Below are 56,248 nucleotides of genomic sequence, written 5' to 3' on the forward strand. Positions count from 1 at the left end.
AGGTTGCGCTACAATTAAACCACGTTGACCTTTTCCTATTGGTGTAAACAAATCCATAATTCTGGTAGAGTAATCTCCAGGTTTGGTGAATAAGTTTAATCTTTCTGAAGGGAATAGTGGTGTTAGATAATCAAAAGGAACACGGTCTCTTACTTCTGCAGGTACTCTACCATTGATAGATTCTACCCTTACCAAAGGGAAATATTTTTCACCTTCTTTTGGTGGTCTTATACTGCCTCTAACGGTATCGCCAGTTTTTAAACCAAAAAGTTTAATTTGTGATTGCGAAACATAAATATCATCAGGAGAGGTTAGGTAGTTATAGTCAGAAGATCTTAAAAAACCATAACCATCAGGCATAATTTCTAAGACACCTTCATTGGTAATCACATTATCAAAATCAAAGGCAGATTCCTGAGCTCTTTGTCTTCCGTTGGTATTGGGTAATCTATCTTTCTGATTTTTTTGATCAGCTTTAGCTTCCTGAGAAATAGTTTCTGTGTTTTCTGCTACAGCTACTTCTGCTTCGATTTCCTTTTTAGGAGCTTTTTCTACAACTACTTTTTCTGCTTTAATGGGCTGCTCTGGATGATCAAATAAAGATACTTCTTGTGCCGGACTTAAATCTTTTTTAGATTTTACCTCAACCGGAGCGGCTTTAACTGTACGAGCTCTTTTTTTAGGCTTTTCTTCTGTTACAACTGCATCTTCCACCAAACCTGCCGATTTTGCAGCATTTATAAGTTCGTGTTGTTCTTTGATTTTTGTAATCAATTCTGCTTTACGCAATTCTTCGGTATTATCTACTCCAAAGCTTTTTGCGATTTCACGTAGCTCTGAAACAAGCTTATCGTTCAATTCGTTTATATCAAACATTCAAAATGAATTATGTTCAAGGATTTTATTATTAGAATTTATCCCTTAAGCTTTTGTTAAGATTTCTAAGATTTGATATTAGAAAAACTAAAAAAAATCCGTAGACAAGGATAAATTGAGATTTCTTTGCAATTGTAGATATTTATTTTTTAAGTTCAAATTTTTTTGCAATTATTTTTTCAAATACTTAGCTATTTTTTAACAAATTTGCAGCCAAAACCAAAAGAGGTCATGAACAAAACAGAAATTATAAGAGAAATAAAATCAAAAAAATCTTTTTTAAGTATTGGCCTCGATACAGATATCACCAAAATTCCTAAACATTTACATCAATACGATAATCCGGTTTTAGAATTTAATAAACAAATTATTGATGCTACAGCAGATCTTTGTATCTCTTATAAGATTAACACTGCTTTTTATGAGTGTAATGGTTTAAAAGGGTGGGAATCTTTGATTAAAACTTACCAGTACCTGCCTAAAAATACTTTTTCTATAGCTGATGCCAAAAGAGGAGACATAGGCAATACATCTTCTATGTATGCAAAAGCTTTTTTTGATGAAAGCGCATCTGAAATGAGTTTTGATGCGGTAACAGTTGCACCTTATATGGGTAAAGACTCTGTAAGTCCATTTCTTGATTTTAAAGGTAAATGGGCAATCTTATTAGCTTTAACTTCTAATGAGGGAAGTCATGATTTTCAGCGCTTAAAAGATCATGATGTGATGCTTTTTGAACATGTTATCAAAAAATCACAGGAATGGGCAACAGATGAAAATATGATGTATGTAGTTGGTGCTACCAGAGGAGAAGCTTTTTTAGAAATCAGAAAACATGCTCCCCATCACTTTTTGTTGGTGCCAGGTGTTGGTGCACAAGGAGGTTCTTTAGCAGATGTTTGTAAATACGGGATAACAGCTGATTGCGGTTTGATTGTTAATTCTTCCAGAGCTATTATTTATGCATCAAACGGAGAAGATTTTGCAGAAGCAGCAAGAGCACAAGCCTTATTGGTACAAAGAGAAATGGCTGCCGAGCTGCAAAAAATAGGTATCAGTTAAACAATAAAAATTTTTAGCGTTAGAAATTAAGAGACTTATTTCAATTAAAAATAAAAATCTTAATTTTAACTATGCTTCACTATGAGAAAATTCTTCATTATATATGGAGGTTCAGACTGTTTAATTTTCATGATTTAAGGACTGTTAAAGGAGAACAGGTAGAAATAATTAATCCAGGCAATATCAATGTTGATGCTGGTCCGGATTTTTATGATGCCAAAATAAAAATAGGCAATACGCTTTGGGCAGGTACAGTAGAGATTCATTTATCTTCATCAGACTGGTTAAAACATCAACACCAGCATGATAAAGCTTATGATAATGTTATCTTACATGTGGTTTGGGATGATGATACAGCCATACAACGCAGCGATGGAACTTATATCCCAACTTTAGTTTTAAAACATAGGGTTGAAGAAGCAACCATCCAAAAAATAGAAGGATTAGCTTGCAGTAATGAGTCAATTCCTTGTGCTGAGCAGCTTAAATTGGTTGATGAATTTTATATCAAGCAATGGTTAGATAGGATGGTGGTAGAAAGGTTAGAAGAGAAATCGGCTTACTTTGAAGCCCTGCATAAGCAATTAAAAGGAAGCTGGGAAGATACTTTTTATATAGGCTTAGCAAGAAGTTTTGGTTTTAAAGTAAATAGTTTGCCTTTTGAGTTATTGGCAAAAAATCTCCCTCAGCAAATTTTGGCTAAGCATAAACAAAACAGTTTACAAATAGAAGCTTTAATTTTTGGGATGTCTGGTTTGTTACATGAGCGTTATCAGGATGAATATCCGAAAAAGTTAAAAGGAGAGTTTGATTTTCTTCGCCAGAAATATCAATTAAACCCTTTAGAACCATCAGTTTGGAAATTTTCTAAAACAAGACCAGATAATTTTCCAACCATTAGACTGGCACAGTTTGCAGCTTTAATTAATCAATCTCAGCATTTATTTTCTAAAGTAACAACAACATCAGATATAAAAGCTTTAAAAGCATTGTTTAGTGACTTAAAGGTTCATCCTTATTGGGCAAATCATTACCTTTTTGATGAAGAAGCGGTAAAAACATCAAGAAACATTGGCGATGCGTCGGTTAATCATATTTTAATCAATACCATAGCACCTTTATTATTTAATTATGGAAAGCAAATATCAAATCCTAAATTTGTTGATCATGCAACTACATTACTTGAAAACATTAAGGCCGAAAAAAATGTTATCACTGAGAATTTTACCAATATTGGACTTAAAGTTGATAGTGCTTCTGAATCACAAGCAGTTATACAATTAAAAAAATACTATTGTGATGAAAAAAAATGCTTAAATTGTGGAATTGGAATTAAAATTTTAAAAGCGTAAAACATGTTTCAACGTATGATTACTTTTTTTGAGAGGCATTCTTTTGGGGTTTGTACCTATCTGGGTGAGCGGTTCCATATTTCAATTGCCAAAATCAGACTGTTTTTTATTTACAGTTCTTTTTTAGCCGTAGGTTTTCCTATCATCTTTTATTTTTTAGCTGCATTTACTTTAGATATACGCAGTTACGTAAGAAAAATCAGGCTGAAATATTGGGATATTTAAACACCTAGTATCTCTGCTATTTCTAAGAAACCTTTATCCCGGGCAAGGTCGGCAGGTAATTTGCCACCTTCCATTCTAACATCTACATGTGCACCTTTTTCTAATAGCATAATAATAAGTTCTATATTGCCATTTTGTGCAGCAGAGTGTAAAGGAGTAATGCCAGATTGTTGTACCACGTTTACCGCAGCACCATTTTCTAGCAGCATACGACAGATGTTGGTGTAGTTGCCTGCCGCAGCAGCATGTAAAGGGAAAACTTTAAATGTATTATTGGCAGGTAAATTTACATCAGCACCTTTTAAAACCAGATAGCGGGCGATTTCCTCATTACCAAAATAACAAGCCAAACCTAAAGCTGTAAAACCATCCTCAGAAAAATCATTTATAATATCCGGATTTTGGAATACTTTATGGGCTACGGTATCAAATTTATCGGCAGAGCAAGCTTCAAAAAAACTGATATCATTAGAAAAATCAAGAAATAATTTAATAAGACGATGTTTTTTATAGTAACACGCTAACATAAGTGGAGATACGCCAAGACTAGTTTCCTCTTTTAAAGCAAGCGGGTTTTGCGCTAAATAAGCTTTAATATCCTCTTCGTTGTCTTTTATTATTAAATCTTCTAAGCCGTAATGCTGCATGTTTCTATCTAATAAAGAATAATATTAGTGCATAATTTTTTAACTTCCAACAAATAGTTGGATAATTAAATTTAGATGATGATAAATTCTAAATAAAAAGCGGATAATTTTATAAAAGCTTTTGCTTTAAATTATATTTGTTCCTGAAGTAAAACTTATAAGAATGCCCATAAGAGGAAATCAGTTTAAAACCAATACGTTTAGAGAGGAGAGAAAGCCAGCTGCCGATGCAGAGGGAGGTTTGCCCTATAAAAAGGAAAAGAAAGAGTATTTTCCGGCCATAAGTTTTAATAATGACCGTTTTGTAAAGATTGTAGGCTTGTTTTTACTTCTATTAGCTATATATTTTGCTGTAGCTTTTAGCTCTTATTTATTTACTTGGGAAGAAGACCAAAGTTATGTAAGTGATGCCAATGGTGGCTGGACAAATTTGTTTAAAACAGCAGAAGAATTAGCTTCAAATGGGGTTTTAAACCCTGATATACAAAACTGGGCTGGTAAATTGGGTGCGCTATTGGCCCATCAATTTATCTATAAATGGTTTGGTATCGCTTCTTTCTTATTCATCTTCATTTTTGTTGTTTTAGGTTATAGGTTGCTGTTTAAAGTAGTACTTTTTCCTGTATCAAGAGTTTTCGGTTATAGTTTCTTCTTGCTAGTTTATACTTCTTTGTTTATTGCCTATTTTCATCATTTTATTGCAGAATATCCTCACTTTTTAGAAGGAGAATTTGGGTTTTATCTGAACCAAATATTGGTAGCGCAAATAGGATCTGCTGGTGTAGGTGGCTTATTAGCATTTGCAGGTTTAAGCACCTTGGTTATAGCTTATAATATTGATTTTAACCTTCCGGAGAAAAAGATTAAGCCTCATCAAGAAATTGAAGAAGAGGAAGAAGAAGGTGATATAGCAAATATCCGACTTGGAAAACCAGAGCTTGAAGAAGAATACCCATCAGAGCCGGTTGAGTTTCCATTAAATACCAAAAGACAAGCGCAAGAGGTTATTATCCCACCAAAAGCTATTGTAGAAATAGAAGAACCAAAAGAAGAAAATATTGTTCAGGAGTTCGAAACACCTGTAAATCAGTTGTTAAAAGAACAGCCTGTAAGAAATACCCCAAATCTGGACTTAGAAACTATCATCCCAACGGCAGCAGATACAGAGCCAGAGGAAGAAGTAGAACTGATGGTAGAAAAAACACCAGAGGAAGCTAAAGCAGAAGAATTGGTAGAACAATTTGGTGCTTTTGACCCAACATTAGAGCTTTCTTCGTATAAAAACCCTGTTCTAGATTTGCTGGAGCAATATGGTAGCAATAAGATTTCTGTTGATGCAGAAGAGCTAGAGTCAAACAAAAATAAAATTGTTGAGACCCTTAATAACTATAACATCGAGATAGAAAAAATTAAGGCTACAATTGGTCCAACGGTTACTTTATATGAAATAATCCCTGCACCAGGGGTACGTATCTCTAAAATTAAAAACTTAGAAGATGATATTGCATTAAGTTTAGCGGCTTTAGGTATCAGGATTATTGCACCAATGCCAGGAAAAGGAACTATTGGTATAGAGGTGCCTAATCAGCATCCAGAAATGGTTTCTATGCGGTCTATCATCGCTACAGAAAAATTCCAGAATACAACGATGGATTTACCTATTGCCTTAGGTAAAACCATCTCTAACGAAGTTTTTATTGCCGATTTAGCCAAAATGCCACACATGTTAGTAGCAGGGGCAACCGGGCAAGGTAAATCTGTAGGTATTAATACTATACTGGTTTCTTTATTGTATAAAAAGCATCCATCGCAGCTAAAATTGGTATTGGTAGATCCTAAAAAGGTTGAGTTAAGTTTGTTTAGAAAGATAGAAAGACATTTCTTGGCTAAGCTTCCTGGTGAAGAAGATTCTATCATCACCGATACTAAAAAAGTTATCCATACTTTAAATTCTTTATGTGTAGAGATGGATCAGCGCTATGATTTATTAAAAGATGCAGGGGTAAGGAATTTAAAAGAGTATAACGAGAAATTTATCAAGCGTAAGCTAAACCCAAATAATGGACACCGTTTTTTACCGTTTATTGTTTTGGTGATAGATGAGTTTGCAGATTTAATGATGACTGCCGGAAAAGAGGTAGAAACGCCTATTGCTAGGTTAGCACAATTAGCCAGAGCTATTGGTATTCACCTGGTATTAGCTACACAAAGGCCATCGGTAAATATTATTACAGGTACTATTAAAGCTAATTTTCCAGCTAGGCTAGCTTTTAGGGTTACTTCTAAAATAGACTCGAGAACCATTTTAGATTCTGGAGGTGCAGACCAGCTGATAGGAAAAGGAGATATGTTGTTATCTACCGGTAGCGATTTAATTCGTTTACAATGTGCTTTTGTAGATACGCCAGAGGTGGATAGGGTAACCGAGTTTATAGGTAACCAGAGAGGATATTCATCAGCTTATTTACTTCCGGAGTATGTAGGAGATGATAGCGACCCTGGCAGTGTGAAAGATTTTGATCCATCAGACCGCGACCCGATGTTTGAAGATGCTGCTCGTTTAATTGTGATGCATCAGCAAGGCTCTACGTCTTTAATCCAGCGTAAGCTTAAATTAGGATATAATAGAGCTGGTAGAATTATAGACCAGTTAGAGGCAGCAGGGGTTGTAGGGCCATTTGAAGGAAGTAAAGCAAGAGAGGTTTTAATTCCTGATGACTATGCTTTGGAACAGTTCTTGGATAATATGAACAAATAAATTTTTATGTTGAAGTTAAGGATAAGCTTATTAAGTGCCGTTTTACTATTTGTTTTTCAATATACTTTTGCTCAGCCAGATGCAAAAGCTAAGGCTATTTTAGCTGATGTAAGTAAGAAATTTAGAAGTTATAATGTGGTGAAAGCAGAATTCACTTATTCTTATTTAAACAGGCAAAATAATACTCGCGATAACCAAAAAGGAACGCTTTACATACAGTCTAAGACCAATAAGTTTAAAGCTATTTTGCCATCGCAAGAACTAATCTCTGATGGTAAAGTGCAATGGACTTATCTGAAAGAGGATAAAGAAGTGCAGGTTAGCGAGATTGATAATAGTCCGGATGCGCTAAACCCAGCCCAAATTTTCACCATTTACGAAAAAGGCTTTAAATATGTGTACACCGGTGATGTAAAAGCCGGAGCTAAAATTTTGCATAATATAGAGCTGGCACCATTAAGCAATAGATCTTTTTCTAAGATAAAGTTGCAGATAGATAAGCAGAGCAAACAGTTATATTCTTTCTCTGTTTTTGATAAGAATGGTAATATTTACGCTTACACTATCCAATCTTTTACACCAAATATAAAAGTTCCGGCTAGCTTATTTACATTTGAAGCAGCAAAATATCCAGGCGTTGAAGTAGTGGATTTAAGATAGTTTTTTTATGTCTTTAAGCATCACCCAACATACATTAGAAAAATTAGAACATCTTTTAAAAGATTTTGGTTATAAAGTAAGGTACGAGAAGGGTAATTTTAAAACCGGCTTTTGTATTATAGAAACCAGTAAAATGGTGGTTGTAAATAAGTTCTCTAATTTAGAAAGCAAGATAAATGCTTTGGCAGAATTAATTAAAGGCTTGGAATTGGAAGATAGCCATTTAAGCGATAAGCAGAAACAATTTTATTACTCGTTAAAACAAACTAAACTACAGTTTTGAAAGTCACGTTTTTAGGCACAGGTACATCACAAGGAGTTCCAGTAATTGCTTGCAACTGCGAAGTTTGTACTTCTCTCAATGCCTATGATAAACGTTTGCGTAGTAGCATCTTGATTACTTCTGATGAAACTACTTTGGTGATAGATTCTGGTCCGGATTTTAGGTACCAAATGCTGCGTAACCAAATCCAGCACCTAGATGCCGTAGTTTTTACACACGAGCATAAAGACCATATTGCAGGTATGGATGATATTAGAGCTTTTAATTACAAGCAACAATCTGCGATGGAAATTTATGCTACAGAACAAGTCCAGAATGCGCTTAAACGTGAGTTTTATTATGTTTTCTCTGATTTTAAATATCCTGGAGTTCCGCTAGTAAATTTAAATACCATCCATGATGAAACTTTTATGGTGGGCGATATAGCGCTTTTACCCATAGAAGTGATGCATTATAAACTCCCTGTAAAAGGTTTTAGAATTAAGGATTTTACTTACATTACGGATGCCAAAACAGTTGCAGAAGAAGAAATAACAAAGATAAAAGGGAGCAAAATATTGGTGATAAATGCCTTACAGAAGGAAAGACATATATCGCATTTTACATTGGATGAGGCTATCGCTTTTGCAGAGTTGATTGGAGCTGAGGAAACTTACTTTACGCATATCAGTCATAGATTAGGTTTGCATGATGAAGTAAGCTCATCATTACCAAAAGGTATTAAATTGGCTTATGATGGTTTAAGCATAAATATTTAAAGCTTAGCTGATTTTTAAATAAAAAATTATATTTGCAGCAGATACCCAGGTGGCGAAATTGGTAGACGCACCATCTTGAGGGGGTGGCGCCTTACGGGCGTGGCAGTTCGAATCTGCTCCTGGGTACTTTTTTGATGCAAAACCGCTTATACGTTCTGTATAGGCGGTTTTTTGTTTTCAAATCGTTTTATTATTCACTTTATTGAGGGTTTGTTTTCAAATCTTGAAGGTATTTTTTATGCAAAAATTACTTATGCTGTTAGATTATTTGAGCATATCTAGCGAAGTGATTTTAAAGAATATAAAATCAATAAATTTATGATAGAAAAGAAAACGCTACTTTTTACAATAGTTAAAATGCTAATATTTAGTAAAAAATATTTTTTTTGGACTTTAGTTTTATTTATAGTAGAACTTAGTATTGCACTTTATATTCGAGATGCTTTCGTAAGACCTTATGTAGGCGATTACTTGGTAACTATATTTATCTACTGCTTTGTCAGAACCTTTTTTAAAATTAAAATATGGAAAGTATGTTTAGCAGTTTTACTGTTCTCTTATATGGTAGAGGTTCTTCAGTATTTTCATATCGTAAATGTGTTAGGTTTACAAAATAATATTATCATGAAAACTGCTATAGGCTATGGTTTTGAATGGTGGGACTTATTAGCATATACTTTAGGAATTGTTACAGTACTAATATTAGAACCACAATCTAATAACTTCTTTAGAAAATCTAACTGAGGATAAATAGAATAATAGTTATGGAGACAATAATTAAGATAATTTAACTTTGAAATACAAAGTACTTTTATTTATTTTGTTGTGTAAATTATTAAATATGAAATCTTTTTTAAAATTCTTTCTGGTAGTTATATACATATTCGGCTTTATAAGCTTTAATCTGGATTTAGTAACAACTCACAATTTATCATATCATAATACATTTATATATGGTGGTAATGATGGTATAAACTGTTATTCTCCATTTGCAGATGAACATTTATTAACATTAAATTTTTTTTCATTTACCTTCTATCTCTGCTTAATTATCGTTTTAATTTGCAGAAAGTTACTTCCTCCCATATTATTAACTTTTGCTTCTGTTTTTATAATGATTGGAGTAATCATTAATATGATTGTTTTATTGCATTTATCCCAACATAATATTGGTATTTTAGGTTTTTACAACAAAGATATTAATAGTACTACAGAACATATAGGGGCATTTTCATTAAACGCACCTTTAAATATTATTGTTGGAACAATATTAATTTTCAAAATTATAACTCAGGAAATAGATAAAGGAAAAGGTAGGCGTTACGATAATGAATTTTTAAACTCTTTAAATAATTTCATGATAAAAGCAAGTAGAAATCCTTTATGGTTATTCATTTTATGCTTGCCATTTTTATTAATTGCAATCTTAATTTTAACTTTTTTTGGGCAAGAAAGTACCTCTTTAATCAAGGTATTTACAGAAACTGCAACTTGGCGGTTTTCTCAGCATTCTTTTCCGCATCCAATTCCTGACACTAGTAAAGGTGGGCATTATTTATGTACGGTAGCAGCAGTCGGAAATCCTAAGCTAGTTAAGCCAATAAGGTTAGGAAAAAGACATGGTAAGATGATTGTTGTAAACAGACAGCTTTTAATTGCTAATGCTTTCGAAGAACTTGTACAGGATTTCTCACCAAGACTTCACAAAATTATCCGTAACAATTATGATAAATATGGCTTAAACATTTCTAAGCAGATTAATACTATTTTTTGGTCAAATACTGTGTATATATTAATGAAGCCATTAGAATGGTTTTTTCTAATTGTATTATATATTTTTTGTGCTAAGCCCGAGGATAAAATTAATAGACAATATGCGCTATGATGAAATACTTGATTTTTTTACCCATTGTAGGTGTGTTTATCTATTACTTTGGAAGGTTTGATAAACCAAACCCAGAAGTAGGTAAAGTTGTTTTTGATATACCTCTATTAATTGGCAAAAATATGGATCAAATTATGGCTACATTCCAAAAGGAATCTAAACTGTATAAAGATTCTACTGTAGTAAATAATAACGTTTTTAAAAAAGATGAAAATTCTGAATTTATTAGATGGAATACAACAGATAAAGATGGCTCTATTACATTTTTATACCGTAAAGATGGATGGGAATTAAGTGTTTATTCTGATTTACATAAAAATATTACTGATATCATGCTATCTGTTGATAGGAAATTTAATAGAATCGGCTTCTATCAGGCAGATGACCTTTTAATCATTGGAAATTTAAGTCAATATTCAGATAATTATAGCTTAGAATTTACAGACCTCTTCAACAGGAGTTTTGATTTAAGTACTAAAAGAAAATCTCAAAATTTTTATGAATTAAGGGTCTATCATAAGTATACGATTGCAGATGATCCTATATCAGGCCAGATTGTTTTTAATGTACCTCATTTTATCAATAAAAATATTGATGAAATCATGAGCTTCTTTGGTAAATCTCCTTATGATTATACAGATTCCATATCAGATGCAAACTATATTCATAAAAAAGATATAAATTCTATTTACAATCAAAACAAGATATTTAATCAAGGAAATTTTAAGTATACAATTAACGGTTGGCAACTAGTTATTACTTTTAATGTTAAAAATCGAGAAATTAAATACTTAGAAATCAACGCTGAAAGTGAAGTTTTTAATGGTTTCTTTAACAAGGAGGAGATTTTAAAAATTGCTAATCTGGATAGTTCCTTTTCTGATTATAAAGTGATTTTTCGTGATCGCTTTCATAAAGAGACAGATTATCCTTCTAATGATTATCATAATTTTAATGGTTTAAAAATTATACCTAATAAACCTTCCAGAAAAGAAAATTTAGATATCATTATAATTCCTGATTAAAATCGCTCCTGTTATTAATTTAAAAAAAGGTAATAATGATTAGCAAGGATGATTAAGATTTAGATAGAATGCTAAATCAGTTAAGGGAATAATTTGTAGATTTCTTTCCTGTGAGCTATGGTAATTAAAACAATAGTGTTTTTATCTATTGCTTTACACCTATACGATAATCCCCAGATTTTATTCGATAATAATTCTTGTAACCCTGTAATTTCTTTATTTTACTAGTGTAGTGATTTAGCATTTTCAAGTTCAGTACAGATTTTTGCTAATTTTAGTTTAATATCTGAAACTTTAAGCTTATCAAGACTTTTTATGAAAGATTTATCAATTTTTAAATCCATTTAATCTTCAGAAATTTTCTTAAACAAAACTTCTTTTGAAACATATTTACCAGTTTCGGCTTTTTGCATCATTTCTCCAAATAATAAATCTTCCAAATCATCTGTAGAAATAGATTTTACATTATCTCCCAATTTTTTGCAAGAGAAGCTAATATTTTTAAATTTTAGGGTTTTTTACTTTCAATAATTAATGCAGCCATTTGGGTGGTTATTTACACAAAAATAGGCAATAATTTATTTATATTTAACTAGTTTACATGAATGATAATCAATAAGTTAGTATAGGATTTCGATAATAATCTATTTAGCTTTGAGCTATAATTAATTCTATATATTTTTGATTAAGACCTATATAAGTTTTATGACCCAAACAAGCCCACATCACCCAGATGAATACATTGCTCAATTACCTTTAGAAAGACAGGAGGTGATGCAGAAATTAAGAACAACTATTCTTGATAATCTACCAGAAGGTTTTACCGAGGAAATGAGCTATGGGATGATAGGTTTTGTTGTGCCACATTCTTTATATCCAAATGGCTACCATTGCGACCCTAAATTACCTTTGCCTTTTATCAGTTTGGCATCTCAAAAGAATTTTATAGCGCTTTATCACATGGGTTTATATGTGGATGAAAATCTGTTAAAATGGTTTCAAGAAACCTATCCTCAACATAGTAAAGCTAAATTGGATATGGGGAAAAGTTGCATCAGATTTAAGAAAATAAATGACATTCCTTTTGCATTAATAGCTGAGCTTGTACAGAAAATGAGTGTGCAGGACTGGGTTAAGATTTATGAAAGCAACTATCTGAAAAAGTAAATTTAGTTTACAGCGTCCAGACTAGCCATCTTATTATATTTATTCCTATAAGCAATAGGTGTTAATCCGGTTATTTTTTTAAATAGGCTTCTAAAAGCTTTAGTATCGGTATATCCAACAGCATACATCACTTCATGAATATTCTTACGGCTCGATTCAAAATTTCTTTTGGCATATTCCATTTTCACCCGGTTGATATAAGCTAATACCGAGTTATTGGTAGCCAGTTTAAAACGTCTTTCAAAACTCCTTCTGCCTAGTTTTACCAAATCTGCCAACTCATCAATGGTTATTTTTTCTTGGATATGGAGGTCTATATAATCTTGTGCCTGTTTAATAGCGTCATCTTGATGGTTTTTCTGCCCTTGAAACATAGCAAAAGCAGCCTGACTTTCTCTATCAATATCAACAGCAAAATATTTAGATGCTAAAATAGCGGTTGGTCTATCGGTATATTTCTCTACTAAGTGTAACAGTAAATTCCAATAAGAATTAGCCCCTCCGCTAGAATATATGCCATTTTCTTCGGTAATGATACTGCCGTCAACAACTTCTATATTAGGAAACATAGCCCTAAACTCGTTTTGAAAACCCCAATGCGTAGAACATTTTTTTCCTTCCAATAAGCCTGTAGCAGCCAATAAAAAAGCACCTACACAAAGTGAGGCTAACTCTGCACCTTCCTCATATTGTTGTTTTATCCAAGGTAAAAACGCCTTGTTTTTAGCAATAGCACTTTGCATATCTCCAAACAAAGCAGGAATCACTACTAAATCTGTTTGTTTGATGTCTTCTACTAATTTAGAAGTATTTACAGAGAATAAGCCATCATTAAGTTTAACTTCCTTTTTTAAGCCAACCAGTTGAACTTCAAATAAAGGATTTTTACCCGCAGCCATCATGAACTGGTTTACAGCCGAAAAAAGATATTGAGGGTCTGCAATGGCTTGCATAACCGAACTTTCTGGTACTAAAATACTTACGCGTTTCATATAAGACGTTTAAATGGTTTTTCTAAGATAAAATTAATTGTCGTAAATCACCCCTTTATTGACATTTATACAGGTTTCCTTTTTTAAAAGAAGTATCCATATTTGTATAGTAACAACATCAAAATATAACCTATTAAACTCAAGACATGGAAAAATCAAAAATCACAGTTCAGGCTAATATAAGTGCTCCACTAGAAAAAGTATGGCAATATTATACGCAGCCAGAACATATTGTTCAGTGGAATTTTGCAGATCCTAGCTGGTATTGCCCATCTGCCGAGAATGATATGCAAATTGGCGGTATTTATAAAGCCCGTATGGAAGCTAAAGATGGCAGCTTCGGTTTTGATTTTGAGGCGGTTTATACCAAAATTAAAGAGTTTGAAAATTTCAGTTATGAATTTGGTGGTAGAACAGCCACTGTTACTTTTCAAAATCTAAATCAGCAAACGCTTGTAACAGTAACTTTTGACCCTGAAGATGAAAATCCTATCGATATGCAGCAAGCGGGTTGGCAAATGATTTTAAATAATTTTAAATCCTATACAGAAGCATCTTAAATCTGAAAACATGAATAACCTAATTTACCCTTGCTTATGGTTTAACCACGAGGCTAAAGCCGCAGCAACGTATTACAGCACCATATTTCCAAACTTTAAAATTTTAGATGAAAATGAATTAGTAGTAGTTTGGGAGCTTAATGGTACAAGATTTATGGGCTTAAATGGTGGTCCACAATTTAAGTTTAACGAAGCAGTTTCCTTTATTATAGAGTGTGCTAACCAAGAAGAAATAGACCATTACTGGGATAAGCTTACTGCCAATGGTGGCTCAGAAAGTATGTGCGGATGGTGTAAAGATAAATATGGTGTTTCTTGGCAGGTAGTTCCACAAATATTAGGGACATTAATGTCTGATCCTAATCAAAGAGATAGAGTTGTAGCTGCATTTATGCAAATGAAAAAATTCGATATACAAACCTTAATTCAGTCAGCAAATGGTTAACAATAAGTTTGAAATAGAAATCAATGCCTCAGCAGCAAGAGTTTGGCAGGCATTAACTCATACCACTATGTTAGAAAAGTGGATGAAAAATGTAAAAGTAGAAACAGATTGGAAACAAGGTAGCACCATCATCTATACCTGTTATGACGAAAAGGGCGATATATTTGTCTGGAACGGGCAAAAAATGGTTTGGGAAGGCATTATCAGGATCTTTGAAGAAAATAAAGAATTTACCTGTTCTTATCCAGATAAAAGTACTGGACTGGTAGAGGAAAGCTATATCTTAGAAACCTTATCAGCTAACAAAACTAAATTGTTTCAAACACAAGTTTTTGAGCAGCAAGAAGTAGCTGATGCTTACCAAGAGGGCACTTTAGAAATGCTTAACTTATTAAAAGCTTATGTAGAAGCTCATCATAGCCATGTTTAAAATTTGCGCTTACTTAAGCTTTAGAGGTAATTGTAGGGAAGCGATGATGTTTTATCAGCATTGTTTGGGTGGTCAACTCAGTTTTCAAACGGTAGGAGAATCACCTATGGCTACGCAATTACCCTATATCATTCAAGATTTTATATTACATGCCATGCTCATTACCGATGATTTTGCGCTTATGGCAAGTGATATCACACCAGAAAGCGGACTTTTAAACGGGAATGCGCTTTCGCTGATGCTACATTGTCATGAGGAAGAAGCCTTATATGGCGCTTTTTATCAATTATCAAAAGGTGGTATCGTTAAACAAGCTCTTGAAGAAACTCATTGGGGAGCTTTATTGGGCGAGATTATAGATAAATACGGTCATCATTGGATTTTAAATTTTAATGGAAATAAACTATTACAAACAACATGAAAAAAGAAAAAATTATTTTTTGGGTTTCTACTAGCATTATAGCCTTATTTGAAGGTGTTATGCCTGCACTAACATCGCAAACAGAATTGGCTAAAGAAGGTATCAGACATTTGGGTTATCCCGAGTATTTCGGAAATGCTTTGGTAGTTTTTAAAATAATAGGCGTTTTAATCCTCATTATCCCACAAATTCCTAAAAGAATAAAAGAATGGGCTTATACCGGTTTTACTTTCAATTTTATTTTTGCAGCTATTAGTCATAGTTTTGTTGATGGTATCAACTTTCAAACCTTTTTCCCATTTATTATTCTGGTTATATTAATGCTTTCTTACGTGTATTATCATAAGCTGCAACAAAGGCAAGAAGTTTAGGAGGATTTAGTTTTTAGCTTTACCTTTGAAATGAAGACACTTAAAAACATCAACCCAAAATGGAACAAACACCTCCGCAATCCTTATTAAATGGTGCAGCAAGACCTTTTGTACAAACTTATTTTCACGGTACCAAGGCAAATCTTCAACTTGGAGAACATATAGCCGTTGGCTTTAACTCTAATTACGGTCAGCAAAAAAATGCTCAGTATATATTTCTATCGGCAACTTTAGATGCTGCAATTTGGGGTGCAGAATTAGCTTTGGGCGAAGGTAGAGAAAGAATCTATTTGGTAGAACCTACTGGCGAGTTAGAAAATGATCCAGATTTAACAGATAAAAAGTTTCCCGGAAATCCTACGAAGTCTTATCGCTCTAAACAACCCTTTAGAGTGGTAGGAGAGGTAGCACTATGGCAAAGGCATCCAAAAGAACAAATTGAAACTATGAAAGCGGCTTTAGCCAAACTTAAAGCCGAGGGAGTTAATTCTTTAAATGATGGAACAGTGTAAACAATGTTTGGATAACTTATTTATGCTGAGTAAGTATATTAGCTCTAAACCATCAAGTGGGGTTTACAATAAATGAATGTGAGAATTTAGTACTCTCATTTAATAATTTATTATAAAACAGATATTAAAAAAGCCTATAGAAATAATCCTATAGGCTTTAGTGTGGAGTCGGAGGGATTCGAACCCTCGTCCAAACATGGGATGAGTTGCGCTTTCTACATGCTTATTTTGTAATTGATTTTCGAGCTAAAGTTGGCCACAAACAGCCTGCTTTAACCTTAGTTTCTTTGGTTGTCGGGATGAGCTCGAAACTAACTTATCCTTATTCCGGCTTTTCGGTGCTTCCATATCGGGTGTCGCCAGACATAACTCCCGGGAAACATCCTGCTTCCGCTACTTTAGCGAGACGAGGCTAATTTTAACTCGGTTAAAATTAAGCAGCAAGAGCGTAATTATTTTCGCCTTTTATAGTTTGAGAATCCTGATTATAGCGATGTTTTCTCAATTCGCTGCATGCTTACACACTGATCTTCCATCCTGTCAATTCCGGTCGACCCCATTTGTTTCTAATAAAATGCAAAACTAAACAATAGTTTTAGCAAACTTAACTATAAACAATTTCTTTTTCTTTATCAAACACCCTGCCAGGGTAAACTTTTAAAGCTTCTTCTAAACATCTCATAGCCTTTATCAAGTCAGGCTTATTTAAAACATAAGCTAGTCTAAGCTCATTCTCACCAACACCTGGTGTAGCATAAAATCCTGAAGCAGGAGCCAACATTACGGTCTGATTTTCATAAGCAAATTCCTCTAACATCCATTGGCAAAACTTATCAGCATTATCAATAGGAAAACGGGCAACTACATAAAAAGCTCCTCCTGGGTTAGGGCAAAATACACCCTCCATTTTATTCAAAGCCTGAACCAAAATATCTCTACGCTCAGCATACTCATGGTTTACTTCTGTAAAATAACTATCTGGTGTAAAAGTAGTAGCAGCGGTACCGGCGATTTGTTCTACCATACCGGGGCTTAACCTTGCTTGTGCAAATTTAAGCGCTGTTGCTATAACTTCTTTATTCTTGGTGATCATGCAGCCTAATCTTGCCCCACAAGCGCTATAACGTTTAGATACCGTATCTATAATGATGACATTATTTTCAATCCCCTTAAAGTGCATAGGAGAGAAAAACTGTTTATCATCATAACAAAACTCGCGATAAGCTTCGTCTGCTATAATAAATAAATCATGCTTTAAAGCTAAAGTCTTTAAATCTTCAAATTCTTGCTTGGAGTATAAATAACCAGTAGGATTGTTAGGATTACAAATCATAATCGCCCTGGTTTTAGAAGTAATTGCTTTTTCAAACTCAGCAATAGGAGGCAAAGCAAAACTATTATCGATAACAGACAAAATAGGCTTTATAACACTGTCACTCTGGCAGGCATAAGCGTTATAATTTGCATAAAAAGGTTCTGGAATAATAACTTCTTCTCCTTGGTTTAGGCAAGTCATTAAACTTATAATAATAGCTTCGGAACCTCCAGTAGTTACCAAAATATCTTCAGGCGTAATGTTATAACCTAATTTATTATAATAATCAGTTAAAGCATCTCTGTAAGAAACAGTTCCTTCAGAGGCTGTATAAGCCCAAACTTTAAAGTCTATGTTTTTAATCGCATCCAACATTACAGCTGGAGTCTCAATATCGGGTTGACCAATATTGAGATGATATACTTTTTTACCATCAGATTTTGCTCTCTCAGCAAAAGGGGTTAGCTTCCTGATAGGCGAAGCTGGCATTTGTTGTCCTTTATTGGAAATTTTAGGCATAATCCACAAAATTAGTGGTTGTTTGTTTAGGGTTTATGGTTTAATCTTTTTTAACAAAGAAAAGCCTTTCCTGAAATTACAGAGAAGGCTTTTCCTGAATTTAATATGTTTAAAAATTACTTGGCGGCAATAACTTCACCTTTTACATATAACATCTTTTTAGGTGTTTTTGAGTTAGAGCTGATGGTTACCGATTTATTAAACGGTGCAACAGCTGCTGCATTATAAGTAATGGTAATAGAACCAGATTCTCCTTTTTTAATAGGTGTACCTGCTTTAGGTGAAACTTCCGGTACGGTACAACCGCAAGGAGAGGAAATATCAGAAATAATTAAAGGCTCATTACCAGTATTGGTGTATTTAAAAGTAAATGAAACTGGTTTGCCTTGAGGGATTTTGCCAAAATCATGTGTCTCTTCTAGAAATTTAAATTCAGCTTTATTGTCTTGCATGGCAGTGAAACCTATGAAGCCCACAAGTACTGCCATAATGATTAAAATTTTTTTCATTTTTTCTAAAATTTATTCAAATGTACTAAACTCAAAATTTGTTCCAAACAATTTACTGAAATAAGCTTTAAAATTCGTCATCCAATTGATATTTTCATATTTTTGAAATCTTACAAACCGGCTGATATGAGAGAGGCACCACATAAAATGACTAATGCTTTTGATACTTCTGAACTTAGTTTTGATGATTTTAAATCATTGGTAATCAATGATTATAAGATTGCATACGAAAGTAGGCAGGCTAGTATTTTGGGCCGTAGAGAGGTGTTAACGGGGAAGGCTAAGTTTGGAATTTTTGGTGATGGAAAAGAGGTAGCTCAACTGGCAATGGCAAAAGCTTTTAAGCCGGGAGATTGGCGTTCTGGTTATTATAGAGACCAAACTTTTATGTTTGCCGCCGGCATGAGTAATATTTTAGAGCTTTTTGCTCAGCTTTATGCTCATACAGATATAGAAAAAGATCCATCTTCTGTTGGAAGGCAAATGAATTCTCATTTTGCTACCAGGTTTGTGAACGAAGATGGTACTTGGAAGAGCCAAACAGCCATGAAAAATAGTTCTTCGGATATATCTCCAACTGCGGCACAAATGGCCAGATTAGTGGGTTTAGCCCATGCTTCTAAGTTATATCGTCAAAATTCAGAGCTACGAGAATTTGAAAATTTTTCTATTCATGGTAATGAAGTGGCGTTTGGTACTATAGGAAATGCCTCAACATCAGAGGGTGTTTTTTTTGAAGCTATCAACGCAGCTGGTGTTTTACAAATTCCTATGGCTATATCTATTTGGGATGATGCTTATGGTATATCTGTTCCAGCAAAATATCAAACAACTAAAGAAGATATTTCAGAAATATTAAAAGGTTTTCAAAGAGATGATGAAAAACCTGGATTCGAAATTTTTAAAGTAAAAGGCTGGGACTATGTTGCACTTTGTGAAACCTATGAAAAAGCTATACAAATTTGCAGAGAAGAACATGTGCCTGTTCTTATTCATGTAACAGAATTAACGCAGCCTTTGGGGCATTCTACATCAGGTTCTCATGAACGTTATAAATCAAAAGAACGTTTGGTATGGGAAAAAGAATATGATTGTATAACGCAAATGCGTAAATGGATGATTTCTTCTGCTATTTCTACGGAAGAAGAGCTTGATGAACTTGAAAGTTCTATCAAAATTGAGGTAAAAAAGATGCTTAAACAAGCTTGGGATGATGTGATGAAGGATATCAACCAAGAAAAAGATGAAGCGCTAAAACTTATTGATAAATTAGCTTTAGAAGAACCTTTAGTTAGTGAAATTGCACAAAAATTGCGTTCTGAAATCGATCCATTAAGAAAAGAAATCCTTTCTGCTTGTAAGAAAGCCCTGCGTTTAACCAGGAATTTTAATTCGTCCTCGAAAGAAGAATTAATGCAATGGCTTTTATCACAAATTGCACATAACCAAGAAAGATATAACTCTAAATTATTTTCACAAACTCCTTTATCGCCACTAAAAGTTCAATCAAGTGCTCCAATTTATTCAGAACAAACAAAAGTTGTTGATGGGAAAGACGTTCTAAACGCTTGTTTTGATTATAATTTTAGTAAAAATCCTTTATTGGTTGCATTTGGTGAAGATTTGGGAAGAATTGGCGATGTGAATCAAGGTTTTGCGGGTTTACAAGCTAAATACGGGGAGCTAAGAATTGCAGACACGGGTATTAGAGAAATGACTATTATTGGTCAAGGTATAGGTTTGGCTTTAAGAGGATTTAGACCTATAGCAGAAATCCAGTATTTAGATTACTTAATTTTTGCTCTAAATATTTTAAGTGATGATTTAGCTAGTCTTAGTTACAGAACAAAGGCCGGTCAAATCGCTCCTTTAATTATCAGAACTAGAGGACACCGTTTAGAAGGTATTTGGCATGCAGGTTCGCCTATAGGTATGATTTTGAATTCTTTAAAAGGAATTCATTTTTGTGTTCCTAGAAACATGACACAAGCTGCCGGAATGTATAACACTTTATTTAAAGGTGATGAGCCTGCTTTGGTGATAGAGTGCTTAAACGGTTATCGTTTAAAAGAGAAATTACCAGATAATGTTGGCGAGTTTACTGTAGCACTAGGAGAAATTGAGGTATTAAAAGCCGGAAAAGATATAACAGTGGTTTCTTACGGTGCTACCTTGAAACTGGTAATGGAGGCTGCAGAAGAATTATTAGATTATGATATTGATGTAGAAGTGATTGATGCGCAAACACTTATGCCTTTTGATATAGCTATGGATTGTGCTAAATCTCTAGAAAAAACCAATAAGTTATTAGTAGTTGATGAAGACGTACCTGGTGGCGGAACAGCTTATATTTTAAGAGATATTTTAGAAAGACAAAATGGCTATTATTTATTAGATATGCAGCCGCAAACCTTATCAGCAGCAGAGCACCGTACTTCTTATGGGTCTGATGGAGATTATTTTGGTAAGCCTAGTTTAGATGATATTGTAGATAAGATTTATCAAATGATGCAAAATTCTAACCCTAAAAAATATCCGGGCTTTTATGCTTAAGTTATTGTGCTTGTCTAGTTAATAAGCCTTCTTTTAGCGCATATTGGCAAGCTATAATTTTTTCTAGGTGTAATTCTTGAATGATGTATTTAACAATTATTGAAGCCATCAAAATCATATCCACACGTAAAGGAATTAACCCTTCTATCTCGGATCTTTGATGATGATTAGAAGTAATAATTTCGTTAATCAAATCAGTTAGTTTTGGGGTTTCTAAAGTAATCCAAACTTCATCTACGGGTTTAATAAATCCTCTGGCTACAAATATCTCTCGATATGAGTCAAATGCACCAGCAGTTCCGATAAGTTTTGTAGGCTGATAGGCTTGGCAAGCTTGTTTTAAATCTTTTAAAGTGTTTAAGAAGAGATGATGGATATTATGGATATCTTGTTCTCGTAAAGGATCATGATGATAAAAATCTGCTAATAACCTGGCTGCACCAATACGGTAACTATTTTTCCAGAAAACTTGTTCCTCATTACACAGTATAAACTCTACGCTTCCACCGCCAATATCCATAACTAAGCAGTTTTCATTTGCTAACGCTCCGGCTGCTTTGGTACCTCCATAAATCAATAAAGCTTCTTCATGACCGTTTATAATTTCTATATGGATTTTACTTTGCTCATAAACGTCTTGTATGAACCTTAATCCGTTAGAGGCATCTCTTACCGCAGCAGTTGCAGTAGCTTTTATTGCTGTAACGTTATATTTTTTTAATACCTCTGCAAAATAAGCCAAAGCTTTTAAACCTCGCTGGTAAGCTGCAGGCATAATTTCTCTTTTGTTAATACCACCTTCACCTAGCTTCACAGCAATGGTTTTGGTATAAATAACTTTTATTTTACCAGCCTCTATTTCACCTATAAGCAGATGAAAAGTGTTAGTTCCAATATCTATTGCAGCAGAAAGCATTTTATAAGGTTAAATCGGATATCAATCATGTATCATTCTTTATAAAAGAACCATTTGGCTAGCTCTTTATAAGTAACCTTTTTGCCGTACATTAATATGCCTACTCTGTATATTCTTGATGCTATCCAGGTAGTAAAAACAAACCCTGCAATTAATAAAGTAATAGATAAGACAAGTTCCCAGGTTGGCACTCCAAACGGAATTCTAATCATCATAGCAATAGGAGAGGTTAGGGGTATCATAGACAGCCAAAATGCCAAAGGCCCATCTGGGTTATTGATAATCACATTCATCCCTACAATAAAAGTAAAAATAAGAGGCAGGGTTATGGGAAACATAAACTGCTGTGTTTCGGTTTCATTGTCTACAGCAGAGCCTACAGCAGCAAATAAAGCGCTATAAATTAAATATCCTCCAATAAAATAAAATAAAAAAGAACCTATGATATAAGGGAAATTGATGCTACTTGCAGCATTGATGAATTTTAGAGCAGGGCTTTCTTGTACTTTAGTAGGGTTTGCATCATTATTTACTGTAGCTGTAGCATCAACTTTTTCTGTTTTAATAACTTGTTGGTCTGGTGCTAAAAATTTTCCAGCAATTACTGATATCGTAGTTGATAAGATAATCCATAATAAAAACTGCGTTAAACCTACGGCGCCAATACCTAGTATCTTACCTAGCATTAACTGAAAAGGTTTTACAGAAGAAACGATAACTTCCACAATCCTGTTGGTTTTCTCTTCAATTACACCTCGCATAACTTGTGCCCCGTAAATGAAAAGAGAAAGATAAATTAAAAAAGATGATATAAAACCTACCACATAAGTAGCACCTATGTTGGCGTCTTTTTCTCCCTCATCAGTGAGTTGCTTTGCATTGATATTGATTTGAGTTTTAGAACTTTTAAGAATAGCTGTATCTATACCAGCAGCTATAAGTTTTTTGTTTTGGATGATGTTTTCCATTTGCTTTTCAACATCACTAAGCAAACTAAAACCAGGTTTTTTTGATGATAAAATTTCTATATCATTTGAAGAGGCGTAGTCTTTCGGGATATAAAGCAGTAATAAATCCTTTTCGTTTTTGAGCTTACTCTTATTGGCCTCGTAATCTCCATTTACATACTTGAAAGTTGTAGTTTCAGAATTTTTAAACTCGTTTTTAAAAATCCCACTTTCATCTAAAACCAAAAACTCCTTTTTACTTTCTCCTTCATTTTTGTAAATGAAAAATACAGCTGCATACATGGCAATAAATAAAGAAGGAACCAGGAAAGTGAGGATAAGAAATGATTTCTTTTTTACCCTGCTGAGGTATTCTCTTTCGATAATTAAAAATACTTTTTTCATGGAGACTTAGTTTAACGCAGTAACTTTTTGGATAAAAATTTCGTTGATACTCGGAATAACCTCTTCGATATGCTTGATTTGAACTTGAGGTATAAGCTCTAACAATACGTCATTAGTACTAATTCCAGAGTTTAATTTTATAGTAATTTCTTGTATTTCATCCAAAATAGCTTCTTGAATAACCTCGAAATTACTGTACTGAGAAAGATTTAAGCTACCCTCATATTTTATTTTGTAAGTTTCATTACGATAAACATTTTTAATGTCTTTGATACTACCGTCTAAGATTTTATGAGATTTATGGATAAGTGCAATGTGATGGCATAATTGTTCTACAGACTCCATTCTATGGGTAGAAAATATGATGGTAGTTCCTTTTTTATTAAGCTCCAGAATTTCATCTTTAATAATTTCTGCGTTAACAGGGTCAAAACCCGAGAAAGGTTCATCCAGGATAATTAATTCAGGGTCGTGAAGTACGGTAGCTACAAATTGTACTTTTTGCTGCATCCCTTTAGAAAGATCTTCAACTTTTTTCTTCCACCAGGTTTGCATCTCCATTTTTTCGAACCAGAATTTTATCCTTTTAATGGCATCAGCCTTACTTAGCCCTTTAAGTTGGGCTAAGTAAAGCATCTGTTCGCCAATTTCCATTTTTTTATAAAGGCCTCTTTCTTCTGGTAAATAGCCTATTTTATTAATATGTTGGGGATTTAACTTTTCACCATTGAAATAAACTTCGCCACTATCTGGCGCTGTAATTTGGTTAATAATTCTAATCAGTGAAGTTTTACCGGCTCCATTTGGGCCCAATAAGCCAAATATTTTACCTTTTTCAATTTCTATACTTACATCGTCTAAGGCCCGGTGCTTTGCATATTCTTTAACAATATTTCTGATGCTTAACATGAAGTATTTATGTTAGTTGATAGGAACAAGTTTATAAATAATCCCCGGATTTTCAACAGTCATATATAAATAACCATCCGGACTTGTTCTTACGTCTCTCACCCTGCCAATGTTTTGGAAAAGTAATTCTTCTTTAACTACTTTATTATTAACCATTTCACAACGATTTAGATATGAATATTTAAGAGAACCAATCATCACATTATTATCCCAACCTTTATAAATATTTCCATTTGCAAATGCTAGCCCGCTTGGTGCAATAGAAGGTACCCAATAATGTAAAGGCTGCTCCATACCTTCTTTAGCCGTTCTGTTGGTAAGAATAGTACCATTGTAATTGATACCATAAGATATTACAGGCCATCCATAATTCTTTTTAGATAAAATAAGATTGAGCTCATCACCACCACGTGGGCCATGCTCATGAGAAATAATCTGACCATTTTTAGGATTTACCGCTAAACCTTGAGGATTTCTATGTCCGTAAGAATAAGTTGATGGCACAACCTTTTTATCGCTTAAAAACGGATTGTCTTTAGGAATAGAACCATCAGCATTTATGCGATGTATTTTACCTAAACTATTATTATCTAAGCTTTGTGGGTTTCTATCATGGTCGCCACGCTCTCCAACAGAGAAATAAAGATAACCATCATTAGCAAATATCATTTTTGCACCGTAATGTCTTCTTGTTGATTGGTAAGGCTCTGCAACAAAAATATCTTTTTGTTCTATCAATTGATTTCCACTCAATTTTGCCATCATAATGGCTGTTGTAGAAACTGTTTTGCCATCAACTTTTTTAAATTTATTATAAGACAAATAAAGGGTTTGGTTTTTCTCAAATTCTGGATGTAGTAAAATATCCATTAAACCGCCTTGTCCTTCTGATAAAATTTCTGGCAAACCTGAAATTTCAGTGGCTTTTTTATCCTTAGAGATTCTTTTTAAGCTAGCTTCTTTGTAAGTAACCAATAAATCACCATCCGGTAAAAATGCAATAGACCATGGCGATTGTCCGCCAGCATAAATGGTATCTAACTTAATCGTAAGTTTTTCTGTTTTAAAAATATTTGATTTTGGCTTAGCCGATACCGCATATTTATCAGCGTTTTTAAGCCTGTCTAAAATATAATCTGCTAAATTATAAATTTCGTTATCCTTAAAAGCAGCGGCAAAAGAGGGCATTCCGCCGTCAGGATATCCATTTTTAATGCCTTTAAAAATATCTGCTCTGGTGTTTCCATACTTCCATTTCCTGTCTATAAAAGTATTCAAATTTTCACCATGGCAACCTCCGCAATAGGTTTTATAATGTACAGCAGCTTGACCAAAATTTTTACTTTCTTGTAATTTAACAGGAACAGTATTTGGTTTTGTTTCTGATTGGTTTTGATATAAGGCAGCAGATATAGCAACAGCACTTATAACCGTAATGATTGGTTTAAACATGTTTGAGTGGTTTCTTGAAAGTTTAACTTGATGAAGTTACAATTTTGATTAAAAATTGTTGCTTCTATCATCTATCATTTTAGATACAAAACTGCGAAAATATGCTTAATTTTTAATTTAAATCGATTTCTAAAATTTAATTTTATTTAGTTAGGGACATAAAAAAAGCGAAATCTAAAATTTCGCTTTTTGGTAGTTTTCCATTTATAAAAATTAAAATCTATTTTAATAGACACCTTCAAAATGATATCCTGTATCTGAATGATCTAATATCTTTACAAGATTACTACCGTCAATTGAACATTTATATATGTCTACACTAGGATGTAAAGAAAATATTATTGTTTTTCCATCAGGTGATAATTGAGCTTCTTCAATATCCTCACTTACATTAATGTTCACCAGCTTAATATTTTTACCCTCATAATCACTTGTGTAAAGTTTCATAACGTTGTTTGCATCACGTTTCTTAATCAAAAGGATACCTAAATTTTCAGATTTTGTTGTTGTTTTAGTATCGGCAGTAGCTTCTTTTTTACAGCTTGCCTGAAATATCAACGTGGAGAGAGAAAATCCTAAGAGGATTAATGTGCTTAAAAATACTTTTTTCATTTTTTTGATGATTAATTTTTCTGCTAATATAATATTTTTTACACACATATATATGGGTGGTTGAGTTTTTATCATTCACGTTATTGCACTGAGATGGCAAGTGCAAATCTTAATTCTGAAATAGAAGAATACGTTATAAAAAAAGTTAAAGAAATGCGTATTTCAGCGAACATGTCTCAAGCAGAATTGGCTTTTAAATTAGGGACGGCTTATGGTTTTATAGGGAATGTAGAAAGTCCAAAATATAGAGCAAAATATAATTTGAACCATTTAAATAAACTTGCCAAAATATTTAATTGCTCTGTTAAAGATTTTTTACCTGAAAAGCCTCTTTAGGATATTTGCTAAAAGTAAGGAACTTGATGTTTATTAGTTAAACCTAATAATGCCCTTTTAATGAGTAGATGTTTATTGTTTTTTCAGTTACATCATAGATGATACGATGTTCTTTATTTAAACGTCTTGACCAATATCCTGTTAGTTCATGTTTTAATTGTTCTGGTTTTCCAATACCTTCAAATGGATGAAGAGTCATATCAGAAAATAAAGCATGGATTTTTTTTAATATTATTTTATTTCCAGATTTTTTCCATTCATCGAAATCTTTTATCGCTTTTCCATGAAGTTCTATTTCCATAGGTTATTTAAATCCAGTTTTACGCCCTTTTTACCTCTTTTCTTTTGTAAAATGCTTTCTTGAATTTCTTTAACAAATTCTTGATTGTATGGGCTATCATGATCTTCTAAAACCTTAGCATTAAATTTTTTAATAACTTCTAAAAAAAATGCTTTTTCTTTATCTGGTATTTGTATAGTTAGAGTAGTCATTTTTAATGGGTTTATTCAAATATAAAAACAAATAAATTAATTTTATTGTCTTGATACTTCTTAAGCAGTAAATCCGGATAAAAACGGTTTAATTAAAACAAATAACACTTGAAACTTATCATGTTCAAGTGTTATTTTTTAAAATTTACTCAAAGTATTCTTTCATCCTGTCAAAGAAACTTTTTTCATTCTTGCCAGGGTTTGGCCTAAAATTTTCTGAAGCTCTTAATTTTTCTAAAAGCTCTCTTTCTTCATGGTTGATAGTTTTTGGTGTCCAGATATTAACCTGTATCAATTGATCACCTTTATGGTATGAATTAACTTCTGGTATACCTTTGCCTTTTAAACGAAGAATTTTTCCACCCTGTGTGCCGGGCTCTAATTTTATTCTTGCTTTTCCGTCTATGGTAGGTATATCTACACTTGTACCTAAAGCAGCATCTACAAAGCTTACATGTAAATCGTAAATGATATTAATACCTTCTCTTTTTAGAGTTTCATGAGGTACTTCTTCAATTAAAATAATTAAATCTCCGGGTACACCGCCTCGTGGTGCGGCATTACCTTTGCCACTCATGCTTAGTTGCATACCTTCACTTACGCCAGCTGGTATATTGATGCTGATGGTTTCTTCGCCTCTGGTTACGCCATCTCCATGGCAGGTATTACATTTAGAAGAAATGGTAGAGCCTTCGCCATTACAAGTAGGGCAGGTGCTGGTGGTTTGCATTTGTCCTAAAATGGTATTGGTAACTCTTCTTACCGCACCACTTCCCCCACAGGTTTTACAAGTACTAAAAGAGCTTTTATCTTTAGCGCCAGTACCGTCACAAGTATTACAAACTACTTGTTTATTAACTTTTACTTTCTTTTCTACACCATTGGCAATTTCTTCTAGGGTAAGTTTTACTTTGATGCGTAGGTTACTACCACGCTGTACTCTTCTGCCACCGCGAGACTGCCCACCGCCGCCAAAGAAACTATCAAAAGGATTACCGCCACCAAATACATCTCCAAATTGGCTAAATATGTCTTCCATATTCATGCCACCACCACCATAGCCTCCGCCAAATCCTCCTTGCGCACCTGCATGGCCAAATTGGTCGTAACGTTGGCGTTTCTCCGGATTACTTAATACTTCGTAAGCTTCTGCAGCTTCTTTAAATTTATCTTCAGCAGCTTTATCATCAGGGTTTTTATCTGGATGATATTTGATAGCCAACTTTCTGTAAGCTTTTTTTATCTCATCAGCAGATGCACCTTTTGAAACACCAAGTATATCGTAATAATCTCTTTTACTCATGTATTTATTTATTGAATAATTGAATGATAGATTTTAAATTCTTGAAAAGCCCTTCATTCACTCAAAAATCAATCCTTCAAAATTTAACTTATGCTCCAACTACTACTTTAGCGAAGCGTATTACTTTGTCGTTTAAATAATATCCTTTTTCTACCTCATCAATCACTTTACCTTTTAAATCATCAGAAGGGGCAGGGATATTGGTAATAGCCTCATGTATTTCTGCATCAAAGGTTTGGCCTTTAGCTTCCATTTCTTTTAAGCCTTTTTGCACCAATAAAGATTTTAGTTTGTGATGCACTAAATTAACACCTTCTTTAACAGGTTCTACTTCTTGCGCAGTTTCCATAGCTTTAGCTGCTCTTTCAAAATCATCAAGAACAGATAATAGAGATACAATTACATCTCTTCCAGCAGTTTGTAATAAATCTATACGTTCTTTGGTAGTTCTGCGTTTGTAGTTATCAAACTCTGCATAAAGTCTAATATATTTATCGTTTAAAGAAGCTACCTCATCTTTTAACTTGTCTACTTCAGAGATTTCATCAGTTGCAATATTTTCATCCACTTGGTTTTGTCTAGCCTCGTTTACTTGCTCAATTTCTTCTCTTACTTCTTTCTCTGCCTGAGATTCTTGTGTATGGTCTGTCATTTTGTTCGTATCTTGATTTTCCACAGTCTTCTTTTTCTTAAACATATTATAATTCCAATATTATTACCGAATTACCAAAACTTTGCCAGATGCAAAAAACAGTCAAGCTGTCAGTTCTGTTCTTAACAGAATTACATTTTGACTGTTTTAGATATTTTCTAATGTTTAAACGGTGGCGTCTTCAACCACTTTACCGCTTTCGCATTTGATAATTCTTGAAGGGAAGGTTCTGATGATGTGATAATCATGTGTAGCCATTAAAACAGCAGTTCCAGACTGGCTTATTTGTCTCAATAATATCATGATTTCTTCAGATGTTTCTGGATCTAGGTTACCTGTTGGCTCATCAGCTAAAATTAACTCTGGGTCGTTTAATAAGGCTCTTGCAATAACTACCCTTTGTTGCTCGCCACCAGAAATTTCATGTGGCATTTTCTTCATTTTACTGCGTAAACCAACTTTTTCTAAAACATCCTTAATCCTTTCTGCAATTAAGTTTTTGTCTTTCCAGCCAGTGGCTTTTAATACAAACTGTAGGTTTTCTTCTATGGTACGGTCTGTTAGTAATTGGAAATCTTGAAAAACAATGCCCAGTTTTCTTCTTAAAAAAGGAACATCTTGTTCTTTTAGTGTTTTTAATTCAAAACCTACAGCATGCCCGTCTCCATTGGCTATATGTAAATCACCATAAATAATCTTTAGTAAACTACTTTTTCCAGAACCGGTTTGTCCAATAAGGTAAACAAATTCGCCTCTTTTAACTTCTAGGTTTACACCAGAAAGTACCAAGTGCTTTTGCTGAAAAATATCAATATTATTAAGTTGTATTACCGTATTTCCAATCATCTTTTTAGATATCTAATTTAAGAATCTGCCCAAAAGGCAAATCCTTTACCATATTCATTATATATTCTGCTTTATCGCCTAAACCAATCTTTTCTAAAGATTTATCTGGCCTGTCAATCCTGAAATAAGCAAGAAGCGTAAATTTCTCGTCACGTAGCTGTACGTAATCCGGTATTTTTGCCACTCCTTTTACTTTGATTACATACATAGTTTCAAAGTTAAAATTTTTTGTTTGCTGATGACGGTTATTTTTAAATCAATTTAAAGCGGCTAAAAACTTCATGGTATCAATACCATCAGCATAATCCCAAAGTTTTGGTTGTTGGCTCTCTCCAAAATAAGCTTTTGAGTTTTTAATATTTAAATTCATGCCTGTTATAACCACCTGAATTTGGTCACTTTTTTCTATGATATAAGCTTCTGCGGCTTTTAAATCATCATATTCCTCAAAGTATAAAACAGAAAGGGGAGAGCTTAATTGCTCGTTTCTGGTTAATAATAAAAAACCATTATCTAAATGTTCTACTTTGTTAACTAGGTAAATAGACTTGTTGTAATCGTAATTATTTTGGTATTTGTGATGATTGATAATGGTATTATATTCTTCTATAGCCTCAAAAAAAGGAATAAAATTGTAGCCTTTAGGAACTAGAACTTTAGAAACGTTGCGGCATCCTAAACCATAATAATCCAAAATGTCTTTCCCTAACGCTTTAAGTTCTGTTTCAGATTCTTTACCAGATAATACAGCAATGCTGTTTCTGTTTTTTCTGATGATATGCGGTACTTTAGAAAAATAATATTCAAAATACCGGGAACTATTATTACTTCCGGTAGCAATAATCGCATCAAAATTTTCTAACCTATTTACAAAGCTGATTTGAGACTTAAATTCAGGTTCAATTTCTATCAATTTATTTAGAATATATGGAATCAGCATATCATCTTGAGAAGACAATTTAATAAGTGCATGATGCCCGGCCAATAAAACACAAATAATATCGTGGAAACCAACCATTGGGATATTTCCCGCTAAAACCAACCCGATTTTTTTTACGCTTGTATGAAATTCATAATCATTGAGCCAATAAGCAAGGTCTTCGGTGTTTAAAGAACTCGCTACAGCTTTCACAGCATTGCTAACTTCACGCTCGGTAAACCAGCCATTTTTATTTTTGGCTTGTAAAATAAGCTGTTGTAATTGCTCATCTGGTTGAAGCATGTAAGCTCCTAATGTCACCAAAGCCTCAGCTTTTTTCTCTTTATTAAAATTAGACATAGATTTTAAAACTCTAATACTGTAAATGTGTTATATTTGCAGCTTAATTTTGGAAGACACAAAACTACGTTTAAGACTGAAGATATTATAAGATATGGCTATTAAAATTACAGATGAGTGTATAAATTGCGGAGCATGTGAGCCTGAATGCCCTAATAATGCTATTTACGATGCTGGACAGCCTTGGAAATTTTCTGAAGGAACCAGTTTAAAAGGTATTATTGATTTTGGCGGAGGAGAAACACTTGATGCAGATGAGGTACAAAGTGCTATTTCTGATGAAGTTTACTATATAGTTTCTGATAAATGTACAGAATGTAAAGGTTTTCATGACGAGCCACAGTGTGCGGCAGTTTGCCCTGTAGATTGCTGTGTGGATGATGAAGACGTTAGAGAAACTGAAGAAGAACTATTGGCTAAAAAGGCTTGGTTACACCAAGAAGGTTAAAAAAATAAAATCCGACATTTTAAAATGCCGGATTTTTTTATGATTTAGTAGGCACAATTAAAACAGGACAAACAGAATGTCTGCTAATGTTTTCTGCTACAGAACCTGCAATAAAATGGCTTAATCCAGTTCTGCCATGCGTACCCAAAACAATTAAACTCGCATTAAAACTTTTGGCAGTATTGATAACTTCATCTGTAATATTGCCTTCCAAAATAAACTCGCTAACAGCTAAACCCTGTGCAAATTCATCTTTAATTTTATTTACCAAGTTAGTAGCACTTTCTTTTTGTATATCTAAAATATTAGGAATAGATATGCCTGGGTCTCCCAATAAAGGGTCGGCAGCAATATTAGCTGTTACCGGAAACTCATTTACGTGTATTAAACCAACCTCAGCACCTAGCGTTTTTGCTAAAGCGAAACCATATTTTGCAGCATTATAAGAATATTTGCTATCATCAACCGCAATTAAAATTTTTTGAAAAGTGGCGAAATTTTCCATGATGTCATTCATTTGTGTTAATTTACATAAAATTATTTCTACATTATAATTTTATGGACAAACAGTTTGCAATTGCTTTTTTATCCGTTGTGCCATTAAGGGCAAACGCATCACATGCCTCAGAAATGGTTTCGCAAGTTTTATTTGGAGAAACCATGCAAGTGCTTGAGCATGAAGACCATTGGTTAAGAGTAAAAACTTATTTTGATGATTATGAGGGCTGGATTGATGAAAAGCAAGTGAAATTTTTAGAAGATTCCTTTTTAGAAAAGCTACATCAAAATACTCAGTTTTTAACTTTAGATATCAATACTTTGGCTTTAAAAGGACCACAAAAAGAGCCAATTTATTTATGTGCCGGTAGTTTGCTGCCGTTTTTTGAAGATGGAAAATGTATTTTGGATGATGAGCAATATCAAATTATCAGTAGTAATGTCATGATGCCTAATGCTGATGATTTTGCCGGCGATGTAGAAGAAATAGCAAAAAGATTTTTAAATGCCCCTTATTTATGGGGCGGCCGAACGCATTTTGGTATAGATTGCTCGGGCTTTACTCAAATGGTTTTTAAAATGTTAGGAAAAAAAATCAAAAGAGATGCCTCTCAACAAGCAGAACAAGGTACTTTAGTTAATTTTCTTACCGAAGCCAAAGCTGGCGATTTAGCTTTTTTTGATAACGAAGAAGGCAGAATTACCCATGTAGGTATCATGCTTAATAATAGCCAAATTATACACGCATCTGGAAGAGTAAAAATTGATTTTATAGATAATCAGGGAATATTCTCAACAGATTTAAAAAAATATTCACACAAGCTTCGTATTATTAAGAGATATCAAAACTAATCGTGGTTTTTCGGGTTTAAATACCTAAATTCATTAGCTCATTAAAGTTTTATAAGCCTTTTGCGATTTATTGTCCTATTTCTGATTTTTAGCAGTTTTAAAATGCTTCACGCTCAGGTAGTTTTACAACCAGGTAAACTACCAGAAAAGGCTTACATTACAACTTATGCAAATATTCTTAATGTTGGTAATCGCACTTATACCATCAACCAAATAAGAGCGCAAGAAAATAAACTCTCGTTTCAACCTATAAAAAATAACGAAGCCAGTTTAGGTTTTACTAAAGATACTTATTGGGTTAAATTCTCGATTAAAAATAATACAGATCATGAATTGATGTATTATTTAGAAACCGCCGAACCTGTTACAGATAATGTAAACTTATACTTATTTAAAAGTACAGATAAGCACAAATTTACATTACAAAAAAGTGGAGATAACATTGATTTCTCTGAGAAAAGTATTAAAAATAGAGCGACTTTATTCAAGATAGAATTAATGCCTCATGAAGAGAAAAACGCTTATTTAGAGATTATTAATGATGGCGAGAAGAATAATCTACCGCTGATATTGATTAGTCAGGAAAGTTTGCTACAAAAGGTTTATCATGAGCAAATCGTATTTGGTGTTTTTTATGGGATATTATTACTAGTTTCAATTTTTTATCTCTTTTTTTACTTTGCACTTCAAGACAGGTCTTTCTTATACTATTCTGTATATGTGATATTTGTAGCGCTTTGTCATTTTTCTTTAGACGGATATTATCATCAGTACTTAAGTAAAACCAACTCTTGGTTTTCTTTGCATGCTGTCATCATATTTGCCATTTTAGGTTCATTCTTTTTTGGAAAATATACCGAAGAGTTTTTAAATATTAAGAAGTATAATCCGTTTTTGCATAGGTTATTTAGCGTTATTTATTTTGCTTTTGGGGCAGTGTTTTTAGGTGTTTTGTTAATTCCTGCTTTTTTGGAGTTTTCGTACCCTATAGTTAATGTTTTAACCTTGGCAGGGATGTTATTGATTTTAGCCTCTGTAGTAAGTTTAAATGTTAAAAAGCAGCCTATAGACATATTTTTTACGTCAGGTATTGCTATTTTATTTTTGAGTTTTACAGTTGCTATTTTACTAAATTTTGGTGTTTTATCTCTTGGGATAGATAATATTACCAAATTAGGGATAGGTCTAGAGGTAATAGCACTTTCTTTATCCATGTCCAATCGTATTAGATTATTAAAAACAGATAGGGAGAAACTACAAACCATTGCTCTACAACGTTCGCAAGAGATGAATGAGGTGAAATCTTATTTTTTGTCTAACATGAGTCATGAGTTAAGAACACCTTTAAATGCAATTTTGGGTATAGCAAATTCATTAGAAGCCGATATAAATGATCAAAAAGTGAAAGAAAAGATGGAAACTATCAAGTACGTTTCTGATAGTTTGATATCTTCTGTTAACGATATATTGGATTTCTCTAAAATAGAAAAAGGCGAGTTGCAATTACAAAAGGCTAAGTTTAATCCTATTAAAACTTTAGAAAAATTAACTTTTAATGCAGCCATACAGGCGAAAGATAAAGGCTTATCTTTTGATTTTATAAAGCCTACAGAAGCTGATTTCGCAGTAATAGGAGATGAGGCGAGGTTAAGTCAAATTATCAATAATGTTCTTAACAATGCCATTAAGTTTACCGTGAAAGGTGGTGTGAAGTTTATTGTTTCTAGTGAGGTTGTAGATAAAAATTTAAATCTAAATATTGAAATAAGTGATACCGGAATAGGCATAAGCCAAGAGAAGATAAATACCGTATTTGATATGTTTACACAAGTAAATATTGATAATAAGCGCAAATTTGGTGGCTTTGGTATTGGCTTATGTATTGTTAAAGCTTTGGTTGACTTACATGAAGGCGAGGTAAGTTTAGAAAGTACCTTAAATGAGGGAACAACATGTAAAGTAGTATTAAGTTATGAACTGGTGTCACAAGAGGCAAAGGCTATAAACTTATTCCCAACAGATCATTGCGATTTATTAGGTAAAACAGTTTTAGTAGTAGAAGATAATCAGCTAAACCAAATGGTTGTGAAGATGATTTTAAAGAAGTGGGCCAACACTAAAGCTTTGTTTGCTGCTGATGGCGCAGAGAGCTTAGAAGTTCTTAAAAATAACGAAGTAGATATTATTTTAATGGATTTACAAATGCCCGTAATGGATGGCTACGAAGCTACAGCGGCTATAAGAAACAGTGAGGCTGGTGCCCATTATAAGGATATTCCTATTATTGTTTTAACGGCTGATGTGATGGAAAGCACCAAACAACGTGTGTTTGAGTTAGGTGTGAATGATTACATGACAAAGCCGGTAGATCAACACGTTTTATACGAGAAAATAACCACACAACTATCTCAGGTAGGATAGTTTTTAAGCTATAAAATCCCAAATTTTTACTTGTTTATCATCGCTTACAGAGATGATAAACCTACCATCTGATGACCAGCAAACATCGTTGACTGATAACCTGTGGCCTTCCATCCCTTTATCAATACTTAAATTTTTAAATAAACTTAAGTCATCAGCTCTCCAAATCTTGATGGATTTATCTCTGCTACAAGTTATGAAATAAGGTAGGGTAGGATGATAAGCGATTTTATAAATAGCAAATAAATGAGCCGGAAAATTATGTTCGCAAGCCCAATTCTGGGTATGCCAGCTTCTTAAATGCGCATCTCTAGAACCTGTTAGTAAAAAACGATGGTCTGGTGAGAATTTAATAGCTCCAACACCCATATTGTGCGCTTCAAACTCGTGTATAAAAGTGTAATCTTGTAGGTTATAAACTCTTACTAAATTATCATTTGAAGCTGTTACCAGATAATTTAAAACATCGCTAAAATCAAAAGATCTTACTTTTTCATTTCCGGATTTAAATTGATGGATGATATTTTTATCTGCTAAAGAAATAATGAAAATACTTCCATCATCTGTAGAAACGATGAGTTCTTCTTTAACAGGATGATATTTGATATGAAAAATAGCAGATACTAGGGGAAGAGCTTTTAAAAGTTTAGTACTTGTTAAATCAAAGAATAAGAGCGTACCATCATTACAACCCGCAATTAATAATTGCTGAGTAATTACGATTTCTAGAGCGTAAATGGTGCTTTTAACTTGATTGAAAATGCGTTGATGTGTTTGACTTTTTAAATCCCACTCAACAATTCCTTTATCATTACCAGCTGTATAGGCTAATGAAAGTTCTGGATGACTGATAACAGCATAAACTGGGTTATTATGGCCTTCTAAAGTATCTACTCCCATTATTTAAAAACTAAAGCAAGTCTAAAGTGTCTGAAATGTAATATCTCACCTCTACTGATGTCTAGATTCTAGATTTTTAGCAATATCTTCTAGCGTAAAGCCTTTCTCCTTTAAAAGTACTAAAAGGTGGAAAATTAAATCTGATGATTCGTTAATGAAATCTGTATCTGTTTCTGCTAAGGCAGCAATAACAGTTTCTACCCCTTCTTCACCAACTTTTTGCGCAATTTTATTTAAACCTTTTTGACGTAGTTTATTAACGTAAGATTCCTGACTAGGATTATCATATCTATCTTTAATAATAGCTTCAAGTTTGAAAATAAAGTTTTGATTATAATCAGTAAAAAAGCAGCTTCTAGAGCCTGTATGGCAGGTTGGTCCAACCGGGCTAGCTTTAATTAAAATAGTATCTTGATCACAATCTATGCTGATAGATTTCACGAAAAGAAAATTTCCGCTTTCTTCACCTTTTGTCCATAACCTATTTTTAGACCTTGAGAAAAAAGTAACTTTTCCTTCTTTCTCTGTTTTTAAATAAGCTTCTTCATTCATGTAGCCTAACATTAAAACTTCTAATGTTTGCTCATCTTGAATAATTACTGGCACTAAGCCATCGCTCTTTTGGAAATCTATTTTCACTATTACTGAAATTTTAATTTTTTTGGATGTTGTCTTGTGTCAAAAATTCTTAAGATAATAATCTGTTTGTTCTCATGATAGTAAATCAAACTATTATGTTTTATGATGACACATTGTCTAAATTGCTGTTCTTCATGAATGATAGGATACAATTTAGGGTTATTGTCTATAAGTTTTATTTGATGCTCAATTTCATTTAAAAAATGGGTAGCAACTTTAATATTCCATTTTGATATGAGGTATTCTAGGATAATTGATAAATCATTTTCAGATTCAGGAGACCAAACTATCTCATTAATCATTTATAGATTTTTTTTAATTTATCTATTACCTCTTGATGCGGTTTTCCTTTACCTGATTTTACGGACTCCATAGCATCAAAAACACCCTCTTGTTGCTCTTTTGTGAGTAAATCCCATTGTTTATGGTCTACAGAAGCTGATTTGTTTTGAGAAATAGCAATCAAATTCAAGTCTGCTAAATTCTGTAATAGCTTTTTAACTTTTGGATTTAATATTTCTATGGTGATGGATTCCATAACTTAAAATTACTAAAAATTAGTTTTTATATCCTTACCGCTATATTATTTTGTTTTAATAAAGCTTTTAATTCTGGTATTAATATCTCACCATAATGAAAAACAGAAGCAGCTAAAGCAGCATCAACATCAGATTTTTGGAAAACATCTATAAAATCTTGCTCATTACCGGCTCCGCCAGAAGCAATAACAGGTATGGTAACCCTATCATTAATTTCTTTAAGGAGGATATAATCAAAGCCAGATTTTGTACCATCTTTATCCATAGAAGTTAACAATATTTCGCCTGCACCTCTGCTTTCAGCTTCTTTTATCCAATGTTGAGTTTGTATTTCTGTAGGAATTCTACCTCCGTTTAAATGAACAAAATCACCATGAGGTAAATGCTTGGTGTCAACAGCTACAACCACAAATTGTACGCCGAAAGCATTGGCTAACTCATTAATTAATTCTGGTCTTCTTACAGCGGCAGAATTGATAGATATTTTATCGGCACCTGCATTTAGAAGTGCTTCAGCATCTTTTAACTCACTTATGCCACCGCCAATGGTAAATGGAATATTAACCTGACGAGCTACCGCCTTAACCATATCTAAAGTGGTTTTTCTTTTTTCGTGAGTAGCGGCTATATCTAAGAAAACCAATTCATCTGCACCTTGTTGAGAGTATTGCCAAGCCAGTTCTACCGGGTCTCCGGCATCTCTTAAATCAACAAAATTTACGCCTTTAACCGTTCTTCCGTCTTTAACGTCTAAACAAGGGATAATTCTTTTACTTAACACAATGATTTAGGGCTTAAAGCGAAGTAAGCATTTGTAGATTCCAGTTTTTAATTTCTTCTATAGAAATTCTTCCCTCATAAATGGCTTTACCTACCACACAAGACTCAATTTTAAACTCATTTAATTCTTCAATATCAGCCATAGAGCTGATACCACCAGAAGCAATTAATTTAATAAAAGGAGAGTGGGCTAATAATTTTTTATAGATATCAACACCGGCACCACCTAGTTTTCCGTCTTTATTAATATCGGTACATAAAAATCTAAAGAAACCTAGTTGTAAGCATCTATCCACATAATCCATTAGTTTGATAGGAGAGCTTTCCATCCATCCAGAGTATTTGATTACTTCATCCAATACATCTATAGCAACCACCACCTGGTCAGAACATTTGGTTTTGTTACAAACTTCTTTGCTTAATTCTTCTAAGAAAGTTGGGTTGGTAATGGCTTGTGTACCTACAATAACACGATGAATACCAGAGTCTATTAATTCTTTTACTTTATCGATACTTCTAACACCACCACCATATTGCACTTTCATATCGGTTTTCTTAATGATATCAAAAAGGTATTGCTGATTAGAGAAATCGCCTTTTGCGCCATTTAAATCTATGATATGAACAAACTCGGTACCGTTAGATTGGTAAGTTTCTATTTGTTCTTCTAAGGATACTTCGTACTGCGTTACCTGGTTATAATCGCCTTCGCGAAGTCTAACTACTTTCTGATTTAAAACATCTACTGCAGGAATGATATACATCTCTTGAAATTATAAGTTAGCAAAATTTTTAAGCAGTTGTTCGCCGGCTTCGCCAGACTTTTCTGGATGAAACTGTACTGCATAAAAGTTATCTTTTTGAATACCCGCAGAAAATTTAATTCCGTAGTTGCAGGTAGCAGCGGTAAATTTAGGATTAAATTCTATAAAATAAGAGTGAACAAAATAAAAGTAGGTTCCTGGGGCTATTTTAGAAAATATAGGACTATCATTTTCTGGATAAATTTGATTCCATCCCATGTGCGGAACTTTATGTGATACTTCTTCTTTAAACCTGAGTGTTTTTACCGGTATAATGTCTAATAAATCAGAATTTCCTTCTTCAGAATAAGAGGTGATTAATTGCATCCCTACACAAATACCTAAAACTGGTTTTTTTAAAGCTTTTATAGCTGGCACTAAACCAGATTCAGTAAGTTTTTGCATAGCCGTACCTGCATGACCCACACCTGGGATGATGATTTTTTCATATAAATCAAAATCACTTTCTTGGTTAATCATCCCGTATTGGATGTTTAGCCGCTCTAAAGCAGAAGTTAAAGAAAATATGTTTCCGGCACCGTAGTTAACTATTCCAATCATGATTTGATGATGAAGGAGTAAGGAATAAGGAGAAAGGATTAAGGACTAAGGAACATGGAGAAAGGATTAAGGAACAAGGAGTAAAGACTAATGCCTGTCCTCATTCTTTGCTCTTTATTCTTTAATCCAATTCTTTGCTCTTTATTCTTTACTCTATTCTTTAATCCAATTCTATACTCTTTATTCTTTACTCTTTGTTCTTTAATCCAATTATAATAAGCCCTTTGTACTTGGTAAACGCATATTATTGATGTCTCTTTTAATAGCCATTTTAATAGCTTTTGCAAAGGCTTTAAAAATAGCTTCAATTTTATGATGCTCGTTATCGCCTTCTGCTTTGATGTTTAAATTTGATTTTGAGGCATCAGAGAATGATTTAAAGAAGTGAAAGAACATTTCTGTAGGCATATCGCCAACCTTTTCTCTTTTAAAATTAGCATCCCAAACAATCCAGTTTCTGCCACCAAAATCTATAGCTACTTGTGCTAAGCAATCGTCCATCGGTAAGCAAAAGCCATACCTTTCTATTCCTTTCTTGTCAGCCAAAGCTTCTAAAAAGGCTTCGCCTAGTGCAATACCAGTATCTTCTATCGTATGGTGCTCATCAATATGTAAATCACCTTTGGTAATTACAGTTAAATCAAAACCGCCATGTCTGCCAATTTGATCTAGCATGTGGTCGAAGAAATGTAATCCGGTTGAGATGTTGGTATCACCTTTACCATCTAAATTTAATTCTATTTTGATGTCGGTTTCCTTCGTTTTTCTAACGTGAGAAACTTCGCGTTTACCAACTTTTAAGAATTCGTAAATCTTATTCCAATCTGTAGTTTCTAAAGCGATAATTTCTTTAGCGTTCTCAATTTTATTTTGAGCTTCTGTAGCGCCTAATCCGGAGTTATTGTTTAGCCAAATAGCTTTAGCACCTAGGTTTTTAGCTAAAACAACATCGTTTAGTCTATCACCAATCACAAAAGATTCTTTTAGGTTGTACTGCTCTTCATTAAAGTAATGTTGTAGCAACGCGGTACCTGGTTTACGAGTAGGAGCATTGTCTTTAGCGAAAGTTTTATCAATAACAACCTCAGAAAAAGAAATACCTTCGTTTTCTAAAGTTTTAATGATGAAATTATGTACTGGCCAAAAATTTTCTTCTGGATGCGATGCAGTGCCTAAACCATCTTGATTGGTTACCATCACTAAATCATAATCTAATTCTTTTACAATTTTAGCAAGGTTGCTGATAGCTCCGGGATAAAATTCTAGCTTTTGAAAAGAGTCTATCTGCTCATCAGCAGGTTCTAAAATTAAAGTTCCGTCGCGGTCTAAAAAAAGTATTTTTTTCATCCTTTATAGGATTTTAAAGTTTCTATTAATGTTTGATTTTCTTCTGATGTGCCAATGGTAATTCTTAAGCAACCCTCGCAAAGTTCTACTTTGTTTCTGTTTCTGATGATGATGCCTTTATCAACCAAGAAGTTGTAGATAGCATCAGCAGCAGTTGTTTTTACTAAAATGAAGTTGGCGTCTGACGGATAAATATCTAGAACAAAGTCTAAACTTTTAAGGTTTAAGACCAGTTGATCTCTTTGTTTTAGTGTTTCTTTTATCCACTCGTTAACTTGATCTGTATTTTGTAAAGCCTCTAAAGCCAATTGTTGCGAAGCTTCATTGATGTTATAGGGAGGCTTAACTTTATTAAAAATTTCAATAATTTCTTCGCTGGCAAAAGCCATCCCCACACGTAAAGCGGCTAATCCCCAAGCTTTAGACAAGGTTTGTAAAATTACTAGATTTGCATATTCTGTAAGTTCCTGAATAAAAGATTTTTGTCTGGAGAAATTGATATAAGCCTCATCTATCACCACAATGCCATTAAAGTTGGCTAATAAAGTTTCAATATCTTCTCTGTGGATGCTATTACCTGTTGGGTTATTGGGCGAGCAAATAAAAATAAGTTTAGTGTTTTTATCTATTGCCTCGGCAATTCCTTCTAAGTTAAGCTGATAATCTGCTGTAAGATTTACTCTTTTAAGCTCAACATCATTAATGTTAGCAGAAACTTCGTACATCCCGTATGTAGGAGGGACGATAATCACATTATCTATACCGGGGTTACAAAAACTTCTGAATAGTATATCGATAGCTTCATCGCTACCATTTCCTAAGAAAATATTCTTTACCGGAACACCTTTTATCTGACTTAAACGAGTTTTTACAGCATAAGCCATAGGATCTGGATAACGGTTATAGGATGTTGCTAAAGGAGAACCAAAAGCATTCTCATTAGCATCTAAGTAAACAGAAGCCTCGCCTTTAAACTCGTCTCTTGCAGAAGAGTAAGGTTTAAGATTTTTGATATTGGTTCTGATGATTTCGTTTAAATCAAACATGATTTTAATTAATTTACAAGGAACGATTTACGATTTTAGATTAGCAAATTCGTAAATCTAAAATCGTCATTCTTAAATATTTTCTAATCTCACAGTCACGGCATTTTTATGCGCATGCAAGCCTTCAATTTCAGCTAAAATTTCTACTGTTGGTCCTAAATTTTTTATTCCGCTTTCGCTGATGTGCTGGAACGTAATTTTCTTAACAAAAGAGTCTAAAGAAACACCAGAATAAGAACGAGCATAAGCACTTGTAGGCAAAGTATGATTGGTGCCACTAGCATAATCACCAGCACTTTCCGGAGTAAGATTACCCAAGAAAACAGAGCCTGCATTGATGATTTTATCGGTTATCAGTTGCCAGTTATCAGTTGCCAGTATTAAGTGTTCTGGAGCATATTCATTACTGAAATCCATTGCCTCTTCTAAATCATCAACCAAAACGGTATAAGAATTTGTGAGCGCTTTTGCTGCAACATCTTTTCTTGGTAAAACAGCTAATTGCTTATTCACTTCTTCTAAAGATTGCTCAATTAAACTAGCCGATGTACTAACTAAAACTGCTTGGCTATCTGGTCCATGCTCTGCTTGCGCTAGTAAATCAGCAGCTACAAAAACCGGGTTTGCCGTTTCATCAGCAATCACCAATACTTCTGATGGTCCGGCAGGCATATCAATAGCTGTATTAGTAGTAGATTGTACAATAGTTTTAGCCATGGTTACAAACTGATTACCAGGACCAAATATTTTATCCACTTTAGGGATGCTTGCTGTACCGTAAGCCATCGCCGCAACTGCTTGTGCACCACCTGCCAGATATATTTTTTCTATACCTAATAATTGTGCTACAAAAGCAATATAGCCATTAACAGAACCATTTTTTTGAGGCGGAGAGCAAACTACAATTTCTTTACAACCCGCAATTATAGCAGGTATGCCTAGCATTAAAAATGTACTAGGTAAAACGGCAGAACCACCGGGAATATATAAGCCAACACGTTCTATAGCTCTAGATTCTCTCCAACAATTAACACCAGCACTAGTTTCTATGACTTGTTTAGTTGATGTTTGGCTTTCGTGAAATTTCTTTATGTTTTGATATGCTGTGGTAATTGCATCTTTAACTTGTTGCGGAATTTCTGCTGCCAATTTAGCCAAAGCATCTTTACCAATATAAAGTTGCTGTAAATCTACTTGATCAAATTTTTGAGCGAAGTTTTTTAAAGCATCATCGCCATGAGTTTTTACTTCTTCAATAATGTTTAGCACACTTTCTCTAATCGCATTACCACTATCGGTATTACGTAAAATAAGTTGATTTACATCAGCTTTGCTTAAAGCTTTAAAATTATATTGCCTCATATCGTGTCCTTCATTTCTTAATCAAATCTTTATATTGCTAAGTCTAAATATCTCGTATTTATTGTCTCAATACTCAATACTCAAATCGCACATCTAAAATATAATCTTCTCAATAGGCATCACCACAATACCTTGTGCGCCAGCAGCTCTTAAAGAGTTTATTTTCTCCCAAAAATCCTGCTCAGGAATAACGGTGTGTATGGCTACCCAACCTTCTTCTGCTAAAGATACTACAGAAGGGCTTTTTACTCCTGGAAGTAACGAAATAACGGTCTCAAGGTTTTTCTTTTCTACATTTAAAACCACATATTTGGTTTCTTTGGCTCTTAATACAGATTGTATTCTTTGAATAAGCTCTTGAATGAGCGGATTTTCTTCTTCACCGTTTCTGCCGATTAAAATAGCTTCTGATGACATGACATCTGCAAAAGGTTTTAAACCGTTACTTTTCAAAGTTCCTCCGGTAGAAACGATATCAAAAATAGCATCACTAAGTCCTAAACCAGGTGCAATTTCCACCGAGCCAGAAATCATTTTAATATCAGCCTTGATGTTATTATCGTTAAAGAATTTTTCTAAGATAACTGGGTAAGAAGTTGCAACAGCTTTACCGTTTAAATCTTGTATGTCGCTTATGGTACTGTTAACCGGAACAGCCAGTTTTAATTTGCATTTACCAAAACCTAAACGCTGCAAATAAGCAACTTCTACTTTGGTTTCTGCAATAACATTTTCCCCAACAATACCAATATCGGCAATACCGTCTTGTACATATTCTGGAATATCATCGTCTCTTAAGAATAAAATTTCTAAAGGGAAATTTGAAACCGATGATATTAAAGAGCTTTTATAATTTTCGAAGCTTAAACCGCAGTTTTTTAGTAATTCTACAGATTTTTCGTTAAGTCTGCCCGACTTTTGGATAGCAATTTTTAAAGTTTTCAAGATGATTATTTATTATTAAAAGACTAATTGATTATTTAAAATGAAAAGTTTTGACGTACAAAACATACTATAACGCACCACCAAGGTGGTGATGAATGTGATGATGTACAGTGGTTAAAAACTTTTTCATTTTGTCTTTTTAATAATTTCTGTGTGAAGAGAAATATTAGAATGCTGCAAATATATAAAGCCTGACTTAAATTACAAGGTAAAATGGTATTTATTTTACTCTTTTAAAAGATAGATGGAAGGATGCATATCAGATGATGAGCTTGTACAATTATTAAATGCATATTTATAAGCAAAAGATAGAAGGGCATAACAATTGCCTATGCAGAAAGAAAAAGTTAATATGAAATTAAAATATACCATTACCTTGTTTATTGCCTGTTTATTTCTGTTTGTGTCTTGCAAAAAATACAAACACGAAGAATTTGGTAAAGACTTAGCTAAAGCTTTCAAAAGTAAAAAGTATAAAGATTTTGATACGACGGCCTATTATCAGGTTTTTAAAACGCAATTAGTTGTAGAAAAGAAACGTATCCACAACCCTAAGTGGATAAGTAAAATGTATGAAGAAGAAGAAAAAGGATTAACACTTATTGGAGATTTTTTAATTAATGGAGAGTTGGATACTTTATCAAGGTACCTGAAATTGAGTGTTTTTCATGGCTTAAAGCCTGCTTATTTCCATGCCGATGAAATAAATGATTTATTGCATCAGGTGAAAACCACAAAATTTAAAAAAGTTGAAGATAGTTATCCATTATTAGCCAGTCTGGAAATTTTAAGTGCTGATGCTTTGATTAATTATTCAAACATCCTGAAATATGGGGCTGTAAATCCTAAAAATATTTTTGGGCGATATTATGTTAGCGTAAAAAGACCAGATTTTATAGATTCTCATAAAACATTAGATCAATTACAACTGGCTAGCTTCTTAGAAGATATTCAACCTAAAAATGGTTATTACCAAAGATTACAAAATCTATTAATTAATGAAACGCCAGAACAAGCTTTAAGTGCTAGCGATAAACAGAAGATTTATTTCTCTTTAGAACGTTTAAGATGGCCAACAAAGGAATATAGTGGGAAATATTTGTTAGTCAATATCCCAGAATTTAAGCTCAGGATGATAGAAAACAATACTACAGATTTAGAAATGAAAGTTTGTGTTGGGGCAACAGCTTATGCTCCTTTTTCCAAAGATGGTAAAAACCATGAGACGCCTATTCTAAGCGGAAGCATTGATAGAATGCAGGTAAATCCAGTGTGGAATATCCCAAAAAGCATTGCCGGTAAAGAAATTATGGTGAAATTACAGAGCAATCCAGACTATCTGGAAGAAAACAATATGGTTGCTTATGATAAAGCAGGAGAAGTTGTAGATGCTACTAAAATAAATTGGAGTACAGCTTCTGTAGCTGATTATGCTTTTAAGCAAAATCCAGGTGCTGATAATTCCTTAGGGCAAATCAAATTTATTTTCCAGAATCCTTATGCTATCTATTTACATGATACGCCTGCAAAAGCTATATTTCAAGAAAAAAACAGAGCGGTTAGTCATGGTTGCGTACGTGTAGAACAGCCTATGAAATTAGCAGCTTTTTTACTAAATGACGAAAAAGAAGCCCAACGTATAGAAAAGGAAACTCAAGCTACAACAAAAGGGGAGAAGATAGCTTCCAGATGGGTGAAAATTAAAGAGCCTGTAAAAGTGTTTATTGCTTACTATACCGCCTGGACAAATGATAGCGGAACATTAGTTACGGCAGATGATGTTTATGGTTACGATGCTAAACTAAAGCCTTATTTAACAAAGTATTTACCTTAATTTTTGGGTAAGGTAGGAGGGCGGCTATCGAAATATCATTTTCATGATGAAGGAAGTGATGTATAGTGTTTTAATGAGGTAAGAGGAGATTTATCTACCGCTGCTTAACCTATCTTTGATGAAAGCTAGTCCAAATCCAATTAAAACAGAAGTAATACATAAAGCAAGCTGTATAAAAATTTCTGCGATAAGATAAGGATGTGGTAAGCCTAAAATTAACTCGATAAAAGCACTCAAAACATAAAAAACAATATAAGATAAAGCAATTTTTAAATGTGCAATAAGTTCTAAATGTTTAGTTTTGATATACAGATAAAAGCTAGTCGAACAAAAAAACAAGGCTAGCAAATAAGGCTGTATAGCCTTGTAAAAAGCTAAAGGTATAAAGCTTAAACTATGGTGTATAAATAAAGCTATGATAGCCGTAACGATATAAAACCTGAAATTATTCATGAATTGCTTGGTCTAGTAAGGCTGTTGCTAATGTAATATCTTCAGGAAAAGTGATTTTGAAATTATATTCATCGCCACCAGATAAATGAATGGCAAAGCCAGCTTTCTCAACAACAGAAGCATCATCTGTAAAAAAATGCTCAAAATCTTGCTTATAAGCTAATTTAAGTTGTTGATATTGAAACGTTTGAGGAGTTTGAATCAAGTAAACTTGATTTCTGGAGATAGCCTTGTTCTTGTTTTCTTCTTGTATCCTGATAGAATCTTTAGAAGAAATAGCCGCAATAGCATTGCCATCAGTAAATGCTTTTTCAAAGCAGCTATCAATAGTTTTAAGACTTACCAAAGGTCTTACAGCATCGTGTATGGCTATAACAGCATCTTCGTCTGTTACTAAGCTAAGCGCATTTTTTACTGAGTGAAATCTTTCTATACCGCCTGTAACTATCTGATGTGGAATAGTAAAATTGTACTCTTTTATTAAATTCTCCCAAGTTTCAAGTTCCTGTGCGGCTAATACCACGATAATTGTTGGTTGATATTTGCTTTGGTAAAATTTTTCTATACTTAGCATTAAAATTGGCTTACCTTTTAACAGTAAAAACTGCTTGGGCGTATGGCTTTTCATTCTTTTACCAGAACCACCAGCTACAATAATAGCATAAAACTGATTTTTACTCATCTTAAGAAGGCTTTTAAATAAAAAAACGATGAATAAAGTGGCAAAAGCTTATTATTCATCGTTTAGAAATCTATTTATGATAGCACTTTATATAATTAACATAGCATCTCCGTAACTATAAAATCTATATTTTTCTTTTACAGCAACTTCGTAAGCATTCATCACATTTTCGTAACCACCAAAAGCAGAAATCATCATTAATAAAGTTGATTCTGGCGTATGGAAATTAGTAATCATGCAGTTTGCGATACTAAAATCATAAGGTGGGAAAATGAATTTTGATGTCCAATCGTTAATAGGTTTTAAAGTATGACTAGCAGAAACTGCCGATTCTATAGATCTCATCACTGTAGTACCAACAGCACAAACTTTTCTTTTCTCAGCAATACCTCTATTTACGATATCAGCATCCTTTTGGGTAATAATAATTTGCTCAGAATCCATTTTGTGTTTGGTTAAATCCTCAACCTCAACTTGTCTAAAAGTACCTAAACCAACATGTAAAGTTACTTCTGCAAATTCTACACCTTTAAGTTCTAGTCTTTTTAATAGTTCTCTACTAAAGTGTAAACCCGCAGTTGGTGCTGCAACAGCACCTTCATTTTTAGCGAAAATGGTTTGGTAACGCTCTTTATCTTCTGCAGTAGGCTTACGCTTGATGTATTTAGGAAGAGGTGTTTCACCTAAAATTTCAATATTCTGACGAAATTCTTCATCTGTTCCATCAAATAAAAAACGTATAGTTCTACCTCTTGATGTGGTATTATCAACAACCTCGGCAACCAGTAAATCATCATCACCAAAATATAATTTATTACCTACCCTAATTTTTCTTGCAGGGTCTACCAAAACATCCCACAATCTTAGTTCTTTGTTTAACTCTCTTAATAAGAAAACTTCTATAGTAGCACCCGTTTTTTCTTTGTTACCGTATAAGCGGGCAGGAAAAACTTTAGTGTTGTTCAAAATCATCACATCTTTTTCCTCAAAATAACCCAATACGTCTTTAAAAAGCTTATGCTCTATTTGTCCTGTTTTTTTGTGAAGTACCATTAAACGAGACTCATCGCGGGTTTCTGCCGGGTGATGAGCAATAAGAGATTCTGGTAAATGGAATTTAAATTGTGATAATTTCATATGTTTCGAAACAAATATTTGGAGCGCAAATTTAGGAAAAATAAATTCAATAAAATAATACGCTCTTTAACCGCTAATTTTAAAATTTAATACTAAAAAAACTGTAACTTTTTACTTGTTAAACTGTCTTATACGATATGTTGTTTTTAAAACTTTTTAAAGAAAGCTTTCTATTTGCTTATGATGCGTTAAGACAAAATCGTACACGTACCTTTTTATCTTTATTGGGTATTACCATTGGTATTTTTACCATCATCACTGTTTTTGCAGCGGTAGATACTTTTAGAGGTAATTTACAAGAAAGTGTTGATAAGCTAGGTAGCAAAACCGTATTTGTACAGAAATGGCCTTGGGGAGGTTTTGGCGATTACCCTTGGTGGAAATATATGCAAAGGCCAAATGCTAGTTTAAGAGATTATGAAGCTTTAAAAGAACGAGTAACATTAGCAGAAGGCATATCCTACCAGATAGGATTGTCTAACAGAACACTTAAATATAGAAGCAACAGTATTGAAGGTGTTGAAATTTCTGCTGCTTCTCATGAATATGATAAAACATGGAGTTTTGATCTATCAGAAGGCAGGTATTTTACCGAAGGGGAATCTAGCAGCGGTAATGCAGTTTGCTTAATTGGTGCCGATATTGCCGAAGGCTTATTCCCCAGCCAAAGTGCAACAGGAAAACAAATAAAAGTATTAGGTAGAAACGTACAAATTATAGGTGTTTTTGCTAAAGAAGGAGAAGATATGTTGGGGGTAACCGCCGATAAACTATTGCTATTACCTTTAAATTTTGCCAGAAATGTTATTGATGTGGAAGGAGATAACTACGGACCGCAAATAGCTGTTAGAGGTAAAGAAAATGTGGCGGTTGAGGATGTGGAAAGCGAGTTACAGGGTATCATGCGTTCTATCAGAAGGTTAAGTCCTGTTCAGGATGATAATTTTGCTTTAAACAAAACTACGATATTGTCTGGTCAGCTAGACCAAATGTTTGCCATTGTAAATGTTGCCGGTTGGATTATTGGTGGCTTCTCTATTTTAGTAGGTGGATTTGGTATTGCAAACATCATGTTTGTTTCTGTAAAAGAACGAACCAATATCATTGGTATTCAGAAATCTTTAGGAGCTAAGAACTATTTTATTTTAATGCAGTTTTTGTTTGAAGCCATTGCATTATCATTAATTGGTGGTTTATTGGGTTTAGCCGTTGTTTATATATTAACCTTAATTGCCACCTATGGCTTTGATTTTGAGATTGTTTTGAATATAGGAAATATCATCAGAGGAATTTCAATCTCTATTATTATTGGTGTTGTTTCTGGTTTTTGGCCAGCTTTTTCGGCAGCCAGACTAGATCCTGTCGAGGCTATCAGATCTAAATAAAAGATAAAGTGTTTTATGGAGGAGGACTAGAGTTCCTGGCTATGAGCGAGTGTATTGATTGATTGATTGATTGATTGATTGATTGATTGATTTTTGAATGAGTGATTTTTGTGTCATCGCGATGAGGAACGAAGAAGCAATCTCATTTTTATTGATTGAAGGATTGATTTTTGAATGAGTGATTTCCCTGTTTTTAATTTTTAATTTTTCCTTTTTAATTTTTCCTGTTCATTGCGATGAGGAACGAAGAAGCAATCTTTACCAGTTGCCAGTTCTGGTTGGTGAGTTTTCTGTTTTTGAATTTTGAATTTTACCTTTTTAATTACGATTTAACCACGGAGTACACAGAGAACACAAAGCTGGGTGTAGACTTATAAAAGCACTCTGCTAACAGTGAAATAAAAAAATAAAAATCAATCTCTATATGATGATTCAAAGCCTTAAGCCTTTTGCTTTCTCCCTTCTGCTTTCAGCCTTCTGAATTAGGCTTTCCGCCTGTCTTGTCCTGAAAAAACTTTACATATTTCGAAACGAAGATGTAAATTGAGAACAATAATGAAAGCACCAGAAAAGAAAAGCTACAGCAACAGACTAAATATTACAATATGATAAAACAGATTTACAGATTTTTGAACCCAAAATTTCAAAATTTATTTCTTGAGTATAAAGTGGATTTCAAACCACGATATGGACACGGAAAACCAGCGCATAAAGATTTATACAAGATTATTGATTCAAATCGAGATAGCTACAAAGAATTGATTGGAAAAGCCTTGTCCTACAAGGATAAACTTTGGTTAATTCAAGATTCGAACAAAGAGACTGATTCAATAAAACCATCATGGAACAATGGATTCTTGCCAGGACTTGATATTATTGGAATTTACACTTTGGTGTCTGAATTAAAACCAAAAAAATATATTGAGATTGGCTCAGGTAACTCGACAAAGGTTGCATATAAAGCAAAGAATGAGCAGAATTTAAAAACGGAAATTATTTCTATTGACCCTATGCCACGAGCAGAGATTGATAATTTAGCTGATAAGGTAATAAGAGAACCTTTAGAGAATATTGACTTTAATATTTTGGACGAGTTAAATGAAAATGACATTCTATTTGTAGATAATTCTCATAGGATTTTACCAAATTCTGATTCAATGGTCTTTTATTTGGAGATCTTGCCAAGATTGAAAAAAGGCGTAATTGTTCATATCCATGATATATATTTGCCCTATGATTATCCTCAATTTATGTGCGATAGATTCTATTCTGAACAGTATGGATTGGCAATATATTTATTAGCAAATTCTAAAAAATACGATACGATTTTACCAAACTATTTCATTTCTGAGGATAAAGAACTTTCGGATTTAATTTCTTCAATTTGGAATCATAATAATCTAAAAGGAGTTGAGAAACATGGAGGTTCATATTGGATAAGAATTAACGACTAATAAAGAACTACGGTTGCTGACATCGTGTATAAGATCTTGGGGTTTAAGTGGTTAATTCAAGCGTTCTGCTCAAAATGGTGAGAATGAGTTGTAAGACAAAGCAGTAAGTGCTTCTTGTGCCATGATAATGCACAGACTTTAATATTTCTCACAAAGTATAAAACTTTTATTTTGAGACATAATCCTGAGCTGTTATACAATACCATTTAAAAGCTCCATCTGGGGAACATCATCATAGATTTGTGTGGAGGGTGAATAAATTTAGCTCCATCAGTGCTAAATCCTAATCAATGATGTCGCCCCGCTGGGGCTAATAAGGTATAAAATCGTTCTTCTATTAGGATGTTGCTCCGCTGGAGCTGTTATAAATATTAGAAAATTAAAATTATTATTTAGAATGTAACACCATTGGAAAGCCCCATCGGGGCGAAATCGTAATAGATTTGTGGATGGTGTATAAATTTAGCCCCCATCGGAGCGAAATCGTAATAGCTTTGTGGATGGTATATAAATGCAGCCCCCATCGGGGCGAAATCTTGATGGATTTTTAAAAAGCATGTGAAAGAAGCGTCAACGTATAGAATAGAGATCATGATATTTCGCACAAATGACCAATCATTATTTTGACCACTAACCTAAAAATCATATTAACGATACTATTAAATGATATTATCTCTTTTCTCAACTCCAGCACCCACCCCACCCAACTAAACCGGGGCGAGAGCGGTACCCCGTAGGACATTTGAAGCTTTTGCGGAAAATGGACGAGGAGTAAAGCAAAGCACCGGACTAGCCCATCATAGCAGCAATAGCCTTGCTTTTTAAATAAAAAAAAACAGCTTTTAATAATGAATTGATGTTGTTTTAAAGTAAAAAGCTACAAAAACTACCTAAACTTTTCTGCCACTACCAAATCTTTTGTGCCGTGTTGGTAATTGTAAAAGCCTTCGCCAGATTTAACGCCTTTTTTACCAGAAGTCACCATGTTTACTAAAAGCGGACAAGGTGCATATTTAGGATTGCCAAAACCTTCGTGTAATACTTTAAGGATGGCCAGGCAAACATCTAAGCCAATAAAATCTGCCAGTTGAAGTGGTCCCATAGGATGAGCCATGCCCAATTTCATAACGGTATCAATTTCTGTAACGCCTGCAACGCCTTCATACAAAGTATAAATAGCTTCATTAATCATGGGCATTAAAATCCTGTTGGCCACAAAGCCAGGATAATCATTCACCTCAACGGGGATTTTATCAAGCTGCTGGGCAAGTGCCATAATTTTTGAGGTAGTATCGGCAGAGGTTGCATAGCCATTGATGACTTCTACCAGTTTCATCACCGGTACGGGATTCATGAAATGCATACCAATAACTTTGTCTTGCCTTTGCGTAACGGCTGCAATTTGGGTAATGGCTATAGAAGAAGTATTGCTGGCCAAAATGGCTTCGGGCTTGGCATATTTATCAAGTTCCTGAAATATTTTTTCTTTTAAAACAGCATTTTCTGTGGCAGCTTCTACGACTAAATCTACATCTTTTACAGCCTCGGCTAGGTTGGTATAGGTAGTGATGTTGGCTAAAGTTTGCTGCTTATCTGCTTCTGTAATGAGGTTTTTAGCTATCTGCCTGTCTAAATTTTTAGCTATGGTAGCAAGGGCTTTTGCTAGGGCATCGGCTTGTACATCCACCAAAGCAACTTTAAACTGATGTTGTGCAAAGCTATGCGCTATGCCATTTCCCATGGTACCAGAACCAATAACTGCAATACTTTTCATGTGCAAAAAAAGGTTTATAATGTGAGGTGTTTTCCTGCTTCTTTAACGCTGGTTTTATCCAAATTGTTTAGCACCGGGATAGTTCCTAAGTGTTTAAGCTTGGTATACTGGGTAATGTAAGCTTCGGATTCTGGATGATGACCATTAAAAAGAATGCCTTTTACTAGGATGTTTCTACTTTTTAGCAGCTCGTAACTTAAAAGCGTATGGTTAATGCTGCCTAAGTAATGTTGAGATACTAAAATTACTTCCGCTTGTAGCTGAGCTATTAAATCTACAATTAAAAACTGCTGATTTAGCGGAACCATCAAACCGCCAGCACCCTCAATAACCACGGTGTTTTGGGTTTCTGGTACTTTAATGTTGTTGATGTCTATTTCAATACCATCTAAACGGGCAGATAAATGTGGTGAAAGAGGCTGTGTAAGTTTGTAAACTTCTGGATGAAAATAAGTTTTATCGTTAGATACCAATTGTTTAACAGTTAAGGTATCAGAATTTTCTAGATCTCCTGATTGTATAGGCTTCCAATAATCGGCTTTTAAATGCTCTGTTACAATGGCTGATGTTACGGTTTTTCCTACGCCTGTGCCTATGCCTGTGATAAAAATGGGTTTCAACATGTTATATTTTAGCTAAAGCTTCACTTAATTTTTCTATTTCTTCGTCTGTATTAAAGGTATGCAAGCAAATTCTTAACCTTTCTTTGCCTACCGCAACAGTTGGACTTAAAATGGGTCTGATATCAAATCCGCTCTCATTTAAAGTAGCCGCTGCTTGTCGGCAAGCTGTATTTCCCGGGATAATCATCCCTTGAATAGCACTATCGCTTGGCATTAATGCAATACCTGCTTTGCTGGTTAATTGTTTGAAATAGGCTATTTTTTTCTGAATTAGAAGTGTATAATCGCTGCTTTTTAATTGCTCATAAGCCGCTTTAATGGTATATAAGCTGTGTGGAGGTAGGGCAGTGGTATAAATGAAAGAACGGGCGAAATTGATGAGGTAGTTTCTAAGTTCATCGCTACCTAATACGATAGCTCCGTGGCAGCCCAAAGCTTTACCAAAAGTAACTACACGGGCAAATACTTGGTTTTCTAAACCCAACTCGCACACCAAACCTTTACCATGTTTGCCAAATATACCAGTGGCATGTGCTTCATCTACGATGAGGTAAGCACCATATTTTGCGGCAAGAGCAGCTATTTCTTTTAAAGGGGCATGGTCTCCATCCATAGAAAAAACACTTTCTGTAACGATGAAAATATTCCCTTGGCTGTTTTTTATTTTTGATTCGAGATGGGCTAAATCATGATGTTTAAAGGTATAGCGTTGGGCATAGCTTAATCTGGCGCCATCAATAAGACTGGCGTGGATAAGCTCATCACAGATAATGGTATCGCCTTTTTGGGGTAGGCTAGAAAGTAAACCTACATTAGCATCATAACCCGAGTTAAAGATTAAACCTGATGCTGCCTGATGAAATTGAGCAATTTCTTTTTCTAGGTTTTCTGTAAAACTAGAATTTCCGGTGATTAACCTTGAGCCACCAGCACCATTTCGTAATTTTTGTGAGTAGGCAATTTCATCAACCCATTCTTTTACAGATAAAGATTTAGCAAAGCCCAGATAATCATTAGAAGAAAAATCAATAAGATTGTTTTCGCTTTTTAAGGTTCTTAAAGCGTTAGCGGCTATTCTTTCCTGTAGTTTTTGATGGATGAAATTCAAGTTTTTTTATTCAAAAATAAAGAAAGCAGATGAATATCCGCTTTCTTTAAAAATGAAACCTATCAGTTCGGTTTGTTTTTTTGCATTTCTACTAAAGACTTTTGCATTTGGGCCATCATGCTGGTTAGAGTCTCCATGGTAGGCTCTGGCATTGGCTGTGGTAATTCTGTAGAAATAAATGCTTTTGCCTTCCAGATTTCTAAAATATCTTCGGCCTCTATGGTATAAGGTTCGTAAACAGGGTTGTCTGATGATAATTTTAAGCCTTTATCTGGTCTGAACTTGCTGCTTAACCTTTTATAAACTACGCCTTCATTTTTGCTAATCACAATAGCAGTTTCGCCAACTTTAATATCGTTACTCCAATTTTCTACATATTCTGCAATAATGATAGAACCAGAAGGTAGCGGCAACATAGAGTCTCCTTTAATTTCAAAAGCCCTGTAAGTGCCTTGTTTAAAAATAGGTAAAGAGAAACGGGGTAGGGTGCTTACATATTCAGGGTCGCTATAACCATTAAGGTATCCTGCACTAGCCTTAACCTGTACCAATTCTATGTTTTCTTTATCATCTTGGTCTACCGTAATACTTAGTACACGAAGGTTAGAAGGGTCTCCTTTAGGTTTGGGTGCCCATTTATCATTTATTTTTTCATTGATAAAATCATCAATACTTAACTCAAAAAAGTCTGCGAATTTTTTTAGCAAATCATATTTTGGTTCTGCCCGGTCTTCTTCATAGGCGCCAATTAAAGATCTTTTAATTTCCATAACATCAGCAAATTGCTGTTGTGTTAGGCCTTTTTTCTTTCTGAGGTATTTTAAATTATCAGATATTTTTCCCATTTCTAAAAATATTTGCAAATACTAAAATAATTAGTATTTTTATGCTCATAAAATTAGCAATAAAAAATTAATAGCCAAATAATAATGTTAAAGAATTTAAATGCAGCTCAAATGAAGAATATCGTTTTTATAGTTACAGACAGAAATAGAAATAATTTACATGTTGGTTTAAGTGCTGATTTAATAAAAACCATGAACTTCTACCGTAAAATGCCGAACCTATTTTTTGATGCAGGGCAACAGTTAACTCGCTTGGTTTATTTTGAGGAGTTGAGTTCTGAAGCTATGGCTCAAGAACGCTTTAAAATGATTAACCAATTTACCCGAATGCAAAAGGA

At 33.8% G+C, this 56,248-nt stretch carries 63 protein-coding genes, 1 tRNA gene and 1 other RNA gene (2 of these 65 running past the window's edge); 27 read left to right on the top strand and 38 right to left on the bottom strand.

Features of this window, described 5'->3' with window-relative positions:
* A protein-coding gene (gene rho, locus B2745_RS07605; RefSeq protein ID WP_304064939.1) for a transcription termination factor Rho crosses the window boundary here: on the bottom strand, window positions 1-876 show its 5' portion. The gene continues 717 nt to the left of window position 1, outside the view; 876 of the gene's 1,593 nt are visible here — the first part of the coding sequence; the start codon lies at window positions 874-876; its stop codon lies beyond the left edge, outside the window.
* A gap of 231 nt (window positions 877-1,107) precedes the next feature.
* Here rho and pyrF point away from each other — a divergent pair, with 231 nt between their 5' ends.
* From pyrF to B2745_RS07620, 3 genes are all read left to right on the top strand, one after another.
* Window positions 1,108-1,938 (top strand): orotidine-5'-phosphate decarboxylase, encoded by an 831-nt coding sequence (pyrF, locus tag B2745_RS07610; protein WP_304064942.1) that lies wholly within the window; start codon window positions 1,108-1,110, stop codon window positions 1,936-1,938.
* A gap of 71 nt (window positions 1,939-2,009) precedes the next feature.
* On the top strand, window positions 2,010-3,290 hold the full coding sequence (locus tag B2745_RS07615; protein WP_304064945.1) for a DUF2851 family protein: 1,281 nt from the start codon (window positions 2,010-2,012) through the stop codon (window positions 3,288-3,290).
* A 3-nt stretch (window positions 3,291-3,293) separates the two neighbouring features.
* Window positions 3,294-3,515 (top strand): PspC domain-containing protein, encoded by a 222-nt coding sequence (locus tag B2745_RS07620; protein WP_026902504.1) that lies wholly within the window; start codon window positions 3,294-3,296, stop codon window positions 3,513-3,515.
* Here B2745_RS07620 and B2745_RS07625 read toward each other — a convergent pair.
* On the bottom strand, window positions 3,512-4,162 hold the full coding sequence (locus B2745_RS07625) for an ankyrin repeat domain-containing protein (protein ID WP_304064948.1): 651 nt from the start codon (window positions 4,160-4,162) through the stop codon (window positions 3,512-3,514). The two genes, B2745_RS07620 and B2745_RS07625, sit on opposite strands and share 4 nt — an antisense overlap.
* Window positions 4,163-4,325: 163 nt before the next feature.
* Between B2745_RS07625 and B2745_RS07630 the strand changes: the two genes are divergently transcribed.
* From B2745_RS07630 to B2745_RS07665, 8 genes are all read left to right on the top strand, one after another.
* Entirely contained in the window at window positions 4,326-6,920 is a 2,595-nt protein-coding gene (locus B2745_RS07630) for an FtsK/SpoIIIE family DNA translocase (RefSeq protein ID WP_304064950.1), read from the top strand.
* Window positions 6,921-6,926: 6 nt separating this feature from the next.
* Window positions 6,927-7,580: a LolA family protein gene (locus B2745_RS07635; RefSeq protein ID WP_304064952.1), complete on the top strand. Its 654-nt coding sequence runs from the start codon at window positions 6,927-6,929 to the stop codon at window positions 7,578-7,580.
* 7 nt (window positions 7,581-7,587) lie between these two features.
* A complete protein-coding gene (locus B2745_RS07640) occupies window positions 7,588-7,863 on the top strand; it encodes a hypothetical protein (protein ID WP_304064955.1) in 276 nt (91 codons plus the stop codon).
* A complete protein-coding gene (locus tag B2745_RS07645; protein ID WP_304064958.1) occupies window positions 7,860-8,621 on the top strand; it encodes an MBL fold metallo-hydrolase in 762 nt (253 codons plus the stop codon). Before B2745_RS07640 ends, B2745_RS07645 begins: the two co-directional genes overlap by 4 nt.
* A gap of 43 nt (window positions 8,622-8,664) precedes the next feature.
* Window positions 8,665-8,747: transfer RNA gene (locus B2745_RS07650), tRNA-Leu, on the top strand.
* A gap of 231 nt (window positions 8,748-8,978) precedes the next feature.
* Window positions 8,979-9,365 carry a DUF2809 domain-containing protein gene (locus tag B2745_RS07655; protein WP_304064960.1) on the top strand — a complete coding sequence of 129 codons (387 nt, stop codon included), beginning with the start codon at window positions 8,979-8,981 and terminating at the stop codon, window positions 9,363-9,365.
* Between the two features lie 97 nt (window positions 9,366-9,462).
* Window positions 9,463-10,506 (top strand): DUF6688 domain-containing protein, encoded by a 1,044-nt coding sequence (locus tag B2745_RS07660; RefSeq protein ID WP_304064963.1) that lies wholly within the window; start codon window positions 9,463-9,465, stop codon window positions 10,504-10,506.
* Window positions 10,503-11,531, top strand: a complete 1,029-nt coding sequence (locus B2745_RS07665; RefSeq protein ID WP_304064965.1) for a hypothetical protein — start codon at window positions 10,503-10,505, stop codon at window positions 11,529-11,531. The genes B2745_RS07660 and B2745_RS07665 overlap by 4 nt, the downstream gene beginning before the upstream one ends.
* 344 nt (window positions 11,532-11,875) lie before the next feature.
* Here B2745_RS07665 and B2745_RS07670 read toward each other — a convergent pair whose 3' ends face one another.
* Window positions 11,876-12,007: a hypothetical protein gene (locus B2745_RS07670; RefSeq protein WP_304064967.1), complete on the bottom strand. Its 132-nt coding sequence runs from the start codon at window positions 12,005-12,007 to the stop codon at window positions 11,876-11,878.
* A 229-nt stretch (window positions 12,008-12,236) separates the two neighbouring features.
* Here B2745_RS07670 and B2745_RS07675 point away from each other — a divergent pair, with 229 nt between their 5' ends.
* Window positions 12,237-12,698, top strand: coding sequence for a DUF1801 domain-containing protein (locus tag B2745_RS07675; protein WP_304064969.1), 462 nt, complete (start codon window positions 12,237-12,239; stop codon window positions 12,696-12,698).
* 2 nt (window positions 12,699-12,700) lie between these two features.
* On the opposite strand, the gene B2745_RS07680 is transcribed toward B2745_RS07675, so the two are convergent.
* Window positions 12,701-13,690: a GlxA family transcriptional regulator gene (locus B2745_RS07680; RefSeq protein WP_304064971.1), complete on the bottom strand. Its 990-nt coding sequence runs from the start codon at window positions 13,688-13,690 to the stop codon at window positions 12,701-12,703.
* Between the two features lie 146 nt (window positions 13,691-13,836).
* Here B2745_RS07680 and B2745_RS07685 point away from each other — a divergent pair, with 146 nt between their 5' ends.
* Genes B2745_RS07685 through arr form a run of 6 tightly spaced genes read left to right on the top strand, consistent with a single transcriptional unit; the run spans window position 13,837 to window position 16,429 of the window.
* Complete coding sequence (locus B2745_RS07685) at window positions 13,837-14,250, top strand: SRPBCC family protein (RefSeq protein WP_304064974.1); 414 nt, start codon at window positions 13,837-13,839, stop codon at window positions 14,248-14,250.
* 10 nt (window positions 14,251-14,260) lie between these two features.
* On the top strand, window positions 14,261-14,695 hold the full coding sequence (locus B2745_RS07690; RefSeq protein ID WP_304064977.1) for a VOC family protein: 435 nt from the start codon (window positions 14,261-14,263) through the stop codon (window positions 14,693-14,695).
* Window positions 14,688-15,125: an SRPBCC family protein gene (locus tag B2745_RS07695; protein ID WP_304064979.1), complete on the top strand. Its 438-nt coding sequence runs from the start codon at window positions 14,688-14,690 to the stop codon at window positions 15,123-15,125. The genes B2745_RS07690 and B2745_RS07695 overlap by 8 nt, the downstream gene beginning before the upstream one ends.
* On the top strand, window positions 15,118-15,546 hold the full coding sequence (locus tag B2745_RS07700) for a VOC family protein (RefSeq protein WP_304064982.1): 429 nt from the start codon (window positions 15,118-15,120) through the stop codon (window positions 15,544-15,546). Before B2745_RS07695 ends, B2745_RS07700 begins: the two co-directional genes overlap by 8 nt.
* A complete protein-coding gene (locus tag B2745_RS07705; protein WP_304064984.1) occupies window positions 15,543-15,917 on the top strand; it encodes a DoxX family protein in 375 nt (124 codons plus the stop codon). Before B2745_RS07700 ends, B2745_RS07705 begins: the two co-directional genes overlap by 4 nt.
* 59 nt (window positions 15,918-15,976) lie before the next feature.
* Window positions 15,977-16,429 (top strand): NAD(+)--rifampin ADP-ribosyltransferase, encoded by a 453-nt coding sequence (gene arr / locus B2745_RS07710; protein ID WP_304064987.1) that lies wholly within the window; start codon window positions 15,977-15,979, stop codon window positions 16,427-16,429.
* Window positions 16,430-16,589: 160 nt separating this feature from the next.
* Here arr and ssrA read toward each other — a convergent pair.
* The 3 genes from ssrA to B2745_RS07725 all read right to left on the bottom strand — a co-directional run bounded on the left by ssrA (window position 16,590) and on the right by B2745_RS07725 (window position 18,772).
* Window positions 16,590-16,987, bottom strand: a transfer-messenger RNA (tmRNA) gene (ssrA, locus tag B2745_RS07715).
* Window positions 16,988-17,033: 46 nt separating this feature from the next.
* Entirely contained in the window at window positions 17,034-18,263 is a 1,230-nt protein-coding gene (locus B2745_RS07720; protein ID WP_304064989.1) for a pyridoxal phosphate-dependent aminotransferase, read from the bottom strand.
* A gap of 116 nt (window positions 18,264-18,379) precedes the next feature.
* The gene (locus B2745_RS07725) at window positions 18,380-18,772 is read right to left on the bottom strand and encodes a DUF1573 domain-containing protein (RefSeq protein ID WP_304064991.1); all 393 of its coding nucleotides are present in this window, start codon (window positions 18,770-18,772) and stop codon (window positions 18,380-18,382) included.
* Between the two features lie 126 nt (window positions 18,773-18,898).
* Here B2745_RS07725 and B2745_RS07730 point away from each other — a divergent pair, with 126 nt between their 5' ends.
* The gene (locus B2745_RS07730; RefSeq protein ID WP_304064993.1) at window positions 18,899-21,325 is read left to right on the top strand and encodes an alpha-ketoacid dehydrogenase subunit alpha/beta; all 2,427 of its coding nucleotides are present in this window, start codon (window positions 18,899-18,901) and stop codon (window positions 21,323-21,325) included.
* A 1-nt stretch (window position 21,326) separates the two neighbouring features.
* Here B2745_RS07730 and B2745_RS07735 read toward each other — a convergent pair whose 3' ends face one another.
* The 5 genes from B2745_RS07735 to B2745_RS07755 form a co-directional block, all read right to left on the bottom strand.
* The gene (locus B2745_RS07735; RefSeq protein ID WP_304064995.1) at window positions 21,327-22,241 is read right to left on the bottom strand and encodes an exopolyphosphatase; all 915 of its coding nucleotides are present in this window, start codon (window positions 22,239-22,241) and stop codon (window positions 21,327-21,329) included.
* Window positions 22,242-22,273: 32 nt separating this feature from the next.
* Window positions 22,274-23,593 carry an ABC transporter permease gene (locus B2745_RS07740; RefSeq protein WP_304064998.1) on the bottom strand — a complete coding sequence of 440 codons (1,320 nt, stop codon included), beginning with the start codon at window positions 23,591-23,593 and terminating at the stop codon, window positions 22,274-22,276.
* Between the two features lie 6 nt (window positions 23,594-23,599).
* Complete coding sequence (locus B2745_RS07745; RefSeq protein ID WP_304065000.1) at window positions 23,600-24,502, bottom strand: ABC transporter ATP-binding protein; 903 nt, start codon at window positions 24,500-24,502, stop codon at window positions 23,600-23,602.
* 12 nt (window positions 24,503-24,514) lie between these two features.
* Window positions 24,515-25,954 (bottom strand): PQQ-dependent sugar dehydrogenase, encoded by a 1,440-nt coding sequence (locus B2745_RS07750; RefSeq protein WP_304065003.1) that lies wholly within the window; start codon window positions 25,952-25,954, stop codon window positions 24,515-24,517.
* Between the two features lie 225 nt (window positions 25,955-26,179).
* The gene (locus tag B2745_RS07755; protein WP_304065006.1) at window positions 26,180-26,566 is read right to left on the bottom strand and encodes a hypothetical protein; all 387 of its coding nucleotides are present in this window, start codon (window positions 26,564-26,566) and stop codon (window positions 26,180-26,182) included.
* A gap of 93 nt (window positions 26,567-26,659) precedes the next feature.
* Here B2745_RS07755 and B2745_RS07760 point away from each other — a divergent pair, with 93 nt between their 5' ends.
* A complete protein-coding gene (locus tag B2745_RS07760; protein WP_304065008.1) occupies window positions 26,660-26,902 on the top strand; it encodes a helix-turn-helix domain-containing protein in 243 nt (80 codons plus the stop codon).
* Between the two features lie 43 nt (window positions 26,903-26,945).
* On the opposite strand, the gene B2745_RS07765 is transcribed toward B2745_RS07760, so the two are convergent.
* The 7 genes from B2745_RS07765 to B2745_RS07795 form a co-directional block, all read right to left on the bottom strand.
* Window positions 26,946-27,203, bottom strand: coding sequence for a Txe/YoeB family addiction module toxin (locus B2745_RS07765; RefSeq protein ID WP_304065012.1), 258 nt, complete (start codon window positions 27,201-27,203; stop codon window positions 26,946-26,948).
* Window positions 27,194-27,394 carry a DUF2683 family protein gene (locus B2745_RS07770; protein WP_039448504.1) on the bottom strand — a complete coding sequence of 67 codons (201 nt, stop codon included), beginning with the start codon at window positions 27,392-27,394 and terminating at the stop codon, window positions 27,194-27,196. Before B2745_RS07770 ends, B2745_RS07765 begins: the two co-directional genes overlap by 10 nt.
* A 145-nt stretch (window positions 27,395-27,539) precedes the next feature.
* Window positions 27,540-28,697 carry a molecular chaperone DnaJ gene (gene dnaJ / locus B2745_RS07775; protein WP_026902481.1) on the bottom strand — a complete coding sequence of 386 codons (1,158 nt, stop codon included), beginning with the start codon at window positions 28,695-28,697 and terminating at the stop codon, window positions 27,540-27,542.
* Between the two features lie 88 nt (window positions 28,698-28,785).
* The gene (locus B2745_RS07780) at window positions 28,786-29,394 is read right to left on the bottom strand and encodes a nucleotide exchange factor GrpE (RefSeq protein ID WP_304065014.1); all 609 of its coding nucleotides are present in this window, start codon (window positions 29,392-29,394) and stop codon (window positions 28,786-28,788) included.
* Between the two features lie 120 nt (window positions 29,395-29,514).
* The gene (locus tag B2745_RS07785) at window positions 29,515-30,195 is read right to left on the bottom strand and encodes a cell division ATP-binding protein FtsE (RefSeq protein WP_304065016.1); all 681 of its coding nucleotides are present in this window, start codon (window positions 30,193-30,195) and stop codon (window positions 29,515-29,517) included.
* 4 nt (window positions 30,196-30,199) lie between these two features.
* Entirely contained in the window at window positions 30,200-30,403 is a 204-nt protein-coding gene (locus tag B2745_RS07790) for a hypothetical protein (RefSeq protein WP_026902478.1), read from the bottom strand.
* A 48-nt stretch (window positions 30,404-30,451) separates the two neighbouring features.
* Window positions 30,452-31,474 (bottom strand): acyl-CoA reductase, encoded by a 1,023-nt coding sequence (locus B2745_RS07795; RefSeq protein ID WP_304065019.1) that lies wholly within the window; start codon window positions 31,472-31,474, stop codon window positions 30,452-30,454.
* A 94-nt stretch (window positions 31,475-31,568) separates the two neighbouring features.
* On the opposite strand from B2745_RS07795, the gene B2745_RS07800 reads away from it, so the two are divergent.
* Complete coding sequence (locus B2745_RS07800) at window positions 31,569-31,922, top strand: 4Fe-4S dicluster domain-containing protein (RefSeq protein WP_026902476.1); 354 nt, start codon at window positions 31,569-31,571, stop codon at window positions 31,920-31,922.
* Between the two features lie 37 nt (window positions 31,923-31,959).
* Here the strand turns inward: B2745_RS07800 and B2745_RS07805 are convergent, their stop codons facing one another.
* Window positions 31,960-32,427: a universal stress protein gene (locus B2745_RS07805; RefSeq protein ID WP_304065021.1), complete on the bottom strand. Its 468-nt coding sequence runs from the start codon at window positions 32,425-32,427 to the stop codon at window positions 31,960-31,962.
* A 53-nt stretch (window positions 32,428-32,480) separates the two neighbouring features.
* Here B2745_RS07805 and B2745_RS07810 point away from each other — a divergent pair, with 53 nt between their 5' ends.
* Window positions 32,481-33,272: a C40 family peptidase gene (locus B2745_RS07810; protein ID WP_304065024.1), complete on the top strand. Its 792-nt coding sequence runs from the start codon at window positions 32,481-32,483 to the stop codon at window positions 33,270-33,272.
* Between the two features lie 102 nt (window positions 33,273-33,374).
* Complete coding sequence (locus B2745_RS07815) at window positions 33,375-35,693, top strand: hybrid sensor histidine kinase/response regulator (protein WP_304065026.1); 2,319 nt, start codon at window positions 33,375-33,377, stop codon at window positions 35,691-35,693.
* 3 nt (window positions 35,694-35,696) lie between these two features.
* Here B2745_RS07815 and B2745_RS07820 read toward each other — a convergent pair whose 3' ends face one another.
* The 11 genes from B2745_RS07820 to hisG form a co-directional block, all read right to left on the bottom strand.
* Window positions 35,697-36,593, bottom strand: coding sequence for a WD40 repeat domain-containing protein (locus B2745_RS07820; RefSeq protein ID WP_304065027.1), 897 nt, complete (start codon window positions 36,591-36,593; stop codon window positions 35,697-35,699).
* A gap of 51 nt (window positions 36,594-36,644) precedes the next feature.
* Entirely contained in the window at window positions 36,645-37,232 is a 588-nt protein-coding gene (gene hisIE / locus B2745_RS07825; protein ID WP_304065031.1) for a bifunctional phosphoribosyl-AMP cyclohydrolase/phosphoribosyl-ATP diphosphatase HisIE, read from the bottom strand.
* 2 nt (window positions 37,233-37,234) lie between these two features.
* Window positions 37,235-37,534: a type II toxin-antitoxin system RelE/ParE family toxin gene (locus tag B2745_RS07830; protein ID WP_304065034.1), complete on the bottom strand. Its 300-nt coding sequence runs from the start codon at window positions 37,532-37,534 to the stop codon at window positions 37,235-37,237.
* Entirely contained in the window at window positions 37,531-37,770 is a 240-nt protein-coding gene (locus tag B2745_RS07835; protein ID WP_304065037.1) for a hypothetical protein, read from the bottom strand. Before B2745_RS07835 ends, B2745_RS07830 begins: the two co-directional genes overlap by 4 nt.
* A gap of 26 nt (window positions 37,771-37,796) precedes the next feature.
* Complete coding sequence (gene hisF / locus B2745_RS07840) at window positions 37,797-38,552, bottom strand: imidazole glycerol phosphate synthase subunit HisF (protein WP_304065039.1); 756 nt, start codon at window positions 38,550-38,552, stop codon at window positions 37,797-37,799.
* Window positions 38,553-38,565: 13 nt separating this feature from the next.
* Window positions 38,566-39,315, bottom strand: coding sequence for a 1-(5-phosphoribosyl)-5-[(5-phosphoribosylamino)methylideneamino] imidazole-4-carboxamide isomerase (locus B2745_RS07845; protein WP_304065040.1), 750 nt, complete (start codon window positions 39,313-39,315; stop codon window positions 38,566-38,568).
* Window positions 39,316-39,324: 9 nt separating this feature from the next.
* The gene (gene hisH / locus B2745_RS07850; protein WP_304065043.1) at window positions 39,325-39,915 is read right to left on the bottom strand and encodes an imidazole glycerol phosphate synthase subunit HisH; all 591 of its coding nucleotides are present in this window, start codon (window positions 39,913-39,915) and stop codon (window positions 39,325-39,327) included.
* A 210-nt stretch (window positions 39,916-40,125) separates the two neighbouring features.
* Entirely contained in the window at window positions 40,126-41,262 is a 1,137-nt protein-coding gene (gene hisB / locus B2745_RS07855) for a bifunctional histidinol-phosphatase/imidazoleglycerol-phosphate dehydratase HisB (protein ID WP_304065046.1), read from the bottom strand.
* Window positions 41,259-42,308 carry a histidinol-phosphate transaminase gene (gene hisC, locus B2745_RS07860; protein WP_304065048.1) on the bottom strand — a complete coding sequence of 350 codons (1,050 nt, stop codon included), beginning with the start codon at window positions 42,306-42,308 and terminating at the stop codon, window positions 41,259-41,261. The genes hisB and hisC overlap by 4 nt, the downstream gene beginning before the upstream one ends.
* A 72-nt stretch (window positions 42,309-42,380) precedes the next feature.
* On the bottom strand, window positions 42,381-43,670 hold the full coding sequence (gene hisD / locus B2745_RS07865) for a histidinol dehydrogenase (protein WP_304065050.1): 1,290 nt from the start codon (window positions 43,668-43,670) through the stop codon (window positions 42,381-42,383).
* A 93-nt stretch (window positions 43,671-43,763) separates the two neighbouring features.
* Window positions 43,764-44,615: an ATP phosphoribosyltransferase gene (gene hisG / locus B2745_RS07870; RefSeq protein WP_304065053.1), complete on the bottom strand. Its 852-nt coding sequence runs from the start codon at window positions 44,613-44,615 to the stop codon at window positions 43,764-43,766.
* Window positions 44,616-44,946: 331 nt separating this feature from the next.
* Between hisG and B2745_RS07875 the strand changes: the two genes are divergently transcribed.
* The gene (locus B2745_RS07875; protein ID WP_304065056.1) at window positions 44,947-46,449 is read left to right on the top strand and encodes a L,D-transpeptidase family protein; all 1,503 of its coding nucleotides are present in this window, start codon (window positions 44,947-44,949) and stop codon (window positions 46,447-46,449) included.
* A gap of 90 nt (window positions 46,450-46,539) precedes the next feature.
* Here B2745_RS07875 and B2745_RS07880 read toward each other — a convergent pair whose 3' ends face one another.
* From B2745_RS07880 to queA, 3 genes are all read right to left on the bottom strand, one after another.
* Window positions 46,540-46,902: a hypothetical protein gene (locus B2745_RS07880; protein WP_304065059.1), complete on the bottom strand. Its 363-nt coding sequence runs from the start codon at window positions 46,900-46,902 to the stop codon at window positions 46,540-46,542.
* A complete protein-coding gene (locus B2745_RS07885; RefSeq protein ID WP_304065061.1) occupies window positions 46,895-47,584 on the bottom strand; it encodes a 2-C-methyl-D-erythritol 4-phosphate cytidylyltransferase in 690 nt (229 codons plus the stop codon). Before B2745_RS07885 ends, B2745_RS07880 begins: the two co-directional genes overlap by 8 nt.
* 87 nt (window positions 47,585-47,671) lie before the next feature.
* Window positions 47,672-48,721 (bottom strand): tRNA preQ1(34) S-adenosylmethionine ribosyltransferase-isomerase QueA, encoded by a 1,050-nt coding sequence (gene queA, locus B2745_RS07890; protein ID WP_026902460.1) that lies wholly within the window; start codon window positions 48,719-48,721, stop codon window positions 47,672-47,674.
* Window positions 48,722-48,858: 137 nt separating this feature from the next.
* Between queA and B2745_RS07895 the strand changes: the two genes are divergently transcribed.
* Both B2745_RS07895 and B2745_RS07900 read left to right on the top strand, forming a co-directional pair.
* Window positions 48,859-50,106: an ABC transporter permease gene (locus tag B2745_RS07895; protein WP_304065064.1), complete on the top strand. Its 1,248-nt coding sequence runs from the start codon at window positions 48,859-48,861 to the stop codon at window positions 50,104-50,106.
* Between the two features lie 605 nt (window positions 50,107-50,711).
* The gene (locus tag B2745_RS07900) at window positions 50,712-51,560 is read left to right on the top strand and encodes a class I SAM-dependent methyltransferase (protein ID WP_304065067.1); all 849 of its coding nucleotides are present in this window, start codon (window positions 50,712-50,714) and stop codon (window positions 51,558-51,560) included.
* A gap of 886 nt (window positions 51,561-52,446) precedes the next feature.
* Here B2745_RS07900 and B2745_RS07905 read toward each other — a convergent pair.
* The 4 genes from B2745_RS07905 to B2745_RS07920 form a co-directional block, all read right to left on the bottom strand.
* A complete protein-coding gene (locus B2745_RS07905) occupies window positions 52,447-53,340 on the bottom strand; it encodes a 3-hydroxybutyryl-CoA dehydrogenase (RefSeq protein ID WP_349681777.1) in 894 nt (297 codons plus the stop codon).
* A gap of 8 nt (window positions 53,341-53,348) precedes the next feature.
* On the bottom strand, window positions 53,349-53,957 hold the full coding sequence (gene bioD / locus B2745_RS07910; RefSeq protein ID WP_304065072.1) for a dethiobiotin synthase: 609 nt from the start codon (window positions 53,955-53,957) through the stop codon (window positions 53,349-53,351).
* Between the two features lies 1 nt (window position 53,958).
* The gene (locus B2745_RS07915) at window positions 53,959-55,065 is read right to left on the bottom strand and encodes an aminotransferase class I/II-fold pyridoxal phosphate-dependent enzyme (RefSeq protein WP_304065075.1); all 1,107 of its coding nucleotides are present in this window, start codon (window positions 55,063-55,065) and stop codon (window positions 53,959-53,961) included.
* A gap of 62 nt (window positions 55,066-55,127) precedes the next feature.
* On the bottom strand, window positions 55,128-55,910 hold the full coding sequence (locus B2745_RS07920) for an XRE family transcriptional regulator (protein WP_026902454.1): 783 nt from the start codon (window positions 55,908-55,910) through the stop codon (window positions 55,128-55,130).
* Window positions 55,911-55,994: 84 nt separating this feature from the next.
* Here B2745_RS07920 and B2745_RS07925 point away from each other — a divergent pair, with 84 nt between their 5' ends.
* Window positions 55,995-56,248: the 5' portion of a GIY-YIG nuclease family protein gene (locus B2745_RS07925; RefSeq protein WP_349681778.1), read on the top strand. It continues 115 nt past the right edge of the window; the window shows 254 of its 369 coding nt (coding positions 1-254); the start codon lies at window positions 55,995-55,997; its stop codon lies off the right edge, out of view.

Source organism: Pedobacter glucosidilyticus (assembly GCF_002483235.1).
Lineage (GTDB): Bacteria > Bacteroidota > Bacteroidia > Sphingobacteriales > Sphingobacteriaceae > Pseudopedobacter > Pseudopedobacter glucosidilyticum_B.

Coding starts and splice junctions, on each gene's coding strand:
- pyrF (WP_304064942.1), top strand. CDS start 1,108: ATGAACAAAACAGAAATTATAAGAGAAATAAAATCAAAAAAATCTTTT.
- B2745_RS07615 (WP_304064945.1), top strand. CDS start 2,010: ATGCTTCACTATGAGAAAATTCTTCATTATATATGGAGGTTCAGACTG.
- B2745_RS07620 (WP_026902504.1), top strand. CDS start 3,294: ATGTTTCAACGTATGATTACTTTTTTTGAGAGGCATTCTTTTGGGGTT.
- B2745_RS07625 (WP_304064948.1), bottom strand. CDS start 4,162: ATGCAGCATTACGGCTTAGAAGATTTAATAATAAAAGACAACGAAGAG.
- B2745_RS07630 (WP_304064950.1), top strand. CDS start 4,326: ATGCCCATAAGAGGAAATCAGTTTAAAACCAATACGTTTAGAGAGGAG.
- B2745_RS07635 (WP_304064952.1), top strand. CDS start 6,927: ATGTTGAAGTTAAGGATAAGCTTATTAAGTGCCGTTTTACTATTTGTT.
- B2745_RS07640 (WP_304064955.1), top strand. CDS start 7,588: ATGTCTTTAAGCATCACCCAACATACATTAGAAAAATTAGAACATCTT.
- B2745_RS07655 (WP_304064960.1), top strand. CDS start 8,979: ATGCTAATATTTAGTAAAAAATATTTTTTTTGGACTTTAGTTTTATTT.
- B2745_RS07660 (WP_304064963.1), top strand. CDS start 9,463: ATGAAATCTTTTTTAAAATTCTTTCTGGTAGTTATATACATATTCGGC.
- B2745_RS07665 (WP_304064965.1), top strand. CDS start 10,503: ATGATGAAATACTTGATTTTTTTACCCATTGTAGGTGTGTTTATCTAT.
- B2745_RS07675 (WP_304064969.1), top strand. CDS start 12,237: ATGACCCAAACAAGCCCACATCACCCAGATGAATACATTGCTCAATTA.
- B2745_RS07680 (WP_304064971.1), bottom strand. CDS start 13,690: ATGAAACGCGTAAGTATTTTAGTACCAGAAAGTTCGGTTATGCAAGCC.
- B2745_RS07685 (WP_304064974.1), top strand. CDS start 13,837: ATGGAAAAATCAAAAATCACAGTTCAGGCTAATATAAGTGCTCCACTA.
- B2745_RS07690 (WP_304064977.1), top strand. CDS start 14,261: ATGAATAACCTAATTTACCCTTGCTTATGGTTTAACCACGAGGCTAAA.
- B2745_RS07695 (WP_304064979.1), top strand. CDS start 14,688: ATGGTTAACAATAAGTTTGAAATAGAAATCAATGCCTCAGCAGCAAGA.
- B2745_RS07700 (WP_304064982.1), top strand. CDS start 15,118: ATGTTTAAAATTTGCGCTTACTTAAGCTTTAGAGGTAATTGTAGGGAA.
- B2745_RS07705 (WP_304064984.1), top strand. CDS start 15,543: ATGAAAAAAGAAAAAATTATTTTTTGGGTTTCTACTAGCATTATAGCC.
- arr (WP_304064987.1), top strand. CDS start 15,977: ATGGAACAAACACCTCCGCAATCCTTATTAAATGGTGCAGCAAGACCT.
- B2745_RS07720 (WP_304064989.1), bottom strand. CDS start 18,263: ATGCCTAAAATTTCCAATAAAGGACAACAAATGCCAGCTTCGCCTATC.
- B2745_RS07725 (WP_304064991.1), bottom strand. CDS start 18,772: ATGAAAAAAATTTTAATCATTATGGCAGTACTTGTGGGCTTCATAGGT.
- B2745_RS07730 (WP_304064993.1), top strand. CDS start 18,899: ATGAGAGAGGCACCACATAAAATGACTAATGCTTTTGATACTTCTGAA.
- B2745_RS07735 (WP_304064995.1), bottom strand. CDS start 22,241: ATGCTTTCTGCTGCAATAGATATTGGAACTAACACTTTTCATCTGCTT.
- B2745_RS07740 (WP_304064998.1), bottom strand. CDS start 23,593: ATGAAAAAAGTATTTTTAATTATCGAAAGAGAATACCTCAGCAGGGTA.
- B2745_RS07745 (WP_304065000.1), bottom strand. CDS start 24,502: ATGTTAAGCATCAGAAATATTGTTAAAGAATATGCAAAGCACCGGGCC.
- B2745_RS07750 (WP_304065003.1), bottom strand. CDS start 25,954: ATGTTTAAACCAATCATTACGGTTATAAGTGCTGTTGCTATATCTGCT.
- B2745_RS07755 (WP_304065006.1), bottom strand. CDS start 26,566: ATGAAAAAAGTATTTTTAAGCACATTAATCCTCTTAGGATTTTCTCTC.
- B2745_RS07760 (WP_304065008.1), top strand. CDS start 26,660: ATGGCAAGTGCAAATCTTAATTCTGAAATAGAAGAATACGTTATAAAA.
- B2745_RS07765 (WP_304065012.1), bottom strand. CDS start 27,203: ATGGAAATAGAACTTCATGGAAAAGCGATAAAAGATTTCGATGAATGG.
- B2745_RS07770 (WP_039448504.1), bottom strand. CDS start 27,394: ATGACTACTCTAACTATACAAATACCAGATAAAGAAAAAGCATTTTTT.
- dnaJ (WP_026902481.1), bottom strand. CDS start 28,697: ATGAGTAAAAGAGATTATTACGATATACTTGGTGTTTCAAAAGGTGCA.
- B2745_RS07780 (WP_304065014.1), bottom strand. CDS start 29,394: ATGTTTAAGAAAAAGAAGACTGTGGAAAATCAAGATACGAACAAAATG.
- B2745_RS07785 (WP_304065016.1), bottom strand. CDS start 30,195: ATGATTGGAAATACGGTAATACAACTTAATAATATTGATATTTTTCAG.
- B2745_RS07790 (WP_026902478.1), bottom strand. CDS start 30,403: ATGTATGTAATCAAAGTAAAAGGAGTGGCAAAAATACCGGATTACGTA.
- B2745_RS07795 (WP_304065019.1), bottom strand. CDS start 31,474: ATGTCTAATTTTAATAAAGAGAAAAAAGCTGAGGCTTTGGTGACATTA.
- B2745_RS07800 (WP_026902476.1), top strand. CDS start 31,569: ATGGCTATTAAAATTACAGATGAGTGTATAAATTGCGGAGCATGTGAG.
- B2745_RS07805 (WP_304065021.1), bottom strand. CDS start 32,427: ATGGAAAATTTCGCCACTTTTCAAAAAATTTTAATTGCGGTTGATGAT.
- B2745_RS07810 (WP_304065024.1), top strand. CDS start 32,481: ATGGACAAACAGTTTGCAATTGCTTTTTTATCCGTTGTGCCATTAAGG.
- B2745_RS07815 (WP_304065026.1), top strand. CDS start 33,375: ATGCTTCACGCTCAGGTAGTTTTACAACCAGGTAAACTACCAGAAAAG.
- B2745_RS07820 (WP_304065027.1), bottom strand. CDS start 36,593: ATGGGAGTAGATACTTTAGAAGGCCATAATAACCCAGTTTATGCTGTT.
- B2745_RS07830 (WP_304065034.1), bottom strand. CDS start 37,534: ATGATTAATGAGATAGTTTGGTCTCCTGAATCTGAAAATGATTTATCA.
- B2745_RS07835 (WP_304065037.1), bottom strand. CDS start 37,770: ATGGAATCCATCACCATAGAAATATTAAATCCAAAAGTTAAAAAGCTA.
- B2745_RS07845 (WP_304065040.1), bottom strand. CDS start 39,315: ATGTATATCATTCCTGCAGTAGATGTTTTAAATCAGAAAGTAGTTAGA.
- hisH (WP_304065043.1), bottom strand. CDS start 39,915: ATGATTGGAATAGTTAACTACGGTGCCGGAAACATATTTTCTTTAACT.
- hisB (WP_304065046.1), bottom strand. CDS start 41,262: ATGAAAAAAATACTTTTTTTAGACCGCGACGGAACTTTAATTTTAGAA.
- hisC (WP_304065048.1), bottom strand. CDS start 42,308: ATGTTTGATTTAAACGAAATCATCAGAACCAATATCAAAAATCTTAAA.
- hisD (WP_304065050.1), bottom strand. CDS start 43,670: ATGAGGCAATATAATTTTAAAGCTTTAAGCAAAGCTGATGTAAATCAA.
- B2745_RS07875 (WP_304065056.1), top strand. CDS start 44,947: ATGCAGAAAGAAAAAGTTAATATGAAATTAAAATATACCATTACCTTG.
- B2745_RS07880 (WP_304065059.1), bottom strand. CDS start 46,902: ATGAATAATTTCAGGTTTTATATCGTTACGGCTATCATAGCTTTATTT.
- B2745_RS07885 (WP_304065061.1), bottom strand. CDS start 47,584: ATGAGTAAAAATCAGTTTTATGCTATTATTGTAGCTGGTGGTTCTGGT.
- queA (WP_026902460.1), bottom strand. CDS start 48,721: ATGAAATTATCACAATTTAAATTCCATTTACCAGAATCTCTTATTGCT.
- B2745_RS07895 (WP_304065064.1), top strand. CDS start 48,859: ATGTTGTTTTTAAAACTTTTTAAAGAAAGCTTTCTATTTGCTTATGAT.
- B2745_RS07900 (WP_304065067.1), top strand. CDS start 50,712: ATGATAAAACAGATTTACAGATTTTTGAACCCAAAATTTCAAAATTTA.
- bioD (WP_304065072.1), bottom strand. CDS start 53,957: ATGTTGAAACCCATTTTTATCACAGGCATAGGCACAGGCGTAGGAAAA.
- B2745_RS07920 (WP_026902454.1), bottom strand. CDS start 55,910: ATGGGAAAAATATCTGATAATTTAAAATACCTCAGAAAGAAAAAAGGC.